The sequence below is a fragment of the Sphingomonas sp. BK580 genome, assembly GCF_014194975.1.
Lineage (GTDB): Bacteria > Pseudomonadota > Alphaproteobacteria > Sphingomonadales > Sphingomonadaceae > Sphingomonas.
The window spans coordinates 612,958-666,619 of the sequence record NZ_JACIAY010000002.1 but is presented as its reverse complement, the minus strand read 5'-3'; the positions used below and the strand labels follow the sequence as shown (position 1 = coordinate 666,619).

Below are 53,662 nucleotides of genomic sequence, written 5' to 3'. Positions count from 1 at the left end.
CCATCGGCCGCATCCTCGACCTCTACCCACCACAGGAGTGCGCCAACTACTTCACCAACGCCGGTTACGATGCAGACTGATCGGAAACCGCTCTAGCCCGCGTCATACAGCAGGCTCAGCCGCACCACGCAAAGCGCAACAACAACGAGCCGGCGCGCACCGCGCAGCCCGCTGGCTTGTTTAAGGCACCCTCCCCGGCTTCATCCATCCCGAAGCTGGACCGCCGCACGCTCGGCAACAACAGGCTCAAGCGTGGTTCACGCCTCTCCAATGAGGAGCTCGTCGCGCGTGGCCTTGGCGAGTACGCCCCCTAGCGTCCGAACTGCGCCCCAATCTGACATCCCGGCGGAGGAGGCGTTCGTCCGGCGTAAAAAGAGTTAGAAGGCCCGCCAGTCGTCTTCGCTCGTCGCAACCTTGGCCAAAGCCGGACCGCCCTTGACGACACGAGGCAATGAACGAGCGTCCGAGGCGTTCCGCCCTACCTCCTGGCGCGGCACCATACGTGCGGACGAGGAACGTACAGGAAGACGGGTCACCTCGGCGGTACTGCCCGCGTCAAAGCGCGCCACCTCCTGCGCCATTTGATCGGCCTCTTCGGCAAGGCTACGCGCTGCGGCCGATGCCTCCTCGACCATAGCGGCATTCTGCTGTGTCACGCCGTCCATCTCCGTCACGGCTGTGGCGACCTGCTGGAGTCCCGTCGCTTGCTGATCGGCCGCAGCCGAGATGTCAGAGACCAGCGTGCTGATCTGTGCGATGCGGTCGCTAATCCGGGTCAGAGCGGCTCCGGCCTCTCCTACAAGCCCGACGCCGCTCTGCACCTGCTCGGACGATGCATTGATTTTTGCCTTCACGTCCTTGGCCGCTTCAGCGGAGCGCTGGGCGAGCGCGCGGACCTCGCTGGCAACGACAGCGAATCCCTTCCCTGCGTCTCCGGCGCGCGCTGCCTCTACGCCGGCATTGAGCGCGAGGAGATTGGTTTGAAACGCGATGCCGTCGATCACCGCGATGATCTCACCGATTTCGGAGGAAGATCGCTCGATACCGCCCATCGCCTCGACAGCGCGCTGAACCACCGAGCCCGATCTCTCAGCGTCGCGACGTGCCTCCAGCACGACGTCATTAGCACGAATAGCATTGCCTGCGGTTTCCTGCACCGTCACGGTGATCTGCTGCATCGCCGCCGCGGTTTCTTCGAGACTGGCGGCCTGCTGCTCGGTCCTACGGGACAGGTCATCCGACGCCTGCCGGATCTCGCCGGCGCCGATCTTGACCCGCTCTGCGGAGCTGCTGACACTCCTGACTACTTGGCTCAGCTGATCGACTGAGCCGTCGTACGAAGATCCGACAGCACGATACTCGTCAGGCAGTGTGGCACCGATGCGGTGGGTCAGCTTGCCCTGACCGAGAAGGTCTAGTGCCGAGGTGAGCTCCGATACGACCACCTGTTGTTCGGCAGCGGCGCGACGCTGCTGCTTAGCCGCGTCCCTGAAGGTCGCGACGCTGTTCGCCAGCTCACCAATCTCATCCTGACGGTCGAGGCCAGTCAGTGCTTGATCCAGATCGCCACCAGCCATGAGCTTCACGACATTCGACGTTGTGTCCAGCGGCAGCAGCGCACCGCGCATGAGCGCAGCGTACGCCCCAGCCATGAGTGCCAACAGCAAGACGCAGATTGAGCCCAGGATGATCAAGGCTGTCTGGACTCGAGCGTCGCTATCGGCGCCAAGTGCGGCCTTCCTCTCGGCCGCGGCACGAACGAGCGTGTCGATCTTGGCGCGATGCGCGGCATACGAGGATGATAGACGTGCGAAGCTCGCTCTCGCGGCCTGCACGTTCCCTGCCTGCACCGCCGGCAAGAAGTCCTCGTGCAGCCCGGTCCAGAATTTCTTAGCATCAGCGCCGGAGCCTTCGACCAAGGCATCGCGAAGTGAGGGGTCGAGAGTGGACGCTCGCCACTTCTGGATTGCCTGTGCGTAATCCCCTTCGAGCTGTTCCAATCGCCTGATGTGTTCGGATCGACTGCCCGCCCCGTTCAAGAGCGTCGACGCCTCAAGGTAGGGCTCAATGATGTAGGCCGGTGGAGGAAGGATGGCAGCCTGAAGGTCGTCGATCTGCTGACCCGCTTGATCGATCGGCCCGCCTACTCGGATCTGACTGACGATCAGGCCAGTTCCTGCCGACGCCAAGAGCAACACGGCAGCCATACCTGCCGTGGCGATGCGAGCCTTACTCTTGATCTTCATCAAATCTATCCAGCTAGGCAGGAGCGTAGAAGTTCATATGGGTGATGATTATTGATATTTCGTGATATCGAGTCCCTCTCGGGAACCACCACGCTGTTGTGTTGGTTACTGAGAGCTCACTGAATTTATACCTCAACGTAAATAGTTTTAGATTTTGTTTTTGTTTGCTTTATCCACCTGCTTCGCGGCGTCTTCAACGTCCTTACCTGCCTTCTTAGAGGCATCCTCGCTCGCCTTCTGCGCGGTCTTCGCGGCGTCGTCGGCGGCTTTCTGAGCATCTTTCGCAGCTTTCTCCTGCACCTTGGCGGCATCGGCAGCGGCCTTCGCGGCATCGCGCTCGGCGTCCTTGGCGGCCTTCTCCTGCTCCTTGGCGGCCTTGTCGGCGTCCTTGGCGGCTTTGTCGGCGTCCTTGGCAGCCTTGTCCGCAGCGGCCTTGGCGGCTTGGTCGGCCGCTTTCTGCGCCTGCTCCGCGGCCTTGGCCGCCTCCTGCGCCGCCTTCTGCACGGCCGCGTCGGTCAGCGTCTTCGCGGCGTCGCGCGCCGCCTTGTCACCCGCTGCCCGCGCCGCCGCTGCGGCCGCGCTGCTGGCTCCCTGCGATGCCGCCTGCGCGGCCGCCTGGGCCTTCGCGGCCTGCGCCTGTGCCGCCGCGGCAGCCTGCGTCGCTGCGGCGCTCGCGGCAGGATCAGCGCCCTGCTGCGCCTCCGCCGCTGCCTGCGCCGCTTCGGCGGCCTGCCGGGCCGCCTCTGCCGCCTCCGCCATCGTCGCGGCATTGGCTTCGGCCTGTGCCTGCGCAGCGCTCGCCGCGGCCGCCTCGGCGGCCGCCCGCGCCTGTGCTTCCGCTTCGGCCGCCTGGCTCGCCGCGAGCTGCTGCTGCGCCGCGAGCGCGTCCTGCGCGGCCTTTGCGCTCTGCTCGGCCTGCGCCATCGCAGCGGCGCGCGCCGCAGCAGCCTGCTCCTGCTCGGCACTCGCCTGTGCCGCGGCCAAAGAGGAGGCTGCGGCCGCCGCCTGGGTCGCTTCCGCTTGCTGTGCTGCCGAAGCGGCCGCCTGCTCGGCCGCCGCCTTGGCCGCTGCCGCGGCGCTTGCCTGGGTGGCACTCTTCTCCGCCGCGGCGCTAGCAACCGCCTGCTCGTTGCGCGCCGCCGCCATCTCGGCAGCAACCTCGACCGCCTTGACCGTCGTGGTCGACGCCTCGGTCGCGGTGCGGGTCGCGCTCGCCACGGCGGCGAGCGCCGCGCTGGCGCCGCCCGCAGCAGCGGTGGTACCCTGGACGAGCCCGCCGGTGGTGTCCGCCAGCGCCACCGGCGCGGCATAGACCGTCTCGCTCACCGCGACGACCGCCGGCGCATCCGCCGCCGGCGCGACGCTCGCCACCGCCGGCTCCGCCGTGATGGCGGGGGCGGCGGCGAGCGCCGTCGGCGCCGCCGCCTCGGTCGCGGCGGCAGCCGGCTCGGGCGCCGCGGCGGTCTCGACCGCGACCGGCAGCGCCGGCACCGGCACCTCCTTCGGCCGCGCCGGCGACTCGATCACGCGGCGCACGCCGTCGCGCTCGATCGCCATGCGGAAGCGGTCGTCCGCGCCGACCTGCGCGACGGCGCCCGGGGTGAGCAGGTCGTGCGCGCCGCCGTCGCTGGTGGCGACCTCGACCGCGCCCTCGATCACCTGCAGCGCGCTGCCGGCGCCGCCGACGCTGACGCTGAAGGTCGTCCCCTTCACCACCGCGGCGAGGTACGGCGTCTGCACCTCGAAGTGCGGCGTCATTTTCTTCTTGATCATGAAGACGACGTTGCCGAACTCCTCGACGATCCGCGTCATCCCCTTGGTCTCGGTCGCGGCGGGCAGCGTCAGCCGCGAGCCCGGTGCGACCAGCATGAATTCGGTGCCGCGCACCAGCACCGCGCGCGCGCCCTTGGCGGTGGTGACGGTGTCGCCCGCGGCGATTGCGCTGCCGCGGGTGGCGACCTTCGACACGCCCGCACGCGTGACCTGCACGTCGCCCATTGCCTCGCTGATCCGCCAGCCGGCGGGGCCGGCGCTCGCGGGCAGCGCGAGCCCAGCGGTGGAGGCGGCGAGCAGCGCCAGGATCGGCTTACGCATGTTATTCTCCCTCGGCCCGCCAGGCGTGCCGACTCAGCCGAGTAGAAGGAGAGCGTTGCGAACAACTTAGAGCGGATGGTTAGCGAAATGCCGCGGTCGTCGTAACCAAATCGGAACCCGCCCGCGCCTAGGCCGCCCCGCGACAACAGAGGCGTCCGCATGCGAGCACCATCCACGATTCGCCTGGCGCTGCTGGGCAGCGCCGCGCTGGCGGGCGCGCCCGCCGCGGCGCAGACCGCGCTAGACCGCGCCGACCCGACGATTGCGGCACGCGCGCTGCCGCGCCCCTCGCTCGAGCAGCCCGAGCGCGCGCGGACGACCGAGGTCGACGCCGCCAGCCGCGCCGCCGCGGGCGCGACGCTGACCCCGCCGGTGCGCGCGGTGCGCGTGCGCGGCGCGGCCGGCGTGCCCGAGTCGGCCTATGCCGCGGCGGTGTCGCCGGTGATCGGCCGCACGCTCGACCGCGCCGCGCTGGCGACGCTCGCCGGCGAGGTGGCGGGCGCGGTGCGCACGCGCGGCTATCCCTTCGCCACCGCTTCGATCGCGGCGCAGCCGATGACGGATGGCGTGCTTATGGTGGAGGTCGAGCTCGGCCGCATCGATGCGGTGCGCGTCATCGGCGCGCGCAGCGAGGCGGCGGACACGTTGCTGGTCCACGCGCTCACCGGGCGCGGCGCGGTGACGCAGAAGATGCTGGAACGCGCGCTGCTGCTGGTCGGCGACGTGCCCGGCGTGCGCGTGACCGACACGCGCTATGTCCGCCAGGACGGTTTCGGTATCCTTCTGGTGACGATCGCGAGCGACCGCGCCAGCGCCTATGCGCAGCTCGATAATCGCGGCAGCGCCGAGGTCGGTCCGGTGCGCTCCACCCTGCTCGCCAGCCTGCGCGGGCTCGCGGGCGACGGCGACGAACTGTCGCTCATCGTCGCGCAGACGCCGTTCGAGCCGAGTGAGTTCGCTTTCCTGCGCGCACGCTACGCCGCGCCGGTCGACTCGGCCGGCTCGGTGCTCGCGGTGGCAGGCTCGGTCGCGCGCTCCAACCCAGGGGCGGCGCTGGCCCCGCTCGACGTGGTCGGGCGCAGCGGCGACCTGTCGGTGAGCTACACGCGCGCGCTGGTGCGCACCCGCGCCCGCAGCCTGTGGGGCAATGCCGAGCTGCGCGCGGTGACGGTGACGCAGACGCTCCGCGGCGCGCGGTTGCGACGCGACCGGCTCGCCACCGCGACCGCCTCTCTCAACGGCCAGGCGACCGTGGCCGGCGGCACGCTGCGCGGCGAGCTCGCCGGCGTGGTCGGGCTGCCGCTCGCCGGGGTGAGCCGCGCCGGCGACGCGCTGCTGTCGCGCGCCGACGGCGACGCGCGCTTCGTGCTGGCGACATGGCAGATGGACTATACGCGCCGGCTCGGCGGGCCGTTCAGCGCGGTGCTGGCAGGCGCGGCGCAGCTCGCCTCGCGCCCTTTGCTCGCTACCGCCGAGATCGGGCTCGGCGGGCCCGGCTTCGCGCGCGGCTATGACTATGCCGAGCGCACCGGCGACCAGGGCGCGATGGCCTCGGCCGAGCTCCGCGCCGACGCCGGGCGCGTGCTGCCCGGTGTGATCGACCGCGCGCAGGGCTATGCCTTCGTCGATGGCGGGCATGTCAGCAACCTGCGCGACGGGTTCGGCGGCGGCACCCTGGCGTCGACCGGGCTGGGCGTGCGCGCCGGCGCGGGTCGACTCGACGGCATGGTCGAGGTCGCCTTCCCGCTCAACGCCGATCGGTTCGACACCGGCAACCGCCGTCCGCGTGTCTCGCTGCGGCTGTCGCGGGTGTTCTGATGCGCCAGCGTCGGCGACGCGGCCGCGTGAGCGCCTCGCTCACTAAGCTTGATCGACACACGCTGAGCAACAGCCGCCTCAAGCGAGGACCTCGCCTGTCGAACGAAGAACTGGTTGAGCGCGGCCGGAGCGAGTACGCATGATAACGTCCGTGATCGCGCCGGATGCGTATTGCCGGGATGCTTGAACTTGTGACTTTCCTGCCGTTCCCGCGTGCCATGCCTCACGGCTGCTTTCGCCCAAACTCGGCCGCTCAGGCGTGCTATCGCCCTTCTCGGAAGCGGCCATCCGTTCAGCCCGACCATTCCCGTTTCCCCATCCTCAAAGGCCAGTTTCGGGAAGAAGCAAGCGGGAACAGATTTTGGGAAAGCCGATGCTCCGACCGCCTCTCGGCGCGATTAGCAGGAAAACCGTCCCGCTATGGCTTCCCAATCGAGAATGCGTCGAGCGGTCACCTCGATGCGCTTACCGATCGGTGAGCTCTCAAACATTGGTAAATCTCATAGCCGCTGCGATCGTGGCGTAATCTCGTCGGAATTAAGCACGTTCGCGAGCTGGCACCGCCGATCTGTGTTGGCGGTGGGCCGGCGGTCGCTGATGGAGCCATGATCGGCGTGCTGATGAAGACTTTTCTGGGTCTGGTTTGCCTGACGGGTGCTTCAGCGGCCATCGCGTTCTCCGCACCGGACCGAACAGGCGAGCGTGCGCGAATGATCAGCTCGATCAAGGCAGCGGTTGCTGACGTTCCGGCACTGCGAGATGATCCCTTTTTTCGAGCAGCGGTTGCAGTCGAGGCAAAGCTTCCACGCGAGGATTTCGTACCCCGCGCTGACAAGCCGCAAGCCTACATCGGGGCACCGTTGGAAATCGGGTGGCAGCAGACGATTTCCGATCCTTACGTCATGGCGATCATGACGGCCGCAGTGCAAGTGCGGCGCAAGTCTCGCGTTCTGGAGGTCGGGACTGGCTCCGGCTACCAGGCCGCGATCCTGGCCGAGCTGGGTGCAGAGGTCTCGACGATCGAAATCGTCCCGCAGCTGGCGCGCCAGGCAGCCACGGCCTTGCGCCGGCGCGGCTATCGAAATGTCCATGCCCGGGTCGGAGACGGCTTTGCGGGCTGGCCCGAACGAGCGCCCTTCGACGCGGTGATCGTTACCGCCGGTTCTGCGAGCGTTCCAGCGCCGCTACTCGAGCAATTGCGGATAGGCGGCCGTCTGGTGATGCCGATTGGCCCCTCCACGGCGACCGAGCGGCTAGAGGTCTTTACAAAGCAGGGTGACGGTAGTGTCGTCGCGTGTTCGCTGGGTTGGGCAATGTTCGTGCCCCTAACGGGACGTGGGTATGCGCCCGATCGTCCAGGTATCGGTGATCATGGTAAGTCATGGTGCTTCGGGGCATCGGTCACCTGATCTATTGCAGACGACCGATGGAAAGTGAGCCGGACGCATAGACCCATTGCACCGTCAGGGATGGTGCAGTCCGCCTGATGCAGGGCGGCAATCGCAGCCACGAGTGCCAAGCCAAGCCCCGCGCCTTCTGTGTTGCGACTGGCATCCCGCCGGTAGAAGCGTCGAAACACCTTCTCACGTTCATCGAAGGGAATGCCGGGACCGTTGTCGCATATTTCCGCCACTGCTTCGGCACCAACGATATGCAGGCGAGAGACGATATGCGTTCCGGGCGGAGTGTGGACGATCGCGTTCTCGATCAAATTGGTGAAAAGCTGCGCGAGAAGGTCGGGGTCGCCGATGACGGTGACTCCTGCGGCATGGTGAGCAATGAACGTCTGCCCGGAGTCCTCGACCACGGGCAAATAAGCCGCATGGATACGATCGAGCAGTTCGGACAGGTCGACGGGAGCGAAGCGACGTCGCCCGACACCTCCCTCGATCGACCCGATCCGCAGCAGGGCCTCGAACGTCGCGAGCAGTCCGTTGGTCTGCTCGACGGCCGCGTCGATACTGTCGGGATCGCCGGCACCTGACGCCTGCAATCGTTCGAGCCGCTGATGGAGGCGGGTAAGTGGCGTGCGCAGATCGTGCGCGATATCCGTCGACACCTGCCGCAGAGCCTCCATCGCCGCGTCCTTCCGCTCGAGCATGCGATTGAGGTTGCGGGTTAGGTCGTCGAACTCCGGACCAAACCCGATCATCGGGAGCCGTTCCTCGCTGTCCCCATCGATGATCCGGTCGATGGAGCGATTGACCGTTGCGAGCCGACGCAGGAAGACGCGCCCCACCAGATACCCGCCGATCAATGCGAAGGCAGCGATGGCGATCCCACTCCAGATCGTGAAGCGTCCAAGCCGGTGGCGTAACTGCTGAACATCGAAGCTGTCGGTGGCCACGACGAGCAGCAACCCGTCAGGCAGTTGCGTTACCCTCGTTGCGAGACGTTCGACATGTCGCGTGCCGTCGAAATCCTCGGGCACCGTAACGCTTGCCTGACCGATCCTGGCGGCTTGCAGCGGCAGGTCGCCGGATAGCCGGTGTCCCGTTTTGTCGGTCAGGAGATATCGATAGGGCGGATCCGCGTCGCTACCCCTGTGCCGGGCGATGGCATCCGTCAGTCCCGAGAGACCCAGATCGGCATATTCCGCGGCCAGAACCGACGATTCCGCCCGAAGCATCCCATCACTGGCTTCTCGGGCGTAATAACCGATCTGCCTCTCCACGGTGAGCAACAGGGCGCCTGCGCCGAGCGCCACGACGACCGCCAGCATTAAGGCGAAGCGAAAGGCCGCGCTCCCGAACGCGGCCGGGATGCGCGACCTAACCCGCATCGATCCGGTATCCAGCGCCCCGAACCGTCTGGATCAGTTCACGTCCGAAGCCGCGATCGACCTTGGCGCGCAACCGGCTCATGTGGCTCTCGATGATGTTGGTCTTGGGATCAAAGTGAAACGACCAGACATTTTCGAGGAGCATTGTGCGGGTCACCACCTCGCCTGCGTGCAGCATCAGATATTCAAGCAGTTTCAGTTCCTGCGCCTGCAAATCCACTCGCTGACCGGCGCGCGTCACGTTGCGGCGGATGCGGTCGAGAACCAGGTCGCCGACCGCAATCGTGGCGGCGACGTCCGAGATCGGGGGGCGCCGCGCAAGCGCATTGATCCGGGCGAGCAGTTCGGTCGCCGCGAACGGTTTTGCCAGGTAGTCGTCGGCGCCGGCCTCGAGCCCTTCGACCCGGTCCTCGACGCCGTTCATGGCCGTGAGGAACAGCGCAGGTGTCCGTATCCCTGCCGCCCGGATGGCCTTGAGCGCCGGCAGGCCAGCGATGCCCGGCACCATCCGGTCAAGGATCAGAACGGCGTATTCGCTGGAAGATGCCAGGAAGATCGCGTCCTGCCCGGTCGTACAGGCGTCGACGACATGGCCTGCGCTGCTCAGTACGCGCTCCAGGTCCTCACGCGTCCCGGTATCGTCTTCAAGCAACAGGAGCTTCATTAGCTGATGATCCGGTTTCGCGCCGGAGACGGCAAGTTGGGCATAATCAATCTTGTCCTCACCTGCGGCGAAGGTTGCCGCTCCTAGAAGGGCACGCTGTAATCTGCCCCAAGGAATGTGTGTCATGAAAGACGTGCGATTGATGCTGGGTCTGCTGTCCGTCGCGGCGATGAGCGGGTCAGCCGCCGCGGCACCAACGAACCTGAAGGGACACCAGTACGCCGCTCAGGCGAAGGTCTCTCTCGCCATGGCACGGCAGACCGCACTCAAGGCGCGTCCCGGCACGATCACCGATCAGGAGCTGGAACGGGAGAAGGGCGGCAGCGGCCTGCGCTATTCCTTTGATATCACCAGCCACGGCAAGCCTTACGAGGTCGGAATCGACGCGCGAAGCGGCGTGATCCTCGAGAATGTTGCCGAAGGCAAAAACCCGGACTGACCAACATCGAGATGCCGACGCATTGGCCAGCGTCACCGGCCAGGAGGCGCGACAGAAGCATGCTGATCAGGGGGGCCAGGAAGGGCGTCCAGCCCATTTTGCTCGCAGCGTTGCTGGCGGGATGCGCGCATTATACCGCGCTTCCGCTCCCGCGAGACATACCGCTCGCGCCGTCTGTCGGCGCGCTGCAGGGTGCAGCGGAAGTTCATGGAGCGTTATCAGTCAGTGACGTCGTGACGTTGGCGCTGGCAAACAACCCGGATCTTCGCGCGGCGCGCCTGAAGCGGGGCATTGCCGAGGGGCAGGCCACGCAAGCCTCGATCCTCGCCAATCCGTCCCTGTCGGGCGCTTTCCTGCCTCTGCTTTCGGGGGCAGGCACTGTCTCGGCCTGGAATTTGGGACTGGCACAGGACATCAAGAGCCTCGTCACCTATCGCGCGCGACGCCGCGCTGCCACCGCCAGCACCCGGCAGGTCGCGGCCGATCTCGTCTGGCAGGAATGGCAGGTTGCCGGACAGGCGCGCCAGCTTGCCACCGACATCATCATCGGCACGCGCAGCCGCCCGACCTATGTCGCGGCCTACGACCTCCTGTCCGATCGCAACGGCAAGCTCGAGCGCGCCCTCGCTGCCAGAACCGTGACGCTCGTCACCGTCGCCCCGGACCGTGTCGCTCTTCAGGCGGCGCGCACGTCGCTCAACACGCTCGACCAGACGTTGCTCTCGCAGCGGCACCAGCTGAACGCCCTGCTGGGCTTGACGCCCGATGCTGTCGTGCAGCTTGCGACCGCGCCCGACCTCCCGCCGTTCGACCCCGCCGCGATCCGTACAGGGCTTGCGACGCTGCCTGATCGCCGGCCCGACCTTCTCGCACTGCGCCTCGGCTATGCAGCCGCTGACGAGCAATTGCGCGTCGCGATCCTGTCGCAGTTTCCTGACCTGATTCTTGGCGGTTCCGCGTCGAGCGACAGTTCGAAGGTCATCAACGGCGGGCCGAACGTGCAGGTCGGCTTGCCCATCTTCGATCGCAACCAGGGTAATGTCGCGATCGCCCGGGCGACGCGGGCGCAGCTTCAAGCCGATTATTCTGCGCGGCTAGCGGCCGCTACCGGTACGGTCGGCGCGCTGCTGCGCGAATATAAGCAGCTCGCGGCGCAACTGGCGATCGCGCGTCGCGATCTGCCTGCCGCCCGCATTGCCGCGTCCCGGGCACAGGCGGCGTTCGGTGCCTCCAATATCGACGAGCGGGGCTATGTCGACCTCGTCTCCAACCGCTTCGCCAAGGAAGAGGAGATCATGACCCTGGAACTCGCGCTGTTCGATCGTCAGATCGCCATACAGACGCTGGTCGGCGCGGGCCTGCCAACGATCGACTTTTCCGCCGAACAAGCGGGGAGCGGTCGGTGATACCGCCTCATCCAAGAGTATCTGCTGCTCTGCTCCTGCTTTTGGTCACGGCTTGCAGCAGCGGATCCCCCGCGCCGGATGCCAGCGATACCCCGACGCCCAGCGTTCTCGTCAACACCGTCGCACCCCGCCAGGGTGCGCTACCGGCGATCGTCACGGCTTATGGCTCCGTGGCGCCTTCCGAGATCGGCACCCGGACATTCAATGAAGCGCAGCCAGGCCAGGTGACGCGACTGTTCGTCGCTCCAGGTAGCGCCGTGAAGGCCGGACAGGCTCTTGCTATGTTCGTCACGGCGCCGACTTCGCGCAGCACCTACGAACAAGCGGTGAGCGCTCTCGCCGCAGCGCAGAAGGCGCGCGCCAGCACGGCGCAGCTGCTCGCGCAGCAGCTCGCGACAACCGATCAGCTGGTGCAGGCGGACAAGGCGGTGTCCGACGCACGGACCTCGCTCGCTGCGCTGCGCGCCGAGGGAGCTGGCACCCCTGTCCATACCATCGTGGCACCGTTTGCGGGCGTCGTCACCGCCGTCGCGGTTGCCCAGGGTGATCGCACCGCAGCGGGCGCGACCATCCTGACGGTCGCGCGATCGGGCGGGATTGTCGTCACAGTCGGGATCGATCCGTCGCAGCGCGGCGCGGTCGTTGTCGGGCAAGCGGCGTCGCTGAAGCGCTTGTCGGGCGGCGGTACGATCGAGGGCCGCGTCGTGCGGGTCGACGGCGCGTTGAATGCCGTGACCAAGATGGTCGACGTCGACCTGTCCTTCCCCGCGGGCGCACTCCTCCCGGGCGAGCCGATGCAGGTCGATATCCGCACTGGCGCGGTCAACGGATGGGTCGTGCCGCACGCGGCCGTCGTGACCGCCGGTGGCCGCCCGAGGATATTTCAGGTGCAGAGCGGCAAAGCCAAGGCGGTGCCGGTCACCATCAGACTGTCGTCGGACGCGGGCGACGTCGTGGATGGCACACTGTCTCCACAATTACCGCTGATCGTCTCCGGTGCTTATCAGGTCACCGACGGCGATGCCGTCCGGAGCCGTTGATGCTAGAGCGGCTCCTGCGCACCCAGTCGCGCGCCTTCGTCCTTGTCGGCTTGGCGTTGGCGCTCGCGGGAATCGTCGCAGCGTTGTCGTTGCCGATCGGGCTCTTCCCTCAGGTGTCGTTCCCGCGGGTCGTCGTCGATCTCGATTCCGGTAGCCGCCCCGCAGATCAGACCGCGCTGACCGTCACCCGTCCAGTCGAGGAGGCGATCCGCGCCATCCCTGGCGTAAACAACGTCCGTTCCGAAACGGCGCGCGGGACGGCGCAGATTTCGATCGACTTCGGTTGGGGGCGCGACATGATCACGAGCACGCTGCTCGTCGATACCGCGGTCGGCCGGATCCTGCCGTCGCTGCCTGCCGGCACGCAGTACAATGTCCGCCGGATGGACCCGACCGTCTTTCCGATCATCTCCTACGCCTTGGTATCCGACACGGCGGATCCAGCCCAGCTCCAGGACTTCGCACGACTTAAGATTACCCCGCTGCTGTCCTCGATCACCGGCCTTGCGAAGGTCGGTGTTCAGGGTGGTGACACCGCAGAGGTCGAGGTGCTCGCGGACCCGCAACGGCTCGCAAGCTACGGCCTGGCGATGGCGGATCTTGCGACCGCCATCCGCAACGGCAACGTGTTGAGTGCGGTCGGGCAGGTCCAGGATCGTGGTCGACTCTCGCTCGTCATCGCCGATCGCAGTGTCGCCAGCCCTGCGCAGGTAGGTGACATCGTCGTCAAGGCGGCTGCGGCGGGGGTCGTTCGGGTGCGGGATGTCGCCACCGTGCAGACCGGTGCCGTGCCCGTCTGGCAACGGATCGTCGAGGACGGAAAGCCTGCGGTGCTGTTCAACATCTACGAACAGCCGGACGGCAACGCGGTTCAGATCGCAAGGCAAGTGCAGGCGAAGCTGGCGGGTGTGAGGCTGCCGGCCGGGGTAAAGCTCGTCAACTGGTACGACCAGAGCGAGCTGGTGACCCAATCGGTCGCGAGCGTTCGTGACGCGGTGCTGATCGGCCTCGTGCTCGCCGCGCTGGTGCTCCTCCTGTTTCTGCGCAGCTGGCGCGTTACGCTCGTCGCCATCATCGTCGTGCCGGCAACGCTGGCGACCACGGTGCTGGTGCTGAGCATCCTCGGCATGAGCTTCAACATCATGATCCTCGGCGGCATCGCCGCAGCGGTCGGGTTGCTGATCGACGACGTCATCGTGATGGTCGAGCATATCGCCCGCCGCGCCGGCGAGGTGAGCCCGGATGGGGATGTCGCCGGCAACGCTGCGGTCATCCCGGCCGCGCGCGAGTTTATGGCACCGCTGACCGGATCGAGCCTGGCGACGCTGATCGTGTTCGTGCCGCTGTCCTTCCTGACCGGTGTGACCGGTGCCTTCTCCAAGGCGCTGTCAGTGACGATGGCGGCCGCGCTCGCCATCTCCTGGGCGATGACCGCCTTCGTCGTGCCAGTCCTCGTGCGATGGCTGGTAGACTTTCGCACATGGAAGGATCCCGGCGTCGCCGGTGAGGGGCGGCTCGCCGTGGTTCACGACAAGGGCCTTGATCGCCTGTCAGCCCGGCCGTGGCTGCTCATCGTCATCCTCGTGCCGCTCTTGGCGGTCGGGTATATTGGCTATTCCAAGGTGCCGACAGGCTTCATGCCAAAGGTCGACGAAGGCGGCTTCGTCATGGACTATTACACCTCGCCCGGTACGTCGCTGGACGAGAGCGGGCGTCAGGTCGGCCAGATCGACCGTCTGCTTGCCGCCAATCCGGAGGTCCTGACCTTCTCGCGGCGGCTGGGCACCGGTCTCGGCGGTGATCTCGGCCAGAGCTATCACGGCGACTATTTCGTCCGGCTGAAGCCGAACCACAGCCGCCCGACCGAAGAAGTGGCAGCCGATGTCGCCGACGAGATCGGGGTCAAGGTGCCAGGCGTTCAGGTCGAGGTCGCGCAACTCATCGAGGATCTGATCGGCGATCTCACCGCCGTCCCGCAGCCGATCGAGGTCAAGCTCTACTCGTCCGACCCAACCGTGCTCGACCCCCAGGCGAAGAAGGTCGCTGCCCTGATCGAAAAGATCGACGGCGTCGTCGAGGTGAAGGACGGCGTTCAACTGGCAGGCGATGCGCTCGATGTTCGGGTCGACCCGGTTCGCGCCGGCGTGGAAGGGGTCGTACCCGCAGACGTCGAGACACAGCTGTCGACTGCCCTGAGCGGCACTGTCGCCACATCCCTTGCCCGACCCGACAAGGCCATCGACGTGCGCGTCCGGCTTCCGCAGGCGATGACGATCAGCCAGGCCGGGCTTGCGCAACTACCCATCCGTGCCACTGATGGCCATGTATTCCCGCTGTCGCGCGTCGCGTCCATCGAGGCGGTCGTCGGACAACCGCAGATCGCCCGCGAGAACCTGGAACCGATGGTGGCCGTGACCGGTCGTATCCAGGGACGCGGGATCGGTGCGGCCGTCGCCGACGTGACCAAGGCCCTCGACCAGCCAGGCGTACTGGCACCCGGCATCCGCTACGAGCTGGGTGGTCTCTATCAGCAGCAACAGATCGCCTTCGCTGGACTCATCAAGGTGTTCGGCGCAGCGCTCGTCGCCGAGCTGGTGTTGCTCCTTGTGCTTTACCGGCGGTTCTGGCTGCCCGTCATCATCATCGGCTGCTCGCTCCTGTCGACCACGGCCGTGTTCACCGCTCTGTGGCTCGCCGGCGTCGACCTCAACATCACCGCGCTGATGGGCATGACGATGATCATCGGCATCGGCACCGAGATGGCGATCTTCTACGTCTCCGAGTTTGAGGAACTCTGCCGCACCATGCCGCCCGTCGTCGCGACGCGCGAGGCAAGCCGCAACCGCCTGCGTCCGATCACGATGACGACGCTGGCGGCGATCCTGACGCTCCTGCCGCTCGCCCTCGCGATCGGCCAAGGCTCAGGCATCCAGCAGCCGCTCGCGATAGCGATCATCGCCGGCCTGTTGCTGCAATATCCGCTCGTCCTCCTGGCAATGCCGATCCTCGTTCGGCTGACCCTACCGCATTCCGACCATGATCCTGCCATTTCAGCACAGGGAACTGCACAATGAAGAGGGTACTGACAACTGCGACCTTGGCGCTGACCTCCTTCGCTGCGGCGGGGGCTGCCCCGCCGGTGCCGGCGTATCGCGTCGCGGCTACCATTTCGGGTCCGGACGGCGGGGGATGGGACTATGCCCGCGTCGATCCAGTCGATCACCGCCTCTACATCGCCCGGTCGACGTCGGTCACCGTCATCGATACCAGACGTGAGCGGGCAGTCGGATCGATCGGCACGATCGCGCACGGTCATGCGGTCGTACCGCTTCCCGGCGGGCGCCTCATGGCAACGAGCGGGGACGATGCCTCGGTCCGCTTTCTTTCAACCTCCGATGGTCGCGAACTCGGTCGTGTAGCGGTCGGCGATAAACCCGATGCTGCGATCGTCTCGGCTGACGGCAAGACTGGCTTCGTGATGAATGCCAAGGCCGGCTCGGTATCGATCATCGACACGGCAGCGATGCGGACGTTGCGCACTGTGCAGCTCAAGCCGGGCCTTGAGTATGCCGCGTTGACGCCGGACGGTATGCTGTTCGTCAATGACGAAGACGCAAACGAGATCGAGGTTGTAGACATCCGGCGTGGCACGGCCGCCGCGCCGATCGCCCTGCCAGGATGCGCCGAGCCGTCTGGCCTCGCCTATGACGCGAAGACGGATCGCCTCATTGCTGCGTGTGCCAACGGCAAGGCGGCCATCGTCACTGGCTCGAGCCGCAAACTTTCGCAGCTAGTCGACATCGGCGTAGGCCCAGATGCCGTTATTCTGGATTCACAGCGTCGCTTGGCGTTCATTCCCTGCGGCAAGGACGGAGTGCTGGACGTTCTTTCACTCGAAGGCACCGTCGTGAAGCGCGTGGGCCGTATCAAGACTGCGGTGGGTGCGCGGACGGGGGCGCTCGATGCAGACGGCGGTGCCATCTACTTGCCGACAGCATCGTTTGGCCTGCCGGCCAAACCTGGCGCCCGCCCGGTCGCAACGCCTGGCACGTTCAAGGTCTTGGTCGTGAAGCCGGCGTGACGGGACCACATGGAATAAGTCGAGCAACTGTCCCCATACGGATTCTAAACGGGGGGGCACTGCTCGCGCTGGCCGCAGGGCTTCTACTCGTCGTCGCGTCGCTCTTCATGACAGGCCGGGTGACGGGTCTCGATGCGGCCATTCTCATGTGGGTGCGCGAGCGCACCGGCGATCATGGTTGGCTGATTGCCATTTCGCGTGTCGTGACGGTGATGGGGAACAATGTCACCCTGTGGATCGCGACTACGGTCGCGATCGCAGTGTACGCGGTGAGGCGACGCTGGCAGTGGTGCGCCTACCTCGCATGCACGACCGCAGGCGGGGCTGTCATCATCAGTGCCATCAAGGCGGCGGTGGGTCGACCCAGGCCGATGGTAGTCTCGCATCTCGTGCGTGTTCAGACTGCAAGCTTTCCAAGCGGACACGCCATGGACTCCGCCTTCGTCTATGGCTCGATAGCTATTGCCATTGTGGCAGGCGCTGGTGGCGGACGTCGATGGGATCTGGCGGTAATTGCTGCCATGCTTCTGGTGTTTGCTATCGGTGCGTCGCGGATCGTCCTTGGCGTCCACTGGCCAACGGATGTTGCAGCTGGCTGGGCAGTTGGCTTGTGCTGGACGGCCGCCGTTACAAAGGTCTTCGCCCGACGGATTCGCGGAGGGTCACAAACCTTCGGCAAGCAGACGCTGCGCTTGAGCGAACCCAAGTGAGCTGGCTGGCACGTTTCTTTGGAAGTTGGCGCGAACATGGTGGGCGCGATCGGTCGGAGCGAGCCGGCAGACACGTCCGGCAAGATGAAAGCTGCCCCAGCCAACGGGGCATGGATCCTGCGCACTCCCGAAGCCAAACTGTACCGACTGGATCAAACCTCGCTGCGCAAGGATGCCGTCATTTGGTGCGACATGGCGACGGCCCGGATGGCGCACGTCGGCAACCATGCCCGCCGACGCACTACCTCGCCATCGGCAAGCCGGGCGATCGCCGGGGCTATGTCACCGCTATCCGGGCCTTTGCGCTCAGCGGGAAGCTGGGTGATCGCCTGACGATGATCGGCTATGGTCGACACCGGCGCCGGCTCGAGCATTGGGCAAGGGCGCTGGGCATCGACGCAATCGTTGCATTCTCGTCAGTCGATCTGCCCCCCAACCTCGATGTGAGCTTGTTCGATGCCTTGATCCTCGTTTCGTACGAGCCTGAGCGTCTCTCCTCACTAGTGCGAACCGCTGTCGAACTTGATCTCGCGGTTGTGTTCCCCGACGATCACGCTGACGTGCTCGCCATCACGTCGCGGACGCAAACGTCGTATACGGCAACGCCATACGACAGTTTGTCCTACGGTCTTGCACTTTCGCAGATATCTGCGGCGTGATGCTCTCACATCCGATCCGCCTGGATAGCGCCGTCACCCGGCTGTCAGCGCTCGATGATCGCGATCCCCGCACAGGAATTTCAATATGACTGCGATCAGCAACCTGGTTGCAACGTTGGCCGGCTGCATCGTCGCCGCGATCGCTGCGACCGGATATATTGGCATCATCGGTTTGATGGCTCTCGAAAGCGCCTGCATCCCGCTGGCGTCTGAAATCATCATGCCGTTCAGCGGTTATCTGGTCTCGACCGGTCGCCTGGACCTTTGGCTGGTAGCGATTGCGGGAGCGGTCGGCTGTAATATCGGATCAGCTCTTGCGTATGAGGCGGGGCGCCGCGGTGGCCGTCCCATGGTCGAGCGTTACGGACGTTGGCTCCTGCTCACACCCGAGGATCTTGACCGATCGGAACGGTTTTTCGAGCGCTTCGGCGGTGCGGCTGTTCTGATAGGTCGGATGTTGCCGGGCATCCGCTCGTTTATCGCGCTGCCTGCGGGGATCGCCCGGATGCCGTTGCTGCGCTTTCACCTCTGCACCTTCATAGGGTCACTGCCTTGGTGCCTCGGGCTGGCCTATGCCGGCCAGGTGCTCGGGAGCCGCTGGAACACAGACCCAAGATTGTCGGCCTGGTTTCACAAGATCGACTTGTTCCTGCTGGGCGCGATCGTGCTGGCGGCAATATGGTTCGTCCGACGTCGCCTGACGGGGGTGCGAACTTCACGCGCCACAGAAACCGAATAAAAGTCGGGGTGACCTCGGGACTCCTCGTCTGCAACCAGAGCGGGGTGCCGCTACATTGGGGCTTTGTATAGTCGGCTCCAGCAGCGCCCACTCTTTCGTGACTAAGCCGTCACGATGCGCCACACTTTCCTTCTGATCCCGATCCTGCTTGCCGGTTGCGGCGAGAAGGCTGCGAAGCCGCCCGTACCGCCCGCTCATGCCGAGACGATGGCGCACGAAAGCGAGCTGCTGAAGCTGACGCTGACGCCCGAAGCGCAACATCGCTTGGGCATCGGCCTGGTGCGCGTCGGCGGAGGATCGGCCACGGCGACGCGCGAGGTGGCCGGCGAAATCGTGGTCCCGCCGATCAGCGCCAATGGTGTGCCGGTCAACTCGACGATCAATCTCCAACAGATCGGCAGCCAGCAGGCCGGGGCTGATGCCGAACTGGCGCGCGCATCGGCGCAGGCTCGCCTCGCCCGGATCGCGCTCGGTCGGGCCGAGAGCCTGGTGCGCGAGGAAGCCGGCAGTGTCCGGGCGCGCGACGAAGCCGCAGCAGCCCTCGCAGCAGCGCAGGCGGCGCTAGGCGCGGCACGTCAGCAGCGCCGTTTGCTTGGGCCTGCCGTCGCCTCGCTCGGCTCGCAAGCGGTGCTGTGGGTCCGTGCGTCCGTGTTCGGCAGTGACATGGGGAATGTGCGTCGGGAGACCGCCGCGATGGTCCGCACGCTCGGCGAGGCCGGCGCGCCACACAGCGCCCGTCCGGTGCAGGCGCCGCCATCCGCCAACACCGTCGCGGGCACCGTCGACCTGTATTACGCCGTCGACAATCGTGACCGTACCTTCCGCGTAGGCCAACGTGTCGCCGTTGACCTGCCGCTCGCGGGGCAGACCGAAGGACTGTCGGTGCCGTCCACTGCGATCCTGCGCGACATTCATGGCGGCGAGTGGGTCTATCAGAAGACCGCGCCCGACACCTTCGTCCGCCAGCGTGTCGAGGTGGCATCGGAAAGCGGCGGACGGGCGCTGCTCGCGCGCGGCCTGTCCGCCGGGGCGCACGTCGTGACCGATGGCGCGGCGGAACTGTTCGGCACCGAGTTCGGGGCGGCGCACTGATGCTCGGCCGGCTCGTCCGTTTCGCACTGGCGCAGCGCGTCCTCGTCCTCGCGCTCGCCGCGCTGCTGGTGGTGCTCGGGGTCCGCGCCGGGCGCGACGTGCCGCTCGACGTGTTTCCCGAGTTCGCCCCGCCATTGGTGGAAATCCAGACCGAGGCACCTGGCCTATCGACCGAGGAAGTCGAGAGCCTGGTCACGGTGCCGATCGAGACCGCGGTCAATGGCGTCCCCGGCCTGATGACGCTGCGATCCAAATCGGTGTTGGGCCTGTCGTCGGTCCAGATCCTGTTCGAGCGCGGGTCCGACGTGATCCGCGCACGGCAGATGGTCGGGGAGAGGATCGCGCAAGTGCAGCCGCGTCTGCCGCTCGCGGCGCGCCAACCGGTGCTGATGCCGCCGCTGTCCTCGACCAGTCGCGCGATGAAGGTCGGACTGTCGTCGACGAAGCTCGACCAGATGCAGTTATCCGAGCTAGTGCGCTGGACGATCCGGCCGCGATTGATGGCGGTCCCCGGCGTCGCCAATGTCGCGGTCTGGGGGCAGCGCGACCGGCAGTTGCAGGTGCTGGTCGATCCCGATCGTCTGCGCGCGGCCGGCGTGACGCTGGCGGAGGTGCGCGCGGCAGTGGGCGAAGCGGTTCTGGTCGGGGGCGGCGGGTTCGTCGACACACCCAACCAGCGGCTTGCGGTTCAGCAGGCGGGCACCGTCCAGACTGCGGCCGACCTCGCCCGAGCGATCGTCAAGCAGGCGGGCGAAGCGCCGGTTCGGATCGGCGATGTCGCGCGCGTGGTCGATGGCTTCAACGCGCCGATCGGCAACGCCATCATCGACGACGGCCCCGGCATCATGCTGATCGTCGAGAAACAGCCCACCGCCAACACGCTGGAGCTGACCCGCGCGGTCGAGGCCGCGTTCGCCGAGCTGAAGCCCGGCCTCAAGGACGTGAAGGTCGATACGACCATCTTCCGGCCGGCGACCTTCATCGAACGCTCGATCGACAATCTCACCCGTGCGCTGATGATCGGCTGCGCGCTGGTGGCGGCGGTGCTGTTCCTGTTCACCCGCGACTGGCGACAGGCGACGATCAGCCTGGTTGCGATCCCGCTTTCGCTGCTCGGCGCGGGACTGATGCTGCTGTGGTCGGGTGCGACGATCAACGTGATGATAATCGCCGGCCTCGTGATCGCGCTGGGCGAAGTGGTTGACGATGCGATCATCGACGTGGAGAATATCGCGCGTCGCCTGCGGCTGAACCGCGAGGCCGCCGATCCGAAGCCCGCGTTTGCGGTGGTGCTGGCCGCGTCGCTGGAAGTGCGCTCGGCAGTAGTGTTCGCCTCGCTGATCGTGATGCTGGTGTTCGTGCCCATCTTCTTCCTCGGCGGGGTCGCGGGCACCTTCTTCCAGCCGCTCGCCATCGCCTATGTGCTGGCGATCGGCATGTCACTGCTGGTCGCGCTGACCGTCACGCCGGCGATGTGCCTGCTGCTCCTGCCGAGCGCACCGCTGACCGGGGAGCGCGACACCCGCATCGTCGCCGCACTGAAGCGCCGCTATGTCGGCTTCCTGCCGCGCGTCGTCGGACGGCCGGCGCTGGCGGTCGGGATTGTCGCGAGCGGTCTGCTGCTGGCGGGTGTCGGCTATGCGACCTTCAAGGACCAGTTCCTTCCCGACTTCCGCGAAACCGACTTCCTGATGCACTTCGTCGAGAAGCCGGGCACCTCGATCGAGGCGATGGACCGGATCACGATCCGCGCCTCTAAGGAGCTGCGCAGCATCCCCGGCATACGCAACTTCGGCGCGCATATCGGTCGCGCCGAGCAGGCCGACGAGGTGGTCGGTCCAAACTTCACCGAATTGTGGATCAGCCTCGATGAGAATGCCGATTACGATGCGTCGGTGAAGCGGATTAAGGAGGTGGTCGAGGGCTATCCCGGCCTCTACCGCGACGTGCTGACCTACCTACGCGAGCGGATCAAGGAGGTGCTGACCGGTGCCGGCGCGACGATCGTCGTCCGCATCTACGGCCCCGACCAGACCGAGCTGCGCGCGGCCGGCGCACGGGTTCGCGATGCGATAAGCGGTATTCCGGGCGTCTCCGACCTGAAGCTGGAATCCCAGGTGCTGGTCCCGCAAATCCGCATCCGTCCGCGGCCTGCCGAACTGGCGCGGCTCGGCCTGACCGCGGGCGAGGTCCGCCGTCAGGCGCAGATACTGGTCGCGCAGGCCAAGGTCGGCGAAATCTATCGCGATCAGCGCGCGTTCGACGTCGCGGTGTGGGGCGAGCCGCGGGTGCGGAACAGCGTCCATGCGCTCCGCGACCTGATGATCCAGGCACCCGTCACCGGCGCGCCGGTGCGGCTCGGCGATATCGCCGATATCGAGATCGCTCCCGCGCCCAACGAGGTGAAGCGCGAGAACGGCCAGCGTCGGCTAGACGTGACGATGAACGTCGCAGGCGCGGACCTCGGCACGGTCGCACAGGCGGTCGACGCCGCGGTCGCGAAGGTGCCGTTCGCGACCGGCTATCACCCGCAGGTGCTGGGCGAATATGCCGCGCTGAAGGAATCGCGCAGCCGGTTGTGGAGCATCGGTGCGCTCTGCCTCGTCGGCATCCTGCTGCTGGTATGGATGGAGTTCCGCTCGCGCCGCATCACGGCGCTGGTCGCCGTCAGCCTGCCGTTCGCGCTGGTCGGGGGTGTGATGGCGGTCGCGCTGACCGGGGGCACGCTGTCGCTGGGGTCGCTGGTCGGGTTCGTCACCGTCATCGGCATCGCCGCGCGTAACGGCATCATGCTCCTGTCGCATTACCAGCATCTCGAACGGCATGAGGGGATGACCTTCGGCCGCGAACTGGTGCTGCGCGGGGCCGAGGAACGTCTGGTGCCGATCCTCATGACCGCCGCCTGCGCCGGCCTCGCGCTGGTCCCGCTGATCGTCGCCGGCAACGCGCCGGGGCACGAGATCGAGCATCCGATGGCGATCGTGATCCTCGGCGGCCTCATCTCGTCGACCGCGCTCAACCTGCTGCTGCTGCCTGCGCTCTATGCCCGCTATGGCGAGGAACGCGCCGTGCCGCCTGCTGCCGCACACAAGGAGGCGCTGGCATGATCCGCCGCCTGGCCCCCGCCGCAGCCCTACTCGCATCCGCCTGCATGAGCGTGCCCAAGCCGCCGCCCACCGTGGCGCCGGACAGCGCCACCGGGGCCTTCGCGTCGCTTCCGGTGGCCTCGATCGCGCCGGTGCCCGACGACTGGTGGCGGCTCTATGACGATCCCGTGCTCGACGGACTGGTGCGCTCGGCATTGGCTGCTAACGCCGATCTGCGCGTCGCCTATGCCAATCTCGACGGCGCACGCGCGGCCTTGCGACAGGCACGGGCGGCGCGGCTGCCGCAGACGACGATCGAGAGCGCGCTTGGAGTCGACAACCCCGCCGGACAGCCGAGCGCGTCGGGTAATGTCCCGACGACAGACTACGATATCGCCGCGACCGCGAGCTGGGATCTCGACCTGTTCGGCCGGCTTCGCTCGGCCGCGACTGCGGCGGGGGCGGACGCGGAGGCCCAGGCGGCCGTCGTCGACGGCTTGCGCGTCGCGGTCGTCGCCGACACCGTGCTGGCCTATGTCGACCTGTGCGGATCGAGCCGCGCCATCGCCACCGCGCGCGAGGTCGCTGCGGCGCAGGATCGGTCGGTCGGGCTGGTCCGTGAACAGCTTCGCGCGGGCGAGGTGTCGCCGCTGGAGGTGTCGCAGGTCGCGACGATCGCCGCCGCCACCCGCGCCGCCATCGCGCCATTCGAGGCACAGCGCGCTAATGCGCTGTATCGACTTGCGACGCTGCAGGGTCGCCCCCCCGCCGAGGCGCGCGCCTGGCGCTTCGCCTGCACCGCTGCGCCTCGCCTGCGCGGGGCGGCACCGGTCGGCGACGGGACCGCGTTGCTGTTGCGCCGCCCCGACGTGCGCGAGGCGGAGCGCCGCCTTGCCGCCGCGGCCGCACGGATCGGCGTGGCACGCGCGGACCTCTATCCGCGGGTCAATCTGGGCGCGGCTGTCGGGTTGCTGTCCGGCGGGATCAGCGCGGCGGTGACGCCGCTCGTCAGCTGGGCCTTTCCCAACCAGGCACCGGCACGCGCAAGGCTGGAACAGGCCCGCGCTACCGAGCGCTCGGCGCTGGCCGGATGGGACGTGGCGGCGCTGCGCGCGCTGCGCGAGGTCGAGACGGCGCTGGCGACCTACGACGCCGAGACCCGGCGCAACCGCGATCTGGCGACCGCCTCGCGCGAGGCGCAGGCCTATGCGCGGCGCGCGGTTGCCCGGGTCCGCCTCGGCGACGCACCCGGTCTGCTCCAGGTCGACGCGCAGCGAGCAACCGCATCGGCGACGTTGCAACAGGTCCAGTCCGATCTGGCGGTGTCTCAAACCGAGGTCGCTCTCTTCCGCGCTTTGGGCGGCGGTTGGCGAACTGACGCTGCTACGCGATAGTCGCGCGATGCGGATATTGATCGTCGAGGATGATAGCGACACCCGCGCCTTCGTCGCGCAGGGGCTGGGGCAGGCCGGACATCAGATCGCGGTCAGCGAGGATGGTCGCGACGGACTGTTCCAGGCGACCGGTGGGGGCTTCGATGCGATCGTGGTCGACCGGATGCTGCCCGGCCTCGACGGCCTGGCGCTGGTGAAGGCGTTGCGCGCGGCTGGCGACGCGACTCCGGTCCTGATGCTGACCGCGGTGGGCGGTATCGCCGATCGCGTCGAGGGGCTGGAGGGCGGTGCCGACGACTATCTGGTCAAGCCCTTCGCCTTCTCCGAACTCGCCGCTCGCCTCAATGCGCTGGCGCGTCGGCCGGCACCGCGCGGCGACTACACGCATCTGCTCCGGGTCGGCGATATCGTCCTCGACCTGCATCGTCGCGCCGTCGAGCGCGACGGCCGGCGCGTCACCCTGCAACCGCGCGAGTTCGCGCTGCTCGCCGAGCTGATGCGCAACCCGCGCCGGGTGATGACGCGCACCATGCTGCTGGAGCGGGTGTGGGATTTCGATTTCGACCCGAAGACCAACATCGTCGAGACGCATCTGAGTCGACTGCGCTCCAAGCTCAACGCCGGCTTCGACGCTGATGCAATCGAAACGGTGCGCGGTGCCGGCTACATGATCCGGGGCGAATAGATGCTCGCCCGCCTGTGGCGCTCGACTTTCGGCATCGTCGTGCTGGTCGCGCTGGCGTTCAGCGTCGCGACGCTGGCGATCGGTGCTGTCGCCTATGAGGTGACGCACGAGGCGTTGGAGGAGCAACTCGACCACCGCGTCGCGGTCGAGACGCATGCGCTGATGGCCGAGGCGCGCGAAGGCGGCTTGGCGGGGGTGGCGGACGCAGTCCGCCTGCGCAAGGATGCCCGCAACGAGGCGAGCCTCGATTATCTGCTCATCGACCGCGCCGGGCGGACGATCGCCGCGACGATCACGCCGCTGACGCCGGTCGAGCCGGGCTATCAGGAGCATTTGGGTTTCCGGCGCGGCGCTGATGCCGGCGTCGGTCAGGCGCTCGCCACGCCGCTGCCCGGCGGGATGCTGGTCGTCGTCGCCGACCGGCGCGATCTCGCGGCGATCGACCGGACGCTGGCGTCGCTGTTCGCGACCGCGCTGGCGACGATGCTGGCGCTGGGGATCGGCGCGGCCGTGCTGGTCGGATGGCTCACTCGGCGTCGCCTGTCACGCATCGATACCACTGCGCAGGCGATCATCGCCGGCGACCTGACGCAGCGGGTGCCACGCGACGGGTCGGACAGCGAGTTTGACCGCCTCGCCGCCACCCTCAACCGGATGCTCGATCGCATCGCCGCGCTGATGGATAATCTGCGGCAGGTATCGACCGACGTCGCCCACGACCTGCGCACGCCTTTGACCCGCCTGTGCAACCAGCTCGACCGCGCCGCGGCCGGGGACGCGGGCGCGATCGAGGCGGCACGGCGGCAAGCCGACGATCTGCTGGAGATATTCGCCGCGCTGCTGCGCATTGCCGAAGTCGAAGGGCTGGCTGAACGTCGGGCGTTAGGGTCGATCGACCTGTCGGCGCTGCTGGAGGACATGGCCGAAACTTATCGCCCCGACTTTGAGGCCAGCGGCCACCTGTTATCGGCGGATATACCGGCCTGCTTGCGTGTCGAGGGCGACCGCCGTCTGCTGGCTCAGGCGCTGTCGAACCTGTTGGAGAACGTGTTGCGCCACACGCCGCCCGGCACCACAGCGACACTGGCTGCAACGGCTACGCAGGATGCGATCGAGGTGGCGCTGGAGGATGACGGCCCAGGCGTTCACCCCGCTGATGCCAAACGCCTGTTTCAGCGTTTCGCGCGCGCCGAGGCGTCACGTACCACTGACGGGCATGGGCTGGGCCTTGCCCTCGTTCGCGCCATCGCCGTTGGTCATGGCGGCAATGCAATTCTGTCCCGATCCGAGCGGGCATTCGGTGTCACCATACGGCTTCCGAGATAGATGGATACGCGCTGGCGTTTGGCGTCAGGGTTCTTGAAATCTGAGTGGACGACGGCTTCTGAGAAGCCGCAGGCTTTCCCATTCGACCATCTCAATCGGGACGGTGAGCGGCGTAAGCCAACGTTAGCTATGAGCGCTGCCTCACCCGAAAGCGGCCGGTCCGCAAACCTGCCAATCTCAGACGTTCGACGTGCGTCCGGCCGTCGCCCTGGGTGATTGGCCGAAATTGGCAGGACAGCGGTCCGGCAGCTTTCGGGGCCGAGCAACTCGTTAGCTGCCGTTCGTGAATGTCGCGACCGCTATTGTGCGACGGTTCTGTTGAGAGCAGCATTGCCAAGCGCAAGGCCACCTCCAAATTCGGAGCGTGGACGGGAGTGTGATCGTTGCTAACACGTCGTGAAATGAGCGTGGCAAGTGGAAGTGCAGCTGTTGCGCTGGCGGAAACAGCGAAGGCTCAGGGGTCCACTGATCTTGTTCCTCCCGCAGAAGGTCGCGACGCGTACGGGCTCGATGGCGCGCTAGGGCAAGCGAACTACTTCGATCGCGTTCTTCGTGGTTTGGGAGAACCCGCCATCCTAACCGAGAATGCCAAAATCATTGGTGCGACCTTCAGGTTGACCGAGGACTATTCCCTACGCCGGCCTCGCGCAGCTCGAATTATATTTCTCGAAGAAGCAGAACCTCGAGCCGTTAGCATAATCAAGGATTATGGAACGCAGACGGCGACAAATGCAAAACCCATAGCTGTTTTGCGCTACTTCGATGGGCAGGCAGCGACACGTCTTCGCCTGCTGATCGATGACCGAGAACGCTTCTGGGATGCCTCGCCTGTTCCCCCGGACTGGTGGGCGATTGCTTGCCAAGCTCGCAATGGGAACCGGCCATGCCCGCCAGCCACTGATGGCGGCACTTCCCTGCTTGAAGGCAGGATTGGCCCGAAGAAACATGCAATCCTGCGGCATAATCCGGATAGCACAAGCCTTGTTCAGCAACTCGTTCGAGACGTGTTCTAAAGCTGGAGCCCTATGTGTCCGCTTCGAAGACGATGGTATCCGGACGCGAACCGCTGACCAGCAACTCTGCAAATTAGCTAAGGTACCACCAACTATCCTTCGGAGGTGGCGAGGTCGTTGCCGCTTCTACCATCATAAGAGCTATTAAGGGCGCCTCCACATTCGCGGCTCACAGTGCAATGATCCTGTCGGGAGGACAGCGAAGGGGCGAATATCAGGTTTACTTAAATGAAAGCTGAGCTTCGAGCTCCTGCCCACCGATTGCAAGCGATTTGGTGCTCCAGCACGTTGCGAGGCTACGTTCGGAACGAGACCACCAATCGACTACTGGTCCGGTGAACCCTGCAAGGGTAAGGTGAGCACCGAGACCAGCCATCCGATCAGGCGTCCCACTCACCGTTAGCAAAGGTGTCTCCGTGACCGTGCCGGGGCTTGATCGCTCGGGCGGAGCGAAGCCTACTACCGCAATTTGCGATAGCTTCCTGAGAGATGTTTTTAACTCAGGGCATGCATCGCCATCAATCCAATCATGGATGACCCTTTCACCTGGAGAGCATCTGCTATTTGTCCGGTCAGCGCACCAATTGTAATCACGCCGTAGTCGTTCAGCGATCCACCGCTCCCCCTCGCCATCGTCGAGTATGACAGAAATTAGGACCGTTTCGTCAACATCAACTCCAAGGCCGCCGCCCTGCAAAGTGACGCGGTAACGTTCGAATGAGCGGATCGGAGGCTGTCCAGATACGGGTACAGCTACCAACAAGGTTGCAAGAATTACGGCCATTCTCGGAGTGTACACGTTTTCTCTCCGGCTCTGGCTTCGCGGGATTATCGTGGCTGGTTCTGACCTACTGAACGAATGGCAACAAGGCAGGAGGAGGAGATTACGCTCACGAGGCTGAAATTTGGGCGTAAGCGGGCATCCACCGGCGTTACCGAGCCCGCTGCTGTCGCAGCGGGTCCGAGGGCGCAAGAGCCGCCAGGTCACCTTCTCAGCGGGAGCAGCGCTGCGCTGCTTGGGGGGCTCCACGCTGCCCCCGCTGCCACGAGGCGGTGTCTTTTCTATCTGGCAGCGAATGTGTCTTTTCTAACTGGCGGCAACACGGCAGCGGCAGAGATGCGCTCGTCGGCGATCATTCCTGATGGATATTAGCGCCCTTCCGCGCGCTATCGGCTGCGCAACCACCATGAGGGCTCGACATGGACGCCGCCGAGGTCTTCACCACGCTCGATCTCGAGCTCCAGCCGGATCCTGCGCGCACGGTGATCCGGCCGTTCAGCTTCGACTATCCCGAGGCGTTCGCCGCGGCGAAGCCGAGCCGTGCCAGCGCGGTCGCGTCGCGGCTGATGGCGCTCGACCTGCCGATGCGCCAGCGCATGCTGCGCCTGCTGCACGAGGCGATGCGACCGCGTCACCGCCGCGTCGATCAGGTCTTCCTGCGGCGCTTCGACGAGGTGCGTGAGGCGATCGGGATCCATGTCGATGCCGAGTGCGACCGCCTGCTGATCGGCGCCTATTTCAGCCAGGAATATGCGTTCGAGAGCGCGGCGCTGTTCAACCCCTCCATCGTCGCCGTGCCCGACCAGGATCCGGACGACGATCGCGTGTCCTTCCTGCTCTCGCTGCGCGGCGTCGGCGAGGGGCATATCTCCTCGGTGACGTTCCGCTCGGGCAGTTGGGACGGCGGCACCCGGCTCACCGTCGATCCGCCGAGCACGCAGGGCGTACCGCCGCGGATCGAGCGCGACGACGACGCGGGCTGGGTGCGGCTGCGCTCCGACGACAGCGAGGACATCTCCGAGACCGTCATCTTCCCGATCCTGCCAAGCCAGCGCAGCGGCGTCGAGGACCTGCGGCTGGTCCGCTTCACTGATCACGACGGCACGCAGAGCGTCATCGGCACCTACACCGCGTTCGACGGCCGCGTCGCCCGCGCCGAGCTGCTGCGCGGCATCGACGTGCGCACCTACGAGATGCGCCCGCTCACCGGCGCGATGGCGGGTTACAAGGGCATGGCGCTGTTCCCCCGGCGGATCGGCGACGAGTTCATCATGCTGGGGCGGCAGGACAATGAGAATATCTGGCTGCTCCGCTCCCACGATCTGCACCAATGGGAGCGCGGCGAGATCATCATGCGGCCGGAATATCCGTGGGAGTTCGTCCAGATCGGCAATTGCGGCTCGCCGATCGAACTCGACGAGGGCTGGCTGGTGTTCACCCACGGCGTGGGGCTGGTGCGCGGCTATTGCGTCGGCGCCTGTCTGCTCGACCGCGACGACCCCAGCAAGGTGCTGGCGCGCACCCCTTCCCCGCTGCTCTTCCCGAGCGCAGAGCAGCGCGGCGGCTATGTCCCCAACGTCACCTATAGCTGCGGTGCGCTGCTGCACCGCCGCCGCATCCTGCTGCCCTACGCGATCGGCGACGAGCATACGGCCTTCGCGACCGGGAGCGTCGACGATCTGCTCGGCGTGATGCGCTGAGTCGCGGCACCGCGATTGCCACGTTACCTTAGCTATGCTTGATAGAAGGCTGTAATCAGTCGAGGGTTTAGGATGCGGCGGCGGAACGGGAGAGCCCTGCTGGCAGTGGTCGCGCTGGCGGCGGCGATGGTCGGCGGCGCGGCGGCGCAGGACCCGGCGCCCGAGCGGCCGGTGCGTTATGACCGCATCCTGCTGTGGCCGAACGGTGCGCCGGGCGTCGCCCACCGTCGCGCCGAAGCCGAGGTGGCGCGCGACTATTGGGTGCGCAACATCCACGATCCGTCGCTGATCCCCTTCCCCGCCCCCGCCACCAAGCGCAACGGCGCCGCCATCGTGATCCTGCCGGGCGGCGGGCACAAATTGCTGGTGTGGACCAACGAGGGCACCAAGGTGGCGACCGCGCTCAACCGCGCCGGGATCAGCGCCTTCGTGCTGAAGTATCGGCTCGCGAACGAGCCCGGCTCGACCTACACGGTCGAGGGGGACGCCGCCGACGACGCACGCCGCGCGATCCGCTGGGTGCGCGCGCACGCCGCCGAATACGGCATCGACCCGGCGCGGATCGGCGCGATGGGCTTCTCCGCGGGCGGCGAGCTCGTCACCCAGGTCGCCGATCATCCCGAGCCGGCGGGGCGGCCGCGTACCGACGCGATCGACTCGCTGTCCGCCCGGCCCGACTTCCAGGTGCTCGTCTTCCCCGGCCCGCGCGGCGTGCCCGCGCCGGCGATCGCGACCGCACCCCCGGCCTTCCTCGTCGCCGGCAGCCGCGACGAGTGCTGCGCCGCACCGACCGTCGCCTTGTACGAGCAGCTGCGCCGCGTCGGCGTCTCGGCCGAGCTGCACATGTACGCGGACAGCGGTCACGCCTTCAACCTCGACGAGTCCGAGCGCCTCTCGATCCTCCACTGGCCCGATCGGCTGTACGACTGGCTCGCCGACGGGGGCTGGCTCTCGCCGCGACCACCCCGACGCTGAGCGGCGTTGCGTCATGGCGCGCTGACGCTACGCTGGTCGCGAAGGGGAAATCACATGCGCTACCTGCTCGCCGCGACCGCGCTGTCGCTCGTCGCCACGCCCGCGCTCGCCGCGCCTGATGATGCCGCCGCGATCGCCGCCGACTATGACAAGAGCTTGGGGGTCATGTGGGACGACTTCCACCGCCACCCCGAGCTCTCGTTCAAGGAAGAGCGCACCGCGGCGAAGATGGCCGCGGCGCTGCGCGCGGTCGCCGGCATGCAGGTCACCGAGAAGGTCGGCGGCACCGGCGTCGTCGGCGTGCTGCGCAACGGCACGGGGCCGGTGGTTCTGGTCCGCGCCGACATGGACGGGCTGCCGGTCGAGGAGAAATCGGGACTGCCGAACGCGAGCAAGGTGCGCCAGGTCGGTGTCGACGGGGTCGAGGCCCCGGTGATGCACGCCTGCGGGCACGACACGCATATCGTCGGGCTGCTCGCCACCGCGCGCCGGCTCGCGGCGCTCAAGGATCGCTGGGCGGGAACGGTCGTCTTCGTCGTCCAGCCGGCCGAGGAGCGCGTCGGCGGTGCCTCTGCGATGCTGCGCGACGGGCTCTACACGCGCTTCCCCAAGCCGCAGTACGCGCTGGCCTACCATTCCAACTCGGAGGGGCTGGCCGGGACCGTCTCGGCGTCGGAGGATATCCAGTACAGCTCGTCCGACAGCGTCGACATCATCGTGCCGGGGATCGGCGCGCACGGCGCGAGCCCGCACACCGGCAAGGATCCCGTCTATATGGCGAGTCAGCTCGTCATCGCCTTGCAGGGACTGATCAGCCGCGAGCGCCAGCCGCTCCGCCCCGGCGTGATCACCGTCGGCAGCTTTCACGCCGGGCTCAAGCACAACATCATCTCGGACGAGGCCAGGCTCCAGGTGACCGTTCGCGCGAACGATGAGGCGACCCGCAAGCAGCTGCTCGCCGGGATCGAGCGCGTCGCCCGCGGTATCGGGGAACTCAACGGCATGCCGGAGGACAAGATGCCGGTGGTCAAGGTGATCGAGGGCACGCCGACGACGATCAACGACGCCGCGCTGGCGCGCCGGCTCAATGGCGTGATGGCGGCGACGCTCGGCGCCGACAAGGTGATCCCGTTCCAGCAGAAGGGCATGGGGGCGGAGGATTTCGCCGCTCTCGTCCGACCCGAGCTCGGCGTGAAAGGCTATTACTTCGCGGTCGGCGGCACGCAGCAGGCGGCGTTCGACGCGGCGGCCAACGGCGGGCCGCCGGTACCGTCGCACCACTCGCCCTTGTTCAAGGTCGATCCGCGCGCGGTGGTGACCACCGGCGCGACGGCGATGACAGCGGCGGTGCTCGACCTGCTCAGGCCGGCTCAGGCCGTCGCGGGCTGAGAACCTTCAGAAGAAACTATCGGCGCCGCGGCATGCCTTCTTGCCGTCAGCCTGGCAGCGGCAGCGGCGACGGCCCGTTGTCGTCGGGCTCGATCCGGGATCCACGCTGCGGCGTACGCACGAGCCGTTGCTCTCGCGGCGGCATGGATCCCGGATCAAGTCCGGCATGACGAACGCCGTGATGAGCCCCTGCCCCGGTGCGACAGAGGGGAAGTAGAAGGAGAGGATGATGCGTTTCTCACTGGCCGCGCTCGTCGCGGTCGCCGGCCTCGTGCCGATCGCGGCATCGGCACAGGCGACGATGAACCACGTCGCGGTCAACGTCACCGATCAGGCGCGCAGCGTCGCTTACTATGAGGAAGCCTTCGGCCTCAGCGAGATACCGGCGCCGCTCAACGCCACGCCGGGCCGTCCGCGCTGGATGCGGCTGGGCAACGGGGTCGAGCTGCACATCCAGGCGATCAAGGTGCCCTTCACCCCGCCCCCGCGCATCATCCATTTCGCGCTGACGGTGAAGGACCTTGATCCCGTGATCGCGTATCTGAAGAAGACCGGTCGCACCTGGACCGACTATGCCGGCAAGGTCGGCGAGATCAAGCGCACGCGTACCGACGGCGTCCGCCAGATCTTCACGCAGGATCCGGACGGCTACTGGATCGAGGTCAACGACGCCGCCCATCGCCCGCCGCGCTGACGCTGGCCCCGCGCGCCCTCGGCTGCTAGCGCGTCCGCATGAGCGAGCAGCGAACGAGCGCCGAGATCGAGCGGCTGGTGGCGATCATGGCGCGGCTGCGCGGTACCGGCGGCTGCGAGTGGGACCGCGCACAGACCTTCGCGTCGATCGCGCCCTACACGATCGAGGAGGCCTATGAGGTCGCCGACGCGATCGAGCGCGGTGCGATCGACGAGCTGCGCGACGAACTCGGCGACCTGCTGCTCCAGGTGGTCTTCCACAGCCGCATCGCCGAGGAGGACGGCGCCTTCGCGCTGGCCGACGTCGCCGCCGCGATCAGCGACAAGATGGAGCGACGCCACCCGCACATCTTCGGCGACCGGGCCGAGGGCGGCCACCACCTGTGGGAGGAGGTCAAGGCGGCCGAGCGCGCCGACAAGGGCGCATCGGGGGCGCTCGACGGGGTCGCGGTCGCGCTGCCCGCGCTGATCCGCGCCGAGAAATTGCAGAAGCGCGCGGCACGCACCGGCTTCGACTGGCCCGACGCGAGCGGATCGCGCGCCAAGGTCGACGAGGAACTCGCCGAGGTGGAGGCGGCGCGCGACCAGGCCGAGCGCGTCGAGGAGATCGGCGACCTGCTGTTCGCGGTGGTGAACTGGGCGCGGCACCTGGGGGTCGACCCGGAGCAGGCGCTGCGCGCGGCCAGCGCCAAGTTCGAGCGCCGCTTCCGCGCGATCGAGGCGGCGGGTGGCGCGGGCTTCGCGGCGCTGCCCCTTGAGGAGAAAGAGGCGCTGTGGCAGCGGGCGAAGGCGGGATGACGGGGGATCGCGGCGGCTGATCGGCGCGGCATTCCCCCTGCCTCTCGCACCGCCCACTGGCGGCCCCTCGTTGGAGGAAGGTTAACTCCTCACCCCTGCCGCGACAGGAAACGCTCGTGCACCGCGGGCGCCATCCGCACTTCGTAGCGCACGCGGTCGCCCTCGACATGCTGGTCGAGCACCTCGCCGTTGGCGTGAAGCCACGCCGCCCCCGCGCCGTCACCCGCATCCAGCGCGATGGCGTAGCGCTGGTGGCCCTGCGTCAGCAGGTCGGCGACGTGGCGAACCAGCTCGTCCACCCCCTCCCCGGTCAGCGCCGACAGGGCCACCACGTCGTCGCGCCGCGCCGCCTCGTCGAGCAGCTCGGTGCGCGCCTCGCCGTGGAGCAGGTCGAGCTTGTTCCACGCCTCGATCCGCGGCGTCGTCTCGCTCACGCCGACGTCGGCGAGCACGCCCTCGACGTCGGCCTTCTGCGCGGCCGTATCGGGATGCGCCACGTCGCGGACATGGATCAGCAGGTCGGCCGAGACGACCTCCTCCAGCGTCGCCTTGAACGCCGCCACCAGCTGGGTCGGTAGCTCCGAGACGAAGCCGACCGTGTCCGACAGGATCGCCTTGTCGATCCCGGGCAGGCTGATCTGGCGCAGCGTCGGGTCGAGCGTGGCGAAGAGCAGGTCCTCGGCCATCACGTGCGCGCCGGTGAGCCGGTTGAACAGCGTCGACTTGCCCGCGTTGGTGTAGCCGACCAGCGCGATCACGGGCCAGGGCGCGCGCTGGCGCCGCTCGCGGTGCAGCCCGCGCGTGCGGGTCACCTGCTCCAGCTCGCGCCGCAGCCGCGCCATACGGTCGCGGATCAGCCGGCGGTCGGCCTCGATCTGGGTCTCGCCCGGGCCGCCGAGGAAGCCGAAGCCACCGCGCTGGCGCTCGAGGTGGGTCCAGCTGCGCACCAGCCGACCCGACTGATAGTCGAGGTGCGCCAGCTCGACCTGGAGCCGCCCCTCCGCAGTCGCGGCGCGCTCGCCGAAGATCTCGAGGATCAGCCCGGTGCGGTCGATCACCTTGATCTCGAGCGCGGTCTCGAGGTTGCGCTGCTGGATCGGGGTGAGGCTGCCGTCGACCACGACCAGCCCGGCCTCCTCCATCCGCGCGCGCGCGGCGAGCTCCTCGATCTGGCCAGCGCCCATCAGTGTGGCGGCGCGCGGCGTGCGGATGCGCAGCGCGACGCGATCGACGACCACGACCCCGATCGCCTCGGCGAGGCCGGCGGTCTCCTCCAGCCTCGCCTCGGCGTCACGGGACGAGCCGCCGAGATCAGGATAGACCACGATCGCGCGGGCGCCGCGGGAGAATTCGTCGCGGTCGCGCTCGAAGCCGGTGCTCATGCGCGCGCCCTCACTCGTCCTCGCCCGCGGCCTGCTCCTCGGCCAGATTGAGCGGGCGCGACGGCTGGATCGTCGACACGGCATGCTTGTAGACCAGCTGCGACATGCCGTCGCGCTGGAGCAGCATGCAGAACAGGTCGAAGCCCGCGATCGCGCCCTGCAGCATCACGCCGTTGACGAGGAACATCGTCACCGGGTCCTCCGACTTGCGCACCGCGGAAAGGAAGATGTCCTGCAACAGCTGCTTCTTGCCGCCCTCACCGAGCTGGCCGACGATGCCTGCGACGTCGATCGGGCCGGCCGGCATGATGGTGGAGATGGCGTGCTTGTAGATCAGCTGCGACTGGCCGTCGCGCCGCAGCAGCACCGAGAAATTGTCGAACCAGGTGACGATGCCCTGGAGCTTCACCCCCTTGACGAGGAACATCGTGACGGGGGTCTTGGACTTGCGCAGCGCGTTGAGGAACAGGTCCTGGAGCGAGGTCTGCTTGTCGGCCATGAGAAGGTCCTTGTTCTTGGCGGGAGGTTCCCCGCGGGGCGCGCCGTTGCCGGCGTCGGATAGGTCGCGCTGTAAGCGGCGGGGCTAAGGTAGGGTTCCGGCGTGGGCGCGTCTAGGTGGGGGTGGCGGTCACATCGGCCGCGTGCGTCAGTCTCCCTCCTCGTCCGCCTCGCGCAGGCGTCGAGCGAAGCCGAGAGGCCGCCCGTCGAGAGGTCGATGCTCGTGGCACTTCCCGACAAGCTCGACGGCTGCCGAGGCGAACGGTCGGGGGTGATCGGCGGCAGGGCATTCCCCCCTGCCCCGCTCACTCCTCCCGGGTCTCGGTGATCCCCAGCAGCTTGAGCTTGCGATGCAGCGCCGAACGCTCCATCCCGATGAAGCTCGCGGTGCGCGAGATGTTGCCCGAGAAGCGCCGGATCTGGACGCGCAGATACTCGCGCTCGAAGGTCTCGCGCGCCTCGCGCAGCGGCGCTCCCATGATCGCGGTCGCGCCCGGGCCGGCGTCGTGCCCGCCGAGCACCTCGGCGGGGAGCAGGTCGAGGTCGATGCGGCCGATCCGGTCGCCGGGAGCGAGGATGATGGTCCGCTCCACCACGTTGCGCAGCTCGCGCACGTTGCCCGGCCAGTCGTAGGACTGGAGCGCCACGAGCGCGTCGGTGGCGATCTCGGGGACGGGCACGCGGCGCTCGGCGGCGTAATGCGCGACGAAATGTTCGACCAGCGCGGGGATGTCCTCGCGCCGCTCGGCCAGCGGCGGGATCGTCACCGGCACCACGTTGAGGCGGTAGTAGAGGTCCTCGCGGAAGCGACCCTCGGCGATCTCCAGCGAGAGGTCGCGTGCGGTCGCGGAGACCACGCGGACGTCGACCTTGACCACGCGCGTGCCACCGACGCGCGTGAAGCTCTGGTCGGTCAGCACGCGCAGGATGCGTGCCTGAGTCGCCTGCGGCATGTCCGCGATCTCGTCGAGGAACAGCGTACCGCCATGCGCCTGCTCGAGCAGCCCGGTGCGGACGAGGTCGCCCCCCTCCTCGACCCCGAACAATTCCTCCTCGACTCGGTCGGGGCTCATGCCCGCGGTGCTGACGATGACGAAATTGGCATGAGCGCGCTGGCTCCAGCCGTGGAGCAGCCGCGCCGCCACCTCCTTGCCGACGCCCGCCGGACCGACGATCAGCACGCGGCTGCCCGTGCCCGCGACGCGCTTGAGCGTCGCGCGCACCGCGTTCACCGCCGTGGAGCTGCCGGTGAGATCGGTGCCGCGGCCGGATGCCGCGCGCAGGCTCGCCACCTCGGCGCGCAGCCGCTCGGTCTCGGTCGCGCGCTCGACCATCAGCAGCAGCCGCTCGGCCTGGAACGGCTTCTCGATGAAATCGGCGGCGCCCTTGCGGATCGCCGCGACCGCGGTGTCGAGCGTGCCATGGCCCGAGATCACCAGCACCGGGATCGAGGGATCGCGGCGCTTGATCTCCTCGAGCAGGTCGAGCCCGTCGAGCCGCGAGCCCTGCAGCCACACGTCGAGCAGCACCAGGCTGGGGCGGCGCGTCGCGATCGCCTCCAGCGCGGCGTCGCTGTCGCCCGCCATGCGGGTCTCATAGCCCTCGTCCTCGAGCACGCCGGCCACGAGTTCGCGGATGTCGAGTTCGTCGTCCACGACAAGGATGTCGATCGCCATAGCTGTCTAGATCCGATTCCTGGTCAAAGCGGCGATCGTGCGATCGTCGTCGGTGGAGCCCGCGCCGGGCGGAAGAGTTTCCTCGGCGGCGAGCGGGGCAAGCAGCGACGCGTCGAACGAGAGCGTCACCACCGTGCCGCCGCCGGCGCGATCGGCGAAGGTCATCGTGCCGAAATGCTCCTCCACGATCTTCTTGACGATCGCGAGCCCCAGGCCGGTGCCGCGCGCACGCGTCGTCATGTAGGGCTCGACGATGCGGTCGCGCTCGAGCGGCAGGCCGACGCCGGTGTCGGCCACCTCGATCACGACGCGGCCCTCGACCTCGCGCAGCGCCATCGTCACCGCGCCCTCGCTGACGTCGGCGGCCTCGACCGCCTCGACCGCGTTCTTGACGATGTTGGTGAGCGCCTGGCCGATCTGGCGACGGTCGCACACCAGGGTCGGCGCGGGCTCGTCGTGATCGAGCACGAAGCGGATCCCGGGATGCGCGACCTCGTGGAGGAACATCGTCTGGCGCGCGATGTCGACCAGCGCTTCCTCGCGGAACACGGGCTTGGGCATGCGCGCGAAGGAGGAGAATTCGTCGACCATGCGGCGCAGGTCGCCGACCTGGCGGACGATCGTGTCGGTCAGCCGCGCGAAGGTGGTGTCGCCCGCCTCGATCTTGCTGCCGTAGCGGCGCTGGAGTCGTTCGGCGGCGAGCTGGATCGGGGTGAGCGGGTTCTTGATCTCGTGCGCGATGCGGCGCGCCACGTCGGCCCAGGCGGCGCGGCGCTGGTCGGTCAGCTGCTGCGTGATATCGTCGAAGGTGATGATCGGCCCGGTGCCGTCGCGCGCGATCCGCGCCGCGAAGGTGCGCATCTCGCCCTGGACATTGTGCTGGACGTTCGCCTCGCGCGCGCCCTGGTCGAGCATCGCGTCGAGCTCGGGCGCGACCGCGCGCAGCACGCGGCCGACCGGTGGCGCGTCGAGCCCCAGCAAAGTCTGCGCCGAGCTGTTGACCAGCCGGATCGTGCGGTCCTGCGAGTCGATCGAGATCACCCCCGCCGACACGCCCGACATCACCGCCTCGATCAGCGCGCGGCGGTTCTCGAGCTGCGTGTTGGCGGTGACCAGCGCGGTGTTCTGCGTCTCGAGCCGCGCGGTCATGCTGTTGAAGGCGTTCGCGAGCGTGCCGACCTCGTCGCGCGCCGGCGTCTCTGGCACGCGCGCGGACAGGTCACCCTCCCCGACCCGACGCGCGGCGTCGACCAGCTCACCGACCGGGCGCACCAGCCGGTCCGCCACCGCCAGCGCGATCCACACCGCGACGCCGACGATCAGCAGTGAGACGATCAGCAGCGCGGCGTTGAACTGGAGCTGGAGCGAACGCGCGCGCGCGATCAGCTGGCGATAGTCGTTGAGCACCGCGGCGCCGCGGTTGAGCTGGTTGGCGAGCTGCGGGTCGAACACGCGTGCCGAGTAGAGATAGGTGTGCGGCTGGTAGTCGAGCCGGGTCAGCACACCCACGCGGTCGCCCGAGCGCACCACCACCGAGGCGGCGCCGCCCTCGATCTGGTCCACCATCGGCTTGGTGACGACGCGCTCGAGCTGACGATCGTACGGGTTGACCAGCGCGCGCGTGCGCAGCTCGCCGTCCTGCCCGCGCTGGACGATCAGCGCCTCGGACAGGTTGCGCAGGTACAGCTGATAGGCGAGCCCGGCGGCGAAGCGCTTGCTCTCGATCGGGTCGGCGCGGAGATAATCCGCGAGATCGCCCGCCATCGTCATCGTCTCGCGACCGACGCGATCCGATTCGTTGCGATAGCTCTCCTGCGCCACCGAGGCGGCGTTCTCGAACATGCCGCGCGCGCGGTCGGAGTACCAGAATTGGACACCGTATTGGAACAACAGCGAGGCGAAGATCGTGACGAGCAGCGCCGGCACCGCGGCGACGAGCGAGAAGAGCAGCACCAGCCGGACGTGAAGCCTTCCTTCTCCGCCGACCGGTGAGCGCGCCGCGCGGTTGAGCGCGATCCGTCGGCCCAGCAGGATCATCAGCGCGATGCCGGCGACGAGATTGGCCACGAGCAGCAGCGCGACGACCGGGGGCGCCAGCAGCGCGGCCGGACCGCCCTCACTGCGCACCGTGAAATAGCTGCCGACGCCGATCGCGACTGCCACCGCCAGCACCGCGAGCTCCAGCGCCGGCGTCACCGTCGGGCGCCGGCGAGCGGACGACGTGCTAGAGGAAGAGGGAGGGACTCCCGCGATCATCGCTCCCCCGCTACAACATCGGTGTTGCACAGAGAACACATATTTCGGGATCTTACCCTTCGTCCGATCCCGCCGACCGCGCGCCCGGGCTGATCCCCAAGGCGTCGAGCCGCTTGCGCAGCGTGTTGCGGTTGAGCCCGATGGCGCGGGCGGCGCGTAGCTGGTTGCCGCCGTGGCGCGCCAGCATCGCCGCGATCAGGGGCCGCTCGACCGCGCCGATCACGCGATCGTAGAGCGAGCCGTCGTCGAGCGCGCGCGGCTGCTCGCGCGCGAGCCGCTCGATCATCGCTTTGACCGCCGCCTCGATGCCCGGGTCGGGCAGCGCCTCGGCCGATGTGGGAACCGCGCCGATCGTCGCCATCACCTCCGCCGCGCCGATGCGATCGTCGCGCGACAGAGCGGCGAGACGCCGCATCAGGTTCTCGAGCTCGCGCACGTTGCCGGGCCAGTCGTGCGCCTCCAGGGCGGCGACCGCCTCGGCGGCGAGGGTCTTGCGCGGCAGTCCCGCCTCGGCGGCGCGGTCGAGGAAATGGCGCGCCAGCTCGGCGACGTCGCCGCGCCGCTCGCGCAAGGCGGGCAGCGCGATCGGGACGACGTTGAGGCGGTAATAGAGGTCCTCGCGGAACTGCCCGCCGGCGACCGCCTGCTGCAGGTCGCGGTTGGTGGCGGCGACGATGCGGACATCGGCGCGGATCGTGCGCGCGCCTCCCACGGTGGTGAACTCGCCCGACTGGAGCACGCGCAGCAGCCGGGTCTGCGCCTCGATCGGCATGTCGCCGATCTCGTCGAGGAACAGCGTGCCCCCCGCGGCCTGCTCGAAGCGGCCGGCGCTGCGCTGTGCCGCACCCGTGAACGCGCCCCGCTCGTGCCCGAACAGCTCGGCCTCGATCAGCTCGCGCGGGATCGCCGCCATGTTGATCGGCACGAACGGCGCGGCACGGCGCGCGCCGAGGTCGTGGATCGCGCGCGCGACCAGTTCCTTGCCCGTGCCCGACTCGCCCGAGACCAGCACGGTGAGGTCGTTCGAGATCACGCGCGCGATGACGCGGTACACGTCCTGCATCGCGGGCGAGCGACCGATCAGCGGCAGCTGCTCCTCCTCGACCGCACGATCCTCCGCCGCTGCGCCGCCGCGCTTGAGCGCCGCCGCGACGGTGCGCGTCAGCGTATCCAGGTCAAACGGCTTGGGGAGATAGTCGTAGGCGCCCGCCTCGGTGGCGCGCACCGCGGTGGTCAGCGTATTACGGGCGGAGAGCACGATGACGGGCATGTCGGGGCGCTCGGTCGCGAGCCGGCCGGCATGGTCGATGCCGTCGCCGTCGGGTAGCACCACGTCGGTCACCAGCACGTCGGGCGGGTGGGTGCGCAGCTCGCGCGCCATGTCGGCGAGGCTGGCAGCGGTGCGGACCGAGTGGCCGGCGCGGCGCAGCGCGTGCGCGACCACGGTGCGCACCGCGTCGTCGTCGTCGACGATCAGGATACGACCGCCGGTCACGACGCGCGCGGCAGCAGCAGGCGGAAGACGGTGTGATGCGGCTGGCCCTCGCGCGCATATTGCACGATCCCACCCATGTCACGCACCAGCTTGTCGACCAGCGCCAGCCCCAACCCCTTCCCCTCCGGGCGCCCCGACACGAACGGATCGAAGAGATGGTCGGCGATGTCGTCGGGCGCACCCGGCCCGGTGTCGATCACGCACAGCTCGATGGGCAGCGCGACTCGCTCCCGCCCCTTGCCCGTCGCCACGGTGATGCCGTGGCGATAGGCGGTGGTGAGCGTGATCCGCCGTTCGCCGCGCTCGCCCAGCGCCGCGGCGGCGTTCTTGAGCAGGTTGAGCACCACCTGGAGCAGCGCGTCGCGGTTGCCGAGCACCGGCGGCAGCGAGGGATCGTAGCGCTCGTCGATCGGGATATCGCGCGCGAACCCGGCCAAGGCGACGCCTCGCGCGTGCGCCAGCAGCGGGTAGATGTTCAGCGACGCCACCTCGCGCGGGCGGGTGTCGGTGAAATCCTCCATATGATCGATCAGCGCGGCGATCCGGTCGACCTCGGTGATGACCAGCGCGGTGAGCTCGTCGGGCGCCGCGCCGTCGGCGATCAGCTGCGCTGCGCCGCGGATGCTCGACAGCGGGTTCTTGATCTCGTGCGCCAGCATCGCCGCGGCGCCGACCGCGGCGCGCGCCGCCGCGGCGCGGTCGCCCGAGACGCCGAGCCGGCGCGAGGCGGCGGCATGGTGGAGCGTGATCGTGCGCCAGCCGGGCTGGTCGACCACCGCCGCCTCGACCAGGTCGACGCGGACGCGGGCACCGCCGCGCGTCTCCACCTCGACGTCGAAGGCGGCGAAGGCGTGGCCGGCGCGACGCGTCTCCGCGTCGGCCACGCCGAGCAGCTCGGCGACGGTCTGCCCGCGCATCGCTCGCTCGGAGAGGTTGAGCAGGGTCTCTGCCTCGGCGTTGGCGCGCTCGACGCGATCCTCGGGATCCACCACCAGCACCGCCACCGGCAGCGCGGCGAGCAGCTCGGCCTCGCTCGGCCCGCGCTGCGTCGATCTCACGCGGCGTCCCGCATCCGGTGCGGGGCGTAGAAGTCGGCGAGCATCGCCTTGACGCGCCCGGGGTCGGGCTCCTGGTTCACCGCGTTGCGGAACTCGGCCGAGCCGTGGATCCCCTTGGTGTACCAGCCGATGTGCTTGCGCGCCATGTTGACGCCGGTGACGACACCATAGTGGCTCAACATCATCTCATAATGTTCTGAGATCACGTTGTATTGCTTGTCGAGCGTCGGATCGGGCCGGCGTTCGCCGGTGGCGAACCAATGCATCACCTGGCCGAGCAGCCACGGCCGGCCATAGGCACCGCGCCCGATCATCACACCGTCCGCGCCGGACTGGGCCAGCGCGGTCTCGGCGTCGTCGATCCCGCAGATGTCGCCGTTGACGATCACGGGGATCGCCACCGCATCCTTGACGCGGCGGACGAAGCCCCAGTCGGCGCTGCCCTTGTACATCTGGTTGCGGGTGCGGCCGTGCACCGTGACCATGCGCACGCCGAGGTCCTCCGCGATGCGCGCGAGCTCGGGTGCGTTGAGGCTGTCGTGGCACCAGCCCATCCGCATCTTGAGCGTCACCGGCGCGTCGACCGCGCGCACCACTTCCTTCACGATCGCCGCGGCGAGCCCGAGGTCGCGCATCAGCGCCGAGCCGGCGTCGCCGTTGGTCACCTTGCGGACCGGGCAGCCCATGTTGATGTCGATGATCGCCGCGCCCTTGTCGCGCGCCAGCCGCGCCGCCTCGCCCATCTCATGCGGGGTGCAGCCGACCAGTTGCATCGACACCGGCTCCTCCGAGACGTGCCACATCGCCTTCTGCAACGACTGGCGCGTCTCGCGGATCGCCGCCTGGCTCGCGATCATCTCGGTGACGTTGAGCCCCGACCCGTAGCGCCGGACCAGGGTACGGAACGGCTGGTCGGAGACGCCGGTCATCGGCGCGAGCACGACCGGCTGGTCGACGCTCACCTCGCCGATGCGGATCGGCGTGAGCCGGGAAGGAAGAGGCTGGTTCATCGCTGCTGCTCGAAAAATGGGCAGGTAGTCGACGCGCACCGCTCTGGCAAGGACGACGCGGAGCGGCTAGGGCGCGCCGCCATGACCACGGTCGCCCTCATCGTCGCCGCCGGCAGCGGCTCGCGCAGCGGCAGCGCCGCGCCGAAGCAATATGCGCCCGTCGCGGGGCGGCCGATGGTGGCGTGGAGCCACGCCGCGCTCTCGGCCCATCCCGCCATCGACCGGGTGATCGTCGTGATCGGCGCAGGGCAGGAGGACATGATCGCGGCGGCGGTGCCCGGCTCAGATTGGGTGATCGGAGGCGCCGAGCGCCGCGACTCGGTGCGCGCAGGGCTGCAGGCCGCCGCTGGCGCGACGCGCGTCCTGGTGCATGACGCGGCCCGACCGTTCGTGCCGCACGCAGTGGTCGACCGGTTGCTCGCCGCGCTGGCCGACGCGCCCGGCGCGATCCCGGTGCTGCCCGTCGTGGACACGCTGGTAGCGACGGACGGCGCTACGATAGCGCGGGAGACACTCGCGCGCGTGCAGACGCCGCAGGCGTTCGACGCCGCCACACTGGCGCGCGCGCACGCGGCATGGGAGGGCGGCGCGGCCACCGACGACGCGCAGATGGTGCGCGCGCTCGGGCTGAGCGTGGCACAGGTCGAAGGGGACATGATGCTCGACAAGATCACCTACCCCGCCGATTTCGCCGCCGCCGCGGCGCGGATCGGCATGGAAACCCGCTCGGCCAGCGGCTTCGACGTGCACCGGCTCGAGGACGGCGAGGAGCTGTGGCTCGGCGGCGTGCTGGTCCCGCACCACCAGGGTCTCTCCGGCCACAGCGACGCCGACGTCGCGCTCCACGCCATCACCGACGCGGTGCTCGGCGCGATCGCGGCAGGCGACATCGGCACGCACTTTCCGCCGAACGATCCGCGCTGGCGCGGTGCCGAATCGGGACAGTTCCTCGCGCACGCGCGCTCGCTGGTCGAGGCGCGCGGCGGGCGTGTCACCTTCGTGGACCTCACGCTGATGTGCGAGGCCCCCAAGATCGGCCCGCACCGCGCGGCGATGCAGCGGCGCATCGCGGAACTTCTCGGCCTGTCGACCGATCGGGTCAGCGTGAAAGCGACCACCACCGAACGACTCGGCTTCACCGGACGTGGCGAGGGCATCGCGGCGCAGGCGGTCGCGACCGTGCTTCTGCCCGCCGAGCTGAGCGCATGAGCCGCCTCCCCTCGCTCGCCGCGGCGCTGGCCGCGGTCGCGCTCCTCGCCGCGCCGCCCGCCGCGGCGCAGGAGCGCTGCCTCTCGAGCACCGACGCCGAGTCGATCGCGCTGGTCGCCATGCCTGAGATCATCCGCGATGCCGGCCGCGTCTGCGCCGCGCTGCCGGCCTCCAGCCTGCTGCGGAAGTCGGACAGTGCGCTGCTCCAGAAATATGATCGCGAGGCCGACCGCGCCTGGCCCGCGGCGCGTACCGCGATCGCCAAGCTCAGCGACCCGGCGGTGGAACTGCTGCTGCTGAGCGACTATGCGCGCCCGATGCTGACCTCGCTCTTCGCGCCGCAGATCACCGGGCGGATCCAGCCCGGCGACTGCGCGACGCTCGACCGGCTGGTGACGCTGCTCGAGCCGCTGCCGGCGCGCAATACCGCGGCCATCGTCGTCGCGACGCTGCAATATCTCAAGGCCGAGAAGACCAAGGGCAAGCGCGACGCCATCCCCGATCTGCCGGTCTGCGCCGCGGCGGCCCAGCCGTGAGCGAGGAGGTCCTCCCCCAGCAGCTGGTCGAGGCGGCACGTCGCGTGATCGACGCGAACCGCGCTGCCAAGCGCCGCGTCGCGGTGGCGGAGAGCTGCACCGGCGGCCTCGTCTCCGCCGCGCTGACCGAGATCGCGGGTTCGTCCGACGTGTTCGACGCCGGCTTCATCACATATTCGAACGAGGCGAAGCAGCGCCAGTTGCGCGTCAGCGGCGACGTGCTCGACACGTTCGGGGCGGTGTCGATCGCGGTGGCGTGGAGCATGGCGCAGGGTGCGCTGGCGCAGTCCGCGGCCGATGTCGCCGTGGCGATCACCGGGGTCGCGGGTCCGGGCGGCGGGACCGAGAAGAAGCCGGTCGGCACCGTGGTGTTCGCTCGCGCCGAGCGCGCGGGAGATCCCGCCAACGTCGTCGCCGACAAGCGCTTCTTCGGCGACCTCGGCCGCGCCGGGGTGCGGCTTCAGGCGGCGCTGTGCGCGCTGGAGCTGCTGCTGCCCGAGCCCGACGAGGAGCCTGCGACCGAGTCGCCGTAGAGCGCGCACGCACGCTCCTCGAAGGCGCCGATCATCTTGCGCAGCGCGACGCCGAACACCTGCCCCGCGAGCATCTCGAACATCCGGTTCTTGAAGGCGAAGTCGACGGTGAAGTCGACCAGCGAGCCGCCCTCGCCGTCGGGACGGAAGCGCCAGTCGTTGTGGAGGTACTTCAGCGGCCCGTCGACGTACTCGACGCGGATCGTGTCCGGCCGCGCCTTCGCCACCTTCGACGTGAAGGTCTCGCGCAGTCCCTTGAAGCCGACGATCATGTCCGCCAGCGTCTCGGTATCGCCGTCGCGGCGCACACGCATCGCGGTGACCCAGGGCAGGAACTCCGGGTAGCGGCGCACGTCCGCCACCAGGTCGAACATCTGCTCGGGGCTGTAGGGCAGCCGGCGGGTCTCGCTATGCTTGGGCAAGCTTGGCCTCGCGCGCTGCCCGCATCTTCGCGAAATCGTCGCCGGCGTGGTAGCTCGACCGCGTCAGCGGCGACGACGCCACCAGCAGGAAGCCCTTGGCACGCGCGATCGCGGCATAAGCGTCGAACGCCTTGGGGGGCACGAACTCGGCCACCTTGGCATGGCGCGGCGTGGGCTGGAGATACTGGCCCATCGTCAGGAAATCGATGTCGGCCGAGCGCATGTCGTCCATCACCTGGTGGACCTCGAGCCGCTCCTCGCCGAGCCCGAGCATGATGCCCGACTTGGTGAAGATCGACGGGTCGAGCTTCTTGACACTCTCGAGCAGCCGGATCGAGGCGTAGTAGCGCGCCCCCGGACGGATCGTCGGGTAGAGCCGCGGCACGGTTTCCAGATTGTGATTATACACGTCTGGACGCGCCGCGACGATGGCCTCCACCGCGGCTTCGTGCTTGTTGCGGAAATCGGGTGTGAGGATCTCGATCGTCGTCGTCGGGTTGGTGCGGCGGATCGCCTCGATCACCCGTACGAACTGCCGCGCGCCGCCATCGGGCAGGTCGTCGCGGTCGACGGAGGTGACGACGATATGCTCCAGGCCCATCTGCGCGGCGGCGTCGGCGACGTTCTGCGGCTCCATCGGGTCGACCGCGCGCGGCATGCCCGTCTTGACGTTGCAGAAGGCGCAGGCGCGCGTGCAGGTGTCGCCCAGGATCATCACGGTCGCGTGCTTCTTGGTCCAGCACTCCCCGATGTTCGGGCAGGCGGCCTCCTCGCACACGGTGGTGAGGCTCTTCGAGCGCATCAGCGCGCGCGTGGCGGCGAAGCCCTCGCTGGTGGGCGCCTTGACGCGGATCCAGTCGGGTTTGCGCTGGCGCGCCGGAGCCGGAAGCGGAGTCATCTCGTTCATGCCGTCGCAGATAGCGGCTGGCAGTCTTCGAAACAACGGAAGGGTAACTGACGAATGAGCAAGTTCCACGATATGATCGACGGCTACTACCGCTTTCGCGGTAACGAGTGGCTGGAGGAACGCGAGCGCTGGACCGAGCTGGCCGCCGGCCAGTCGCCCAAGGTGATGGTGATCGCCTGCTCGGACAGTCGCGTCGATCCCGCGACCATCTTCGGCAGCCGCCCGGGCGAGGTGTTCGTCGTGCGCAACGTCGCCGCTTTGGTGCCGCCGTTCGAGACCGGTGGCGGGCGCCACGGCGTCTCGGCCGCGCTCGAGTTCGCGGTCACCGTGCTCCAGGTCGAGGAAGTGCTGGTGCTCGGGCATGGCGCGTGCGGCGGCGTCAAGGCGGCGCTGTCGGGCGACCTCAAGCAGGCCGAGCCGGGCCATGGCGGCTTCGTCGCGGCGTGGATCGACCTGCTCGACGACGCGCGCGAGAAGGTGATCCACGAGCACGGCCAGGGCGCCGAAGGTCAGACCGCGCTGGAGCAGGAGGGCGTCAAGGTCTCACTCGCCAACCTGATGACCTTCCCGTTCGTGCAGGAGCGAGTCGAGGCGGGCAAGCTGCGGCTGCACGGCGCGGTCTTCGCGATCGCCGACGGCAAGCTGCGCGTGCTGCAGGACGACGGCCACTTCGAGCCGGCGTGAGGAGGCTGGGGCGCTCGCGGGAGCGGGCGCCCCGTTACCCTTCAACGCACCTCTATCTACCCCGGCGAACGACGGGGTCCGGTTGGGAAGGCCGTGGTGAGACCCACCAACGTCCCCCTACTGCACCCCGGCGTTCGCCGGGGTGGCGCGTAAAGGTGAGGCGACCACCTCCTACCCTACTCCCCTCAGCCCGCCGCGGGCGCCACCAGCGCGTCCTTGTCCTTCGGCAGCTCGGCGGTGACCTTGATGTTCAGCTCCTTGAGCTGCTTGGCCGAGACGAAGCTCGGCGCGCCCATCATCAGGTCCTCGGCCTTCTGCGTCATCGGGAAGACGATCACCTCGCGGATGTTGGGCTCGTCGGCGAGCAGCATCACGATCCGGTCGATCCCCGGCGCCGACCCGCCGTGCGGCGGCGCGCCGAACTTGAAGGCGTTGATCATGCCCGCGAAGTTGGTGTCGACGTCGGCCCTGGTATAGCCCGCGATCTCGAACGCCTTGTACATGATGTCGGGGCGGTGGTTCCGGATCGCGCCCGACGACAGCTCGATGCCGTTGCAGACGATGTCATACTGATAGGCGAGGATGTCGAGCGGGTCCTTGGTCTCCAGCGCCTCCAGCTCGCCCTGCGGCATCGAGAAGGGATTGTGGCTGAAGTCAACCTTCTTGTTGTCCTCGTCATACTCGAACATCGGGAAGTCGACGATCCAGCAGAACTCGAAGCGCGACGTGTCGATCAGCCCGAGCTGGTCGGCGACGCGGGTGCGTGCGAGCCCGGCGAGCTTGGCCGCCTGCGCCTCCTTGCCGGCGGCGAAGAACAGCCCGTCGTCCGGCCCGAGCCCGAGCGCGTCGGCGAGCGCGTTCATCTTCTCCTCGCCGTGGTTCTTGGCGATCGGGCCGCCCCACTCGCCCGCCTTGCGGGTGGCGTAGCCGAGTCCGGCATAGCCCTCGGCCTGCGCCCAGGCGTTCATGTCGTCGAAGAACTTGCGGCTTCTGTCGGCGGTATTGGGCGCCGGGATCGCGCGCACCACGTCGCCCGCCTCGACGATCGCGGCGAAGCGGCCGAAGCCCGAGCCGACGAACTGCGCGCCGACGTCGCTGATGATCAGCGGGTTGCGCAGGTCGGGCTTGTCGTTGCCGTACTTGAGCATCGACTCGCGGTACGGGATGCGGCGGAACGGCAGCGCCGAGACGGTGCGCCCCTTGCCCTGCCAGTCCGCGAACTCCTCGAACACGCCGTGGAGCACGGGCTCGATCGCGGCGAAGACGTCGTCCTGCGTGACGAAGCTCATCTCGAAATCGAGCTGGTAGAACTCGCCCGGGCTGCGGTCGGCGCGCGCGTCCTCGTCGCGGAAGCAGGGCGCGATCTGGAAGTAACGGTCGAAGCCCGCCACCATCAGCAGCTGCTTGAACATCTGCGGCGCCTGCGGCAGCGCGTAGAACTTGCCCGGATGGACGCGGCTCGGCACCAGATAGTCGCGCGCGCCCTCCGGCGACGAGGCGGTCAGGATCGGCGTCTGGAACTCGGTGAAGCCCTGCGCCACCATGCGGCGCCGGATCGAGGCGATCACGCTGGAGCGCAGCATGATGTTGGCGTGGAGCTTGTCGCGGCGCAGGTCGAGGTAGCGGTTGCGCAGCCGGATCTCCTCCGGATACTCGGCGTCGCCGAAGACGGGCATCGGCAGCTCGGCCGCGGCGCTCTGCACCGTCGCCGCGCGCGCATAGACCTCGATCTCGCCGGTCGCGAGCGCGCCGTTCACCGTCGCCTCGCTCCGCCGCTTCACCTCGCCGTCGATCGTCACCACCGATTCGACGCGCACGCCCTCGAGCAGCGTCAGCGCGGGCGAGTCGCTGTCGGCGACGATCTGCGTGACGCCGTAGTGATCGCGCAGGTCGACGAAGAGCACGCCGCCGTGGTCGCGCTTGCGGTGCACCCAGCCCGAGAGGCGGACGGTCTGGCCCGCGTCGTCGGCGGTCAGCGCGGCGCAGGTGTGGGAGCGGTAGGCGTGCATGGGGCGGAAACTCTGGCTACGGCGCCGCGCTTCGCTCCGGGCGCCGGCACCGCGGGAAGCGGCGGCACGGCGGCCGGCGACGCGCCGCGACGGCGGTTGTCGGATGGTCGCCGCCCTCTCGCGTCATTACCCTCTTTGTCAACCCGCGCCTGCCCGGCTATGGGCAGGCGCTTATGCACGTTCACCCCCTGATCACCGACAGCGCGACGCTGGCCAATCTCTGCACCCGCCTCAGCGAGGCGCCCTATGTGATGGTCGACACCGAGTTCATGCGCGAGAGCACCTATTACCCGGAGCTCTGCCTGATCCAGATCGCCGACACCGAGGAGGCCGCCGCGATCGACCCGATGGCGCCGGGCATCGACCTCGCGCCGCTGCTCGCCCTGCTGGTGGACAATGAGGACGTGCTCAAGGTCTTCCACGCCGGCGGGCAGGACATCGAGATCATCTACAATCTCACCGGCAAGACCCCGCACCCTCTGTTCGACACGCAGGTGGCGGCGATGGCGCTCGGCCAGGGCGAGCAGATCGGCTATTCCAACCTCGTCGACAGCTGGCTCGGCATCTCGGTCGACAAGGGCGCCCGCTTCACCGACTGGGCGCGCCGCCCGCTCGACGCGCGCCAGATCGAATATGCCATCGGCGACGTCACGCATCTCGCCGCGATCTTCCCCAAGATGCTGGAGCGGCTGCGCAAGACCGGGCGTGGCGCGTGGCTCGACCAGGAGATGGAGCGGCTCGCCGACCCGGCCAATTACGCCAACGACCCCGACGTGGCGTGGAAGCGCGTCCGCGTGTCGAGCCGCAAGCCCGAGGTGCTCGGACGGCTCAAGGCGATCGCGCGCTGGCGCGAGTTGGAGGCGCAGGCCAAGGACCTGCCGCGCGGCCGCATCGTCAAGGACGAGACGATCGCCGATCTCGCCAGCCACCCGCCGCGCAAGCAGGTCGACCTCGCCAAGGTGCGCGGCCTGTCGCAGACCTGGGCTGGCAACGACATCGGCGCGCGGTTGATGGCGGCGATAGACTCGGCCGCGCCGCTGCCCGAGGCCGAGATGCCGCCGCGCGAGGACCGCAAGCCCGGGCTCGGGCGCGAGGGCGCGCTGGTGGCTGACCTGCTCAAGCTGCTGCTCAAGATCCGCGCGCGCGACATCGACGTCGCCCCGCGGCTGCTCGCGCGCGGCGACGAGCTCGAGGCGCTCGCCGCTGGGCAACGCCATGGGCTGCAGATCCTGCAGGGCTGGCGCTACGACCAGTTCGGCCATGACGCGCTCGACCTCGTGGAGGGACGGCTCGGCTTCGCGGTGCAGGGCGGCAAGCTCAAGATGACGCGGACGGAGGCGGCATGAGCCGCGCCGCGCTCGCAGCTGTCGTGCTGGTCGCGCTGGCGGGCTGCGCGCCCAAGATGGCGACACCCGTGGCTGCCGCGCCGGTCGCGGGCGGCGAAGCACCGGGCGCGCGCTGCGACGCTGGGGCAGCGGCGGCGCTCGTCGGGCGGTCGGCGGACGCGTCGATGGCGGAGGCGCAGCGGCTGAGCCGCGCGCGCACGGTTCGGCGCTACGCCACGGGCGATGCGCTGACGATGGATTACCGCGCCGATCGGCTCAACGTGGAGACCGACGCGCGGGGTACGATCGTCAGACTGAGCTGCGGCTGAGGGGGCTCGCGCCTTTGGACCCGACTTGGCCCGGGATCCACGTTGCCGCCACCTCAGCGGCCGGCGACGCTGCCGGCCCGGCGGGTCCCGGGCCAGGTCCGGGCTCACGAAGAGGCTGAAGTGACCGCCTCTCCTCTCACCCCAGCCGCGGCTGCAAACCCAGCGCCTGCGCCAGCGCCTTATGGCGCTTCTGCACCGTCTCGCCATAAAGCGCGGCGTCATCGCCCGTCAGCGTCACCACCAACTCGCCCGCCTCGACGCGGAGCGAGGAGCGCGCCAGCGGCCCTGCCACGCCGCCGCTGAGCCGCTGCCCCAGCCGCATCGCCGTGCCCCACGCGGCGGCACGCTTGAGCGACGGCTCGTCCGCGAGCAACGTCAGCGGCGGTGGCGGGGTCACCGCGCCGCCCATGCCGGTCCACAACGCCTGACCCAGCATCGCGCGGCCGCGCGCGTCGATCCCGACCCAGTTGCCGTGCAGCGCGATCTCCAGGCCACGCTCGGCGCGGAAATCCGGGTTGGCGCGCCAGCCGACGTCGGCGAGGTGGCAGGCGGCGGTGCGAAGCCGGGCGTCGCCCGCGTCCTCGCCCGCGAACAGCGGCGCGATCCACGCGTCGAGCAGGTCGCCATGCTCGGCGAAACGCCCGCTCACGCGGCCCTCCTCGCGCGTCGCCACCACGAGAGGATCGAGCGCGCGCTCGTCCGCGCTGAGTTCGTCGTAGAGGAGCCCCTCGCGCAGCCCGTAGGCCGAGACGATCGTCTGGGTGCTGCCGAGATGCCGCAGCACCGCGGCGAGCAGCGCGGCGGCGTCGCTGAGCGTCGGCACGCGCCCGCCCGAGATGCCGGGGATCTCGCGCAGTCGCGCCTTGCTGACATGCGCCAGCGTGCGCCGCAGTCGCGCGATCGTCTCGGCGGACATGCCATATTGGTGGATCACCGGCAGCGGGTAGTGCGTGACCACCATGTCGAGCCGCGCGAGCGAGCGCCACGAGCCGCCGACAAGGTACAGCGGCGTGCCCCGCCCCGCCCCGTCCCAGCCGCCCGCGGCGAGCAGGGCGGCTACCCGCTTGTCGAGCAGGTTCCGCTCGCGCAGCGCGCCGATGCGCAGCACGCCGAGCGGGAAGGAAGCGCGCTCGTGCAGTGCGCCGCCGCGCACGCGCACCAGCTCGAGGCTGCCGCCGCCCAGGTCGCCGACGATGCCGTCCGCCTCGGGGATGCCGGAGAGCACCCCCAGCCCCGCCGCCTCCGCCTCTTTCTCGCCGGGTAGCGTCTCGACGGCCAGGCCGGCCGCCTCCGCCACCGCGATCAGGTCGGCGCCATTGTCGGCGTCGCGCACCGCCGCGGTGGCGACGGTGCGCAGCCGCGTCACCTCCATCGCGCGCGCCAGCGCGGCGAAGCGCTCGAGCGCGGTACCGGCGGCGGCCATCGCCTGCTCGTCGATCCTGCCCGACTGCGCCAGGCTGCGCCCGAGTCCGGCGAGCACCTTCTCGTTGAAGAGGATTGAGGGCAGCCGCGGCGGGCCTTGGTAGACGACCAGCCGGATCGAGTTCGAGCCGATATCGATGATCGCGGTCCGCGGCGGGTCGCTCGTCTCGCTCGTGTCGGTCGCGCCGGCGCGAGCGCCGCGCCGCGACGGCAGCAGCCTCAACGCCGCCGCCGCAGCGACAGCACCGGCACCTCGTCGCCGTCGAGCGCGGCGCCGCGTCCGGAGAGCGACGGGTTGACCATGAAGTAGCGGTGAAGGTTGAAGGGCTTGTCCCCCGGCTCCACGCGCACGTAGCTGCCGTCGGGCTGCAGCTCCCAGCTCTGCTCATTGTCGATCAGATTGGCCACCATCACTTGGTCGAGCACTTGATCGTGCACCGTCTCGTTGTCGATCGGCAGCAGATATTCGACTCGCCGGTCGAAGTTGCGCGGCATCCAGTCGGCACTGGAGATATAGACGAGCGCCGCGTCATTGGGCAGCGCGGCGCCGTTGCCGAAGGCGGCGATGCGGCTGTGCTCGAGGAAGCGACCCACCACCGACTTGACGCGGATGTTGTCGGACATGCCGGGCACGCGCGGCTTGAGGCAGCAGATCCCGCGCACGATCAGGTCGATCTCGACCCCCGCGCTACTCGCCTCGTAGAGCTTCTCGATGATCGTGGGGTCGACCAGCGAGTTCATCTTGGCCCAGACCGCGGCGGGGCGGCCGGCGCGCGCGTGCGCGATCTCGCGGTCGATGTCCTGCATCAGCCGGTCGCGCAGGTCGCGCGGGCTGAGCACCACCTTCTCCATGTCGCCCGGCTCGACGTAACCAGTGATATAGTTGAACAACCGCGCCGCATCGCGCCCGACGCGCGGATCGGCGGTGAAGAAGCTGAGGTCGGTGTAGATCCGCGCCGTCACGGGATGGTAGTTGCCCGTCCCGAAGTGACAATAGGTGCGGAACTGCTGTCCCTCGCGCCGCACCACCATCGCCACCTTGGCGTGCGTCTTCCAGTCGATGAAGCCGTAGACGACCTGCACGCCGGCGCGCTCCAGCGCGCTGGCCCATTGCAGGTTCTGCTCCTCGTCGAAGCGCGCCTTGAGCTCGACCACCGCGGTGACCGACTTGCCCGCCTCGGCCGCGGCGATCAGCGCGCTGATCACCGCCGACTGCTTGCCCGCGCGGTACAGCGTCTGCTTGATCGCGACCACGTCGGGATCGTTCGCTGCCTGCTTGAGGAAGGCCAGCACGACGTCGA

The 53,662-nt window shown here is 68.4% G+C and carries 42 protein-coding genes and 1 pseudogene (1 of these 43 cut by a window edge); 27 read left to right on the top strand and 16 right to left on the bottom strand.

Annotated features, from left to right (window positions below; translation table 11 throughout):
* Positions 1-377: 377 nt before the first annotated feature.
* Together FHY05_RS06420 and FHY05_RS06415 are read right to left on the bottom strand one after the other, a co-directional pair.
* Complete coding sequence (locus FHY05_RS06420; protein ID WP_260181242.1) at positions 378-2,246, bottom strand: methyl-accepting chemotaxis protein; 1,869 nt, start codon at positions 2,244-2,246, stop codon at positions 378-380.
* A gap of 147 nt (positions 2,247-2,393) precedes the next feature.
* Positions 2,394-4,340 (bottom strand): FecR family protein, encoded by a 1,947-nt coding sequence (locus FHY05_RS06415; protein WP_183943517.1) that lies wholly within the window; start codon positions 4,338-4,340, stop codon positions 2,394-2,396.
* A 159-nt stretch (positions 4,341-4,499) separates the two neighbouring features.
* On the opposite strand from FHY05_RS06415, the gene FHY05_RS06410 reads away from it, so the two are divergent.
* Positions 4,500-6,158 (top strand): ShlB/FhaC/HecB family hemolysin secretion/activation protein, encoded by a 1,659-nt coding sequence (locus FHY05_RS06410; protein WP_183943516.1) that lies wholly within the window; start codon positions 4,500-4,502, stop codon positions 6,156-6,158.
* Positions 6,159-6,763: 605 nt separating this feature from the next.
* A complete protein-coding gene (locus FHY05_RS06405; RefSeq protein ID WP_221191017.1) occupies positions 6,764-7,567 on the top strand; it encodes a protein-L-isoaspartate(D-aspartate) O-methyltransferase in 804 nt (267 codons plus the stop codon).
* Here FHY05_RS06405 and FHY05_RS06400 read toward each other — a convergent pair.
* On the bottom strand, positions 7,528-8,880 hold the full coding sequence (locus FHY05_RS06400) for a HAMP domain-containing sensor histidine kinase (RefSeq protein ID WP_260181241.1): 1,353 nt from the start codon (positions 8,878-8,880) through the stop codon (positions 7,528-7,530). The two genes, FHY05_RS06405 and FHY05_RS06400, sit on opposite strands and share 40 nt — an antisense overlap.
* A 49-nt stretch (positions 8,881-8,929) precedes the next feature.
* Positions 8,930-9,604 carry a response regulator transcription factor gene (locus tag FHY05_RS06395; RefSeq protein WP_183925921.1) on the bottom strand — a complete coding sequence of 225 codons (675 nt, stop codon included), beginning with the start codon at positions 9,602-9,604 and terminating at the stop codon, positions 8,930-8,932.
* Positions 9,605-9,728: 124 nt separating this feature from the next.
* Here FHY05_RS06395 and FHY05_RS06390 point away from each other — a divergent pair, with 124 nt between their 5' ends.
* The 19 genes from FHY05_RS06390 to mazG all read left to right on the top strand — a co-directional run bounded on the left by FHY05_RS06390 (position 9,729) and on the right by mazG (position 33,610).
* A complete protein-coding gene (locus tag FHY05_RS06390) occupies positions 9,729-10,043 on the top strand; it encodes a PepSY domain-containing protein (RefSeq protein ID WP_183925782.1) in 315 nt (104 codons plus the stop codon).
* Between the two features lie 59 nt (positions 10,044-10,102).
* The gene (locus FHY05_RS06385) at positions 10,103-11,449 is read left to right on the top strand and encodes a TolC family protein (protein WP_183943514.1); all 1,347 of its coding nucleotides are present in this window, start codon (positions 10,103-10,105) and stop codon (positions 11,447-11,449) included.
* Positions 11,446-12,489, top strand: a complete 1,044-nt coding sequence (locus FHY05_RS06380; protein WP_311731897.1) for an efflux RND transporter periplasmic adaptor subunit — start codon at positions 11,446-11,448, stop codon at positions 12,487-12,489. The genes FHY05_RS06385 and FHY05_RS06380 overlap by 4 nt, the downstream gene beginning before the upstream one ends.
* Positions 12,489-15,563, top strand: a complete 3,075-nt coding sequence (locus FHY05_RS06375) for an efflux RND transporter permease subunit (protein ID WP_183925786.1) — start codon at positions 12,489-12,491, stop codon at positions 15,561-15,563. The genes FHY05_RS06380 and FHY05_RS06375 overlap by 1 nt, the downstream gene beginning before the upstream one ends.
* Positions 15,560-16,570 carry a YncE family protein gene (locus FHY05_RS06370; protein WP_183943513.1) on the top strand — a complete coding sequence of 337 codons (1,011 nt, stop codon included), beginning with the start codon at positions 15,560-15,562 and terminating at the stop codon, positions 16,568-16,570. Before FHY05_RS06375 ends, FHY05_RS06370 begins: the two co-directional genes overlap by 4 nt.
* A gap of 119 nt (positions 16,571-16,689) precedes the next feature.
* Positions 16,690-17,280, top strand: a complete 591-nt coding sequence (locus FHY05_RS06365; protein WP_183925790.1) for a phosphatase PAP2 family protein — start codon at positions 16,690-16,692, stop codon at positions 17,278-17,280.
* Between the two features lie 185 nt (positions 17,281-17,465).
* Entirely contained in the window at positions 17,466-17,939 is a 474-nt protein-coding gene (locus tag FHY05_RS06360; RefSeq protein WP_183925792.1) for a hypothetical protein, read from the top strand.
* Positions 17,940-18,024: 85 nt separating this feature from the next.
* A complete protein-coding gene (locus FHY05_RS06355) occupies positions 18,025-18,678 on the top strand; it encodes a DedA family protein (RefSeq protein WP_183925794.1) in 654 nt (217 codons plus the stop codon).
* A gap of 114 nt (positions 18,679-18,792) precedes the next feature.
* A complete protein-coding gene (locus FHY05_RS06350; protein ID WP_183943512.1) occupies positions 18,793-19,770 on the top strand; it encodes an efflux RND transporter periplasmic adaptor subunit in 978 nt (325 codons plus the stop codon).
* Positions 19,770-22,877, top strand: a complete 3,108-nt coding sequence (locus tag FHY05_RS06345) for an efflux RND transporter permease subunit (RefSeq protein ID WP_183943511.1) — start codon at positions 19,770-19,772, stop codon at positions 22,875-22,877. Before FHY05_RS06350 ends, FHY05_RS06345 begins: the two co-directional genes overlap by 1 nt.
* Entirely contained in the window at positions 22,874-24,250 is a 1,377-nt protein-coding gene (locus tag FHY05_RS06340; protein WP_183943510.1) for an efflux transporter outer membrane subunit, read from the top strand. The genes FHY05_RS06345 and FHY05_RS06340 overlap by 4 nt, the downstream gene beginning before the upstream one ends.
* Positions 24,251-24,257: 7 nt before the next feature.
* Positions 24,258-24,935: a response regulator transcription factor gene (locus tag FHY05_RS06335; RefSeq protein WP_183925803.1), complete on the top strand. Its 678-nt coding sequence runs from the start codon at positions 24,258-24,260 to the stop codon at positions 24,933-24,935.
* Positions 24,936-26,261 carry an ATP-binding protein gene (locus FHY05_RS06330; protein ID WP_183943509.1) on the top strand — a complete coding sequence of 442 codons (1,326 nt, stop codon included), beginning with the start codon at positions 24,936-24,938 and terminating at the stop codon, positions 26,259-26,261.
* Positions 26,262-26,662: 401 nt separating this feature from the next.
* Positions 26,663-27,274: a hypothetical protein gene (locus FHY05_RS06325; RefSeq protein ID WP_183943508.1), complete on the top strand. Its 612-nt coding sequence runs from the start codon at positions 26,663-26,665 to the stop codon at positions 27,272-27,274.
* Positions 27,275-28,474: 1,200 nt separating this feature from the next.
* Positions 28,475-29,755 (top strand): glycoside hydrolase family 130 protein, encoded by a 1,281-nt coding sequence (locus tag FHY05_RS06320; RefSeq protein ID WP_183943507.1) that lies wholly within the window; start codon positions 28,475-28,477, stop codon positions 29,753-29,755.
* Positions 29,756-29,827: 72 nt separating this feature from the next.
* On the top strand, positions 29,828-30,730 hold the full coding sequence (locus FHY05_RS06315; protein ID WP_183943506.1) for an alpha/beta hydrolase: 903 nt from the start codon (positions 29,828-29,830) through the stop codon (positions 30,728-30,730).
* Between the two features lie 54 nt (positions 30,731-30,784).
* Positions 30,785-32,119: an amidohydrolase gene (locus FHY05_RS06310; protein ID WP_183943505.1), complete on the top strand. Its 1,335-nt coding sequence runs from the start codon at positions 30,785-30,787 to the stop codon at positions 32,117-32,119.
* A 229-nt stretch (positions 32,120-32,348) separates the two neighbouring features.
* Positions 32,349-32,813 carry a VOC family protein gene (locus FHY05_RS06305; protein WP_183943504.1) on the top strand — a complete coding sequence of 155 codons (465 nt, stop codon included), beginning with the start codon at positions 32,349-32,351 and terminating at the stop codon, positions 32,811-32,813.
* 38 nt (positions 32,814-32,851) lie between these two features.
* On the top strand, positions 32,852-33,610 hold the full coding sequence (mazG, locus tag FHY05_RS06300) for a nucleoside triphosphate pyrophosphohydrolase (RefSeq protein ID WP_183943503.1): 759 nt from the start codon (positions 32,852-32,854) through the stop codon (positions 33,608-33,610).
* 89 nt (positions 33,611-33,699) lie between these two features.
* Here the strand turns inward: mazG and hflX are convergent, their stop codons facing one another.
* From hflX to dusB, 7 genes and pseudogenes are all read right to left on the bottom strand, one after another.
* Positions 33,700-34,992, bottom strand: coding sequence for a GTPase HflX (hflX, locus tag FHY05_RS06295; RefSeq protein WP_183943502.1), 1,293 nt, complete (start codon positions 34,990-34,992; stop codon positions 33,700-33,702).
* A gap of 10 nt (positions 34,993-35,002) precedes the next feature.
* Positions 35,003-35,560: pseudogene (gene hfq / locus FHY05_RS06290) on the bottom strand (RNA chaperone Hfq); the annotation flags it as partial.
* Between the two features lie 235 nt (positions 35,561-35,795).
* The gene (locus FHY05_RS06285) at positions 35,796-37,166 is read right to left on the bottom strand and encodes a sigma-54 dependent transcriptional regulator (RefSeq protein WP_183920375.1); all 1,371 of its coding nucleotides are present in this window, start codon (positions 37,164-37,166) and stop codon (positions 35,796-35,798) included.
* Between the two features lie 6 nt (positions 37,167-37,172).
* Positions 37,173-39,422 (bottom strand): ATP-binding protein, encoded by a 2,250-nt coding sequence (locus FHY05_RS06280; RefSeq protein ID WP_183943500.1) that lies wholly within the window; start codon positions 39,420-39,422, stop codon positions 37,173-37,175.
* Between the two features lie 52 nt (positions 39,423-39,474).
* Complete coding sequence (gene ntrC, locus FHY05_RS06275) at positions 39,475-40,917, bottom strand: nitrogen regulation protein NR(I) (RefSeq protein ID WP_183943499.1); 1,443 nt, start codon at positions 40,915-40,917, stop codon at positions 39,475-39,477.
* Entirely contained in the window at positions 40,914-41,975 is a 1,062-nt protein-coding gene (locus tag FHY05_RS06270) for an ATP-binding protein (RefSeq protein ID WP_183943498.1), read from the bottom strand. The genes ntrC and FHY05_RS06270 overlap by 4 nt, the downstream gene beginning before the upstream one ends.
* The gene (gene dusB / locus FHY05_RS06265) at positions 41,972-42,985 is read right to left on the bottom strand and encodes a tRNA dihydrouridine synthase DusB (RefSeq protein WP_183943497.1); all 1,014 of its coding nucleotides are present in this window, start codon (positions 42,983-42,985) and stop codon (positions 41,972-41,974) included. Before dusB ends, FHY05_RS06270 begins: the two co-directional genes overlap by 4 nt.
* 81 nt (positions 42,986-43,066) lie before the next feature.
* On the opposite strand from dusB, the gene FHY05_RS06260 reads away from it, so the two are divergent.
* Genes FHY05_RS06260 through FHY05_RS06250 form a run of 3 tightly spaced genes read left to right on the top strand, consistent with a single transcriptional unit; the run spans position 43,067 to position 45,263 of the window.
* A complete protein-coding gene (locus FHY05_RS06260; RefSeq protein ID WP_183943496.1) occupies positions 43,067-44,194 on the top strand; it encodes a bifunctional 2-C-methyl-D-erythritol 4-phosphate cytidylyltransferase/2-C-methyl-D-erythritol 2,4-cyclodiphosphate synthase in 1,128 nt (375 codons plus the stop codon).
* Positions 44,191-44,730 (top strand): hypothetical protein, encoded by a 540-nt coding sequence (locus FHY05_RS06255; protein WP_183943495.1) that lies wholly within the window; start codon positions 44,191-44,193, stop codon positions 44,728-44,730. The genes FHY05_RS06260 and FHY05_RS06255 overlap by 4 nt, the downstream gene beginning before the upstream one ends.
* Complete coding sequence (locus tag FHY05_RS06250; protein ID WP_183943494.1) at positions 44,727-45,263, top strand: CinA family protein; 537 nt, start codon at positions 44,727-44,729, stop codon at positions 45,261-45,263. The genes FHY05_RS06255 and FHY05_RS06250 overlap by 4 nt, the downstream gene beginning before the upstream one ends.
* On the opposite strand, the gene FHY05_RS06245 is transcribed toward FHY05_RS06250, so the two are convergent.
* Positions 45,191-45,685 (bottom strand): type II toxin-antitoxin system RatA family toxin, encoded by a 495-nt coding sequence (locus tag FHY05_RS06245; RefSeq protein WP_183943493.1) that lies wholly within the window; start codon positions 45,683-45,685, stop codon positions 45,191-45,193. The genes FHY05_RS06250 and FHY05_RS06245 overlap by 73 nt on opposite strands.
* Positions 45,672-46,592 (bottom strand): lipoyl synthase, encoded by a 921-nt coding sequence (gene lipA / locus FHY05_RS06240; RefSeq protein WP_183920357.1) that lies wholly within the window; start codon positions 46,590-46,592, stop codon positions 45,672-45,674. The genes FHY05_RS06245 and lipA overlap by 14 nt, the downstream gene beginning before the upstream one ends.
* Positions 46,593-46,646: 54 nt before the next feature.
* On the opposite strand from lipA, the gene FHY05_RS06235 reads away from it, so the two are divergent.
* On the top strand, positions 46,647-47,276 hold the full coding sequence (locus tag FHY05_RS06235; RefSeq protein ID WP_183943492.1) for a carbonic anhydrase: 630 nt from the start codon (positions 46,647-46,649) through the stop codon (positions 47,274-47,276).
* Positions 47,277-47,461: 185 nt separating this feature from the next.
* Here FHY05_RS06235 and aspS read toward each other — a convergent pair whose 3' ends face one another.
* Entirely contained in the window at positions 47,462-49,285 is a 1,824-nt protein-coding gene (gene aspS / locus FHY05_RS06230) for an aspartate--tRNA ligase (RefSeq protein WP_183943491.1), read from the bottom strand.
* Positions 49,286-49,458: 173 nt separating this feature from the next.
* On the opposite strand from aspS, the gene rnd reads away from it, so the two are divergent.
* Entirely contained in the window at positions 49,459-50,631 is a 1,173-nt protein-coding gene (gene rnd / locus FHY05_RS06225; RefSeq protein WP_183943490.1) for a ribonuclease D, read from the top strand.
* Positions 50,628-50,939 carry an I78 family peptidase inhibitor gene (locus FHY05_RS06220; RefSeq protein WP_183943489.1) on the top strand — a complete coding sequence of 104 codons (312 nt, stop codon included), beginning with the start codon at positions 50,628-50,630 and terminating at the stop codon, positions 50,937-50,939. Before rnd ends, FHY05_RS06220 begins: the two co-directional genes overlap by 4 nt.
* Before the next feature lie 136 nt (positions 50,940-51,075).
* Here FHY05_RS06220 and FHY05_RS06215 read toward each other — a convergent pair whose 3' ends face one another.
* Complete coding sequence (locus FHY05_RS06215) at positions 51,076-52,575, bottom strand: Ppx/GppA family phosphatase (RefSeq protein WP_260181278.1); 1,500 nt, start codon at positions 52,573-52,575, stop codon at positions 51,076-51,078.
* A gap of 5 nt (positions 52,576-52,580) precedes the next feature.
* Positions 52,581-53,662 carry the 3' end of an RNA degradosome polyphosphate kinase gene (locus FHY05_RS06210; protein WP_183943488.1) on the bottom strand. The gene runs 1,099 nt beyond the window's last position, so the window shows 1,082 of its 2,181 coding nt (coding positions 1,100-2,181); its start codon lies beyond the right edge, outside the window — the gene reads right to left on this strand; its stop codon occupies positions 52,581-52,583.

Coding starts and splice junctions, on each gene's coding strand:
- lipA (WP_183920357.1), bottom strand. CDS start 46,592: ATGAACGAGATGACTCCGCTTCCGGCTCCGGCGCGCCAGCGCAAACCC.
- FHY05_RS06355 (WP_183925794.1), top strand. CDS start 18,025: ATGACTGCGATCAGCAACCTGGTTGCAACGTTGGCCGGCTGCATCGTC.
- FHY05_RS06280 (WP_183943500.1), bottom strand. CDS start 39,422: ATGATCGCGGGAGTCCCTCCCTCTTCCTCTAGCACGTCGTCCGCTCGC.
- FHY05_RS06340 (WP_183943510.1), top strand. CDS start 22,874: ATGATCCGCCGCCTGGCCCCCGCCGCAGCCCTACTCGCATCCGCCTGC.
- FHY05_RS06285 (WP_183920375.1), bottom strand. CDS start 37,166: ATGGCGATCGACATCCTTGTCGTGGACGACGAACTCGACATCCGCGAA.
- aspS (WP_183943491.1), bottom strand. CDS start 49,285: ATGCACGCCTACCGCTCCCACACCTGCGCCGCGCTGACCGCCGACGAC.
- rnd (WP_183943490.1), top strand. CDS start 49,459: ATGCACGTTCACCCCCTGATCACCGACAGCGCGACGCTGGCCAATCTC.
- FHY05_RS06420 (WP_260181242.1), bottom strand. CDS start 2,246: ATGAAGATCAAGAGTAAGGCTCGCATCGCCACGGCAGGTATGGCTGCC.
- FHY05_RS06395 (WP_183925921.1), bottom strand. CDS start 9,604: ATGAAGCTCCTGTTGCTTGAAGACGATACCGGGACGCGTGAGGACCTG.
- FHY05_RS06405 (WP_221191017.1), top strand. CDS start 6,764: ATGATCGGCGTGCTGATGAAGACTTTTCTGGGTCTGGTTTGCCTGACG.
- FHY05_RS06335 (WP_183925803.1), top strand. CDS start 24,258: ATGCGGATATTGATCGTCGAGGATGATAGCGACACCCGCGCCTTCGTC.
- FHY05_RS06390 (WP_183925782.1), top strand. CDS start 9,729: ATGAAAGACGTGCGATTGATGCTGGGTCTGCTGTCCGTCGCGGCGATG.
- FHY05_RS06385 (WP_183943514.1), top strand. CDS start 10,103: ATGCTGATCAGGGGGGCCAGGAAGGGCGTCCAGCCCATTTTGCTCGCA.
- FHY05_RS06370 (WP_183943513.1), top strand. CDS start 15,560: ATGAAGAGGGTACTGACAACTGCGACCTTGGCGCTGACCTCCTTCGCT.
- FHY05_RS06375 (WP_183925786.1), top strand. CDS start 12,489: ATGCTAGAGCGGCTCCTGCGCACCCAGTCGCGCGCCTTCGTCCTTGTC.
- FHY05_RS06325 (WP_183943508.1), top strand. CDS start 26,663: ATGAGCGTGGCAAGTGGAAGTGCAGCTGTTGCGCTGGCGGAAACAGCG.
- dusB (WP_183943497.1), bottom strand. CDS start 42,985: ATGAACCAGCCTCTTCCTTCCCGGCTCACGCCGATCCGCATCGGCGAG.
- FHY05_RS06350 (WP_183943512.1), top strand. CDS start 18,793: ATGCGCCACACTTTCCTTCTGATCCCGATCCTGCTTGCCGGTTGCGGC.
- FHY05_RS06260 (WP_183943496.1), top strand. CDS start 43,067: ATGACCACGGTCGCCCTCATCGTCGCCGCCGGCAGCGGCTCGCGCAGC.
- FHY05_RS06235 (WP_183943492.1), top strand. CDS start 46,647: ATGAGCAAGTTCCACGATATGATCGACGGCTACTACCGCTTTCGCGGT.
- FHY05_RS06305 (WP_183943504.1), top strand. CDS start 32,349: ATGCGTTTCTCACTGGCCGCGCTCGTCGCGGTCGCCGGCCTCGTGCCG.
- FHY05_RS06400 (WP_260181241.1), bottom strand. CDS start 8,880: ATGCTGGCGGTCGTCGTGGCGCTCGGCGCAGGCGCCCTGTTGCTCACC.
- FHY05_RS06320 (WP_183943507.1), top strand. CDS start 28,475: ATGGACGCCGCCGAGGTCTTCACCACGCTCGATCTCGAGCTCCAGCCG.
- FHY05_RS06220 (WP_183943489.1), top strand. CDS start 50,628: ATGAGCCGCGCCGCGCTCGCAGCTGTCGTGCTGGTCGCGCTGGCGGGC.
- FHY05_RS06410 (WP_183943516.1), top strand. CDS start 4,500: ATGCGAGCACCATCCACGATTCGCCTGGCGCTGCTGGGCAGCGCCGCG.
- FHY05_RS06330 (WP_183943509.1), top strand. CDS start 24,936: ATGCTCGCCCGCCTGTGGCGCTCGACTTTCGGCATCGTCGTGCTGGTC.
- FHY05_RS06415 (WP_183943517.1), bottom strand. CDS start 4,340: ATGCGTAAGCCGATCCTGGCGCTGCTCGCCGCCTCCACCGCTGGGCTC.
- FHY05_RS06310 (WP_183943505.1), top strand. CDS start 30,785: ATGCGCTACCTGCTCGCCGCGACCGCGCTGTCGCTCGTCGCCACGCCC.
- FHY05_RS06345 (WP_183943511.1), top strand. CDS start 19,770: ATGCTCGGCCGGCTCGTCCGTTTCGCACTGGCGCAGCGCGTCCTCGTC.
- hflX (WP_183943502.1), bottom strand. CDS start 34,992: ATGAGCACCGGCTTCGAGCGCGACCGCGACGAATTCTCCCGCGGCGCC.
- FHY05_RS06255 (WP_183943495.1), top strand. CDS start 44,191: ATGAGCCGCCTCCCCTCGCTCGCCGCGGCGCTGGCCGCGGTCGCGCTC.
- mazG (WP_183943503.1), top strand. CDS start 32,852: ATGAGCGAGCAGCGAACGAGCGCCGAGATCGAGCGGCTGGTGGCGATC.
- FHY05_RS06315 (WP_183943506.1), top strand. CDS start 29,828: ATGCGGCGGCGGAACGGGAGAGCCCTGCTGGCAGTGGTCGCGCTGGCG.